Source organism: Corynebacterium matruchotii, from assembly GCF_011612265.2.
Taxonomy (GTDB): Bacteria; Actinomycetota; Actinomycetes; order Mycobacteriales; family Mycobacteriaceae; genus Corynebacterium; species Corynebacterium matruchotii.
The window spans coordinates 806505-864175 of sequence record NZ_CP050134.2; the positions used below are offsets into that span (position 1 = coordinate 806505).

Genomic DNA, 57671 nt, shown 5'->3' on the forward strand with positions numbered 1-57671 from the left:
TCCCGAGCAAAATTCACCGACTCGGCCACCACCAGCGCCCGCTGGCATGCCGCCTTATCCTCCTTCCGACAAAGCACCTCGATGCGCTTCACCGGTTGAGTCGCCGCCGGCACATCATGCTTGAACCCAAAATACTTATACGACCCCAACAATGCCCCCGCCACCGCGGCGGTCGGATCAAGCGTCTCAAAATCCACCATGAATGCCGTATCCATCCCGGTGAGCGACCTGGCCATCAGACCACAAGCCCGACGCACCGTTTCCGCAGTGCAATCGTGGAAACTCCCCAACCCCACCGCAACCGCGAAATACGAATCATCCCCCTCCGAAATCGGTATTCGTACCACCTCGCCATACCGACCAGTAGCCCCCATAGCCAGAAGCATCGGCCGCAGCCTATCCGCATGAGGCATCCGCTCCGCCCATTCCTCATCGTAATCCGTGAAAAACGGCACCACCAGCGCCTCATAATGCTTCGAGAACTTTGAAGTAACCGTCACCTTGGTGTGCGCACCCGACGCCGGCAACACCCGACAACCAATTGCAGACGGACCAGCCATAAAAACCTCCAAACCAAAACTACTTACGCAAAACTGAAACCCACCCTACCCGCATCCCACCACAACCGTCGCCCAAAATCTCGACACAACCACTTGCATGCCCAGCCAACAGGAGTAAGTTTTTCTACCATGATTACTTTCACGCGCACCCCCAACCCCAATCCTGTCCCAGACGAACAAGTCGCCGAACACCTCGCCAACCCCGGATTCGGCAAATATTTCACCGACCACATGGTCACCATTGACTGGGACCAGGAACACGGTTGGCACAACGCCCAAGTCACCGCCCACCACAACCTAGAGCTTCCGCCCGCCACCAGCGTTCTCCACTACGGGCAGGCCATCTTCGAAGGCATCAAAGCCTATCGCCAACCCGACGGCAGCATCAAAACCTTCCGGCCCGAAGAAAACGCCGTCCGTTTCCAACGCTCCGCCAACCGGCTCGCCATGCCGGAACTCCCCGCCGACCTCTTCATCGAATCCCTCCGCCAAATCGTCGACATCGACCAGCGCTGGGTACCGGCCGCCGGCGGGGAAGCAGCCCTCTACCTGCGCCCCTTCATGATCGCCACCCAACCCACCCTAGGGGTCAGCCCCTCCACCACCTACACCTACGCCGTCATCGCCGCCCCCGCCGGCGCCTACTTCACCGGTGGCGTGAAACCCGTCTCCGTGTGGCTATGCGAAGACTACGTCCGGGCCGCCCCCGGTGGCACCGGCGCCGCTAAATTCGCCGGCAACTACGCTGCCTCCCTCGCCGCCCAAGCCCAAGCTGCCGAAAAAGGCTGCGACCAGGTTGTCTGGCTCGACGCCCACGAACACAAATACATTGAAGAAATGGGCGGCATGAACCTCATGTTCGTCTACGCCGGCACCAATGGGGCCGCCCCCACCATTGTCACCCCCAAACTATCGGGATCCCTCCTGTCCGGCATAACCCGCAAATCCCTCCTCCAAGTCGCCATCGACCTGGGCTACAACTCCGAAGAACGCACCATCTCCACCGATGACTGGCGCACCGGAGTCGAAACCGGCGACATCATCGAAAGCTTCGCCTGCGGCACCGCCGCCGTCATCACCCCAGTCGGCGAAGTGAAATCCGCCCACGGGGATTTCATCATCAACAACAACGAGGCCGGAGCAATCACCATGCAACTACGCGAACACCTCACCGGCATCCAACACGGCACCACCCCAGACACCCACAACTGGATGCACACCCTGGTCCCAGCCTCATAACCACCACAATCCACAACGCCGCAGGCGGGCAGCAAACCCCACATGCTGTCTCCCCGCGGCATTTATTCTGCCACGGCGCGTGACGACGCCCTACAGCACCATCCAACACGCAAACACCGTGGCCGTAACCTCTATCACAAAACCGCACGTGTCCCCATTCAGGCCAGCAAACCGGCGATGACAATGCCGGGCCAACACCACAGCCACCACAATCGCCACCAATAGCCCCGATACCGGCCGCCACCACGGGACGTCGACAAGCAGCATCAACGGCACAACCACCACCCACCACGCCACGACCCACCACGCCGACGCCGTCCCAATAATCATTGCGCCAAACCCATTTGGCCGCATCGGCTGAAACCCCCGCCACGCCACCACAATCCCACATATCCGACCCGCCACCGGCACAAAAAACACCAACTGCCAAGGCAGATCCGCCATCGCCGCTGCCTGTGCCAACAACGCCAACAAGGCCGACCCCATCCCGATCAACCCCGCATGCGGATCCGCCAAAATCTCCCGAGCCTTCTCCGGGGCAGCATACGAACCCAACGCATCCGCCACATCAGCCAACCCATCCATATGCATAAACCGGGTCACCAACTGGCAGGCGATAACCACCAGCACCCCAGCGAGCATGCCATTCGTCCCCAAGGCATCCAACCCCCACCGCACCCCAGCGGCAACACCCCCCACCACCAACCCCACCACCGGCAAATTCGCTATAACCCGCGCCCCCGTTATCCGATCAAACGCCTGGGCGCTCCCACGAACCGGAAGCACCGTCAACCACGACAACGCGGTCGCCGGCCCCTCAATCACCGCCGGACCATGGGTGCCAGCCTGCAACTTGGCCTTACCGCTCACCGACCACTCATTCCTTATTCGACACCTGCGCCGACTCAAACGTGGCCATATCATTCATGATATTTGTGGCCATGCGCACCAGCGGAAACGCTGCCGCAGCCCCCGAGCCCTCACCCAGGCGCAACCCCAAATCCAACAGCGGCTCCAACTTGAGTGACTCCAACGCAAACGTGTGAGCCGGCTCCGCCGACCGATGCCCCGCCTGCATCCACGCCCGCGCGCCGGGGGCCAACCGCTCCGCCAGCAGGGCCGCCGCCGTCACCACCACACCGTCCAACACAATGGGGGTGCGGCGCACCGCCGACTGCGCCAGGAACGCGGCCATGGCGGCCAGCTCCGGGGAGGTCACCTTGCGCATGAGTGTGAGCACGTCCCCCTTGTCCTTCCGGGCCCTAAACATGGCGTCCCGCACCACCGCAACCTTGCGTTTCCACCCCTCATCGTTTACACCCGAACCCCGACCGGTCACTACCACCGGCTCCTGCCCGGTCAACAGCCCAATAATCACCGCCGATGGGGAGGTGTTCCCGATTCCCAGGTCACCGGCCATGAGCAGGTCCGCACCATTGTCGACCTCTTCATCGGCGATTCGCTTTCCGACGTTAATAGCCGCCACCAATTCCGCCTCGGTCATGGCATCCTCGATATCAATGCTGCCGCAGGAACGACGCACCCGCTCCTGGAGCCCAACCACATCCACATCTTCATCGTGGTCGAGGGAAATGTCCACCACCCGAATCCCAATGCCGGACTCGTTGGCAATCGCATTAATGCCGCCGCCACCAGCCTTAATGTTGGCCGCCATTTGGATCGATACTTCCTTCGGGTAGGGGGATACCTTTTTCGTGGCAACCCCATGGTCGCCGGCGAATATCACCATGCGTGGCTGGGTGAGCTTTTTCGGCGGCACCTGGTCTTGGCAGGAAGCAAGCCACACACCTAAATCCTCCAGGCGTGCCAACGATCCCGTGGGTTTGGTGAGGGTGAGCTGAAATTCCCGGGCGGCGTCGGCGGCCTTGAGGCTCGGCGGGGTGACCTTGGGGAAAAACTCGGCTGGTTGCATGAGAAACGACCTTTCTTTCATTGATAACAACTAATGATGCAATATAGTTGTGGGAATTATTGATAGCTGAAGGTTTGAGGTGAGGGACCCGGGAGCGGCGGCTATAAGGCTATAACCAGCGGCTCTGGGTCGATGAACCACCGATCACCTGCCGATGAACCGGCTGGTCAACCGGCCGAATACCAGCTGCTTACCAGTTGCCTACCGGCTGGGCTTTAGCTGGAGCGGCAGCCCGGCCACAACAAAAAACACCTGGTCGCAGGCCTGGGCGACCTGGGCGTTGAGAAACCCCAGCTCGTCCCGGAAGAGTCGACCCGCCCGGTGCTCGGGAATGATTCCCATGCCCACCTCTGGGCTAACAATAATCAAATCCCGGTGTGGAGGGAATGCCGCAATGCCTTTGACAAGGTCGGCGTAGTGGGCCGCCATGGTGCCGCGGGGGCAGTCCCAGGCATGATGGGCGTCGATCGTGTGCGTGACCCAAGTACCCAAATCGTCAACCAGAATGGTTGCTTCGGGGGTAGTAGCATGTAGCACTTCAATTACATCTTTTTGGTCTTCGGTGCGCCATGCGGGTGGTCTGCGGTTTTGATGTTGGTGGATTCGCTCGGCGAAGTCAGCATCGTTCGACCAGGGGCGGGCGGTAGCCACATACAGACAATCAGTGGTTATAACCAGTTGTTCGGCGAAGGCAGATTTGCCCGATCGGGCACCGCCTAGAATAAGAGTCCGCATTCCTATGCCACCTGATCGCCAACCTTTACCCGGGGCTTAGGGGTGCGCCAGCGCCGGGGTTGGGAGGCACGGCCAAAGGCATAAAACCCAATGCTTGTACCACGTTCTGTGGTGTTGGGGAACTTCTCCTTGACCAATCGGTGAGCCTTGCGGCCCAGAATGACGGCCTCGATAAAAAATATGAGCATTATCACCATTGAGGTGAGTGAGAGGATAGGCGACACCGTTGGGTATCGGGTGGCGATCGTCAAAAGGATCAAGAGGATGAGCGCAAACGGCATGACCATGGTGTTCAGGTACCGACCCGAGTCCACCAAATCGCGCACAAAAGCCCGCTCTGGGCCCTTGTCGCGCTCTAACAGGTAGCGGGGGTCACCCTCGTCCATGCCCCGCTGGGCAGCCTGTCGGCGCGCCTTCTGGGCGGCTTTTGCGTCGGCCTTATACTGTTTCCATTCCTCCTTGGACATGGAGGCCTTGAGCTCTTTGCGTTTCTTCCGCGCCTCGGAATACGACTCTGCCGGTGTGAACCGAGCCTCAAAGCTTCCCTCTTTGCGCTGGGCGGCGTTGCGTTTGGGGGTGGCATGTCCTTTTTTTGGGGTGTATGCCTTGGATGGTTGAGAAGAATTCACCAACATAGCGTACCCAGAAATGGGGTACAAACGACAACGACGGCGGCAAGAGAGAATTTTCACATTCCGAAAATGTGAATAAAACGGCAGTGTGATTTTAGCAATCACATCACAACTTACGAAATCGTGCAAGGTGGTCATTACCAGTGAATATGACCCCATTTTTAATGGCAATATTTCCGAGAAAATTAGTTACGGGGGTAAAAAGGAGGGGAGTTGGGGGGAAAATCTGGCCATGGTCCTCTGGACAATTTCCAGAAAGGGGGCATAATGGGGCGCAAGAAACTTTTTGCTTTAATTATGAGGAGTAACCATGACAGCACCTACATCAAATACTGGTGTTATCTTAACCGAAGCTGCTGCCGCCAAGGCCAAGGCTTTGCTGGAGCAAGAAGGACGAAATGACCTAGCCTTGCGCATTGCCGTCCAACCCGGGGGCTGCGCCGGCCTTCGCTACCAGCTGTTTTTCGATGATCGAGAACTGGACGGGGACAAGATCGACTTGATTGGTGGTGTTTCCCTGGTGGTCGACAAGATGAGCATTCCTTACCTGAACGGGGCTCGCATCGATTTCGCTGACACCATTGAATCCCAAGGCTTTACCATCGAGAACCCCAATGCCGGTGGTTCATGCTCTTGCGGGGATTCCTTTAACTAAGGCAAAAAGGAATCCGGTGCCACATTGGGACACCGGATTTTTTCTGCAAAGATGTAGCAGATTTGATGTAATTACGACGGGTTCGGCCTTGGGTGGGCGTCGGCAAGCTTCGTCGATAAGCTTTATCGCGCCCACCCTATGCGTTAGCTTAGGAAACCTAGAGGTAGACCGGGTATTCTTTTTCCTCAATGCCGGGGTCGATCCGCTTTTCCACGAAAATGCCGTACCAGATCATGAACGCCAACACGGTCCACAGGCGGCGGGAATGGTCGATCACCTCGTTGCGGTGCTCCTGCATCATCTCCACGAGTGCCTTCTTATTGAAGATATCGTCGGTCTGGGAATCGTTGATGGTATCCAACGCCCAGCCGAAGAGTTCATCGCTGGCCAACCAATGCCGCATTGGCACCGGGAAGCCCAGCTTGCGGCGGTTGAGCACGTGGGCCGGCACAATCTGTTCCATGGCCTTCCGCAACGCATATTTGGTGGTGCCGTGGGAAACCTTCAGGTCATAGGGGATGGTTTCCGCAACCTCAAAGACCACCTTGTCGAGGAACGGCACGCGCAGCTCCAACGAGTGGGCCATATTGATCTTGTCGGCCTTGACCAAAATATCGCCCCGCATCCACGTGAACAAGTCCAGGTGTTGCATGCGGGCCACCGGATCCATGTGGGTGGATTGGGCATAGATTGGGGCGGTGACCTCGCGGTGATCCCATTCGCGGGTGGCCCACGGAATGACCCGCTGCATTTGCTCGAAATTGAACGAGCGGGCATTGCCGTAATAGCGTTCCTCCATGGTCATGGATCCGCGTTCTAGCAGCGACTTCCCCTTCACACCGTGCGGCAGCATTTCGGACAGGTAGTGCATGCCTTTCCGCAGCGGGGAGGGCATATATTCGAACGGTTTGAGCGACAACGGTTCCTTGTAGATCGTGTAGCCACCGAACAGCTCGTCCGCGCCCTCGCCGGAGAGCACCACCTTGACGTGCTTGCGGGCCTCCTGGGCCACGAAATAGAGGGGCACGAGCGACGGGTCCGCCACGGGGTCGTCAAGGTACCACATGATCTTCGGAATTGCATTGACGTATTCCTCCGGCGACACGATCTTCACGATGTGCTCCACGCCGATTGCCTTGGCCGACTCGGCGGCAACATCCACCTCGGAATAGCCCTCGCGTTCGAAACCGGTGGTGAACGTGAGCAGGTTCGGGTTATGACGCTTCGCCAGTGCAGCGATGGCGGTCGAGTCGATGCCACCAGAAAGGAATGATCCGACGGTCACATCGGCCCGCATATGCTTTTCGACGCTGTCTTCTAAGGCTCGGGCAATGCGGTCGAATAAATCCTGTTCCTTGGATTTCGGCACAAACTGGGCCGGGAATTGCGGCCGGAAATAGCGCGTTTGTTTCAATTCGCCACCCGGTTGAACGATCGCGGTGCAACCGGATTCCAGGCGACGAATGCCCTTATGCAGACTCTCTGGTTCAGGCACATATTGCAGGTCGATATAGTGTTCGACGGCGTGCTTGTCGAGTTCCAACAACAGGCCGATATCGTCGGCCATCTCCAGGATGCATTTCTTTTCCGAGGCGAAAACCGTGCCCTTGTCCGTGGTGGCGTAGTACAGGGGCTTAATGCCAAAGGGGTCACGCGCGAGGAAGAGCTGCCTTTCCACACTGTCCCAAATGGCAATGCCGAACATGCCACGCAGGTGTCGAACCACGTCGGCACCCCAGTGATGGTAGCCCACGACTATGGGCTCCCCGTCGCCTTCGGTATTGAAGGCATAGCCGAGTTCGGTGAGTTCTTTGCGCAGCTCAATGTAGTTGTAAATCTCGCCATTGAAAGTCATGGCGTAGCGATCGGGTTGGTCCGCTGGTCCCCATCGAAGCGGCTGGTGGGAATGCTCTAGGTCGATGATGGAAAGGCGGTTAAAACCAAACACTGCGTCGTCATCATGCCAGGTGCCTGCTTCATCCGGTCCGCGGTGGCGCATGCATGGCAAGGCCGTTTCGATTGCATCCACAAACTGGGCGGCATTACTGTTTGCGGTAAGCATGCCAAGAAGTCCACACATAAAAAGCGGAATCCTCCTTTATAAGTAATGAGGGTTATTAAGGTATCCGCATAAGGGTACTCCTATATTGCGACCAATATGGTCGACGGGGGCACTTATTCGGGTAGTTTTATAAAAGCAGTTTTGCTATGATTGCGGTGAGCTTCATGCTAATTTTGCTGCTAGCAACTTTGCGACGGGGGTAATATCCGGGCAAGATTGTGGGCATACAAAAGGTTGATAAAGCAAAAATCGCCTGTGATTTGAATTACAACTGGGTGGGGTTCGGGTGGAGGGGAAAGGGGAAACCTACTCAAAACACCTAGAAAACGCATAATGTGGCTATAGTTACCCCTTTTAGGTGTCTTGCCAATAAATTCAAAGTTCCTGAAAACCCGTGACAATGCAGTATTCTGCGATAAGAGACGTGGTTAAAGACTGACTATAGGAAGGCAGACGCGCGTGGAACAGCAGCACAAGCGTAAGGCAGTGCTAGGTGGCTTGCTCGGGCTTGGTGGCCTGATGCTGGCCGGTTGTGATGTCGATGCTCCGGGTGGGGCATTGGGGTGGTTCCTGGGAATGGGCTGGCCCAAAGGCATTACCCCCGAAGCAACAGCCATGTACAACTTTTGGGAATGGGTGTGGGTAGTCGCCTGGACTATCGGCTTTATCATGTGGGGCCTGTTTATCTATGGCATGTTCGCCTGGTCCGCCAAGCGAGCCAAGAAAGCCGGCAAAGACGAATTCCCCCGCCAAACCCAATATAATATTCCCCTGGAACTGGTGCTGACCATCTTCCCGATCATCATCGTGATGGGCCTGTTCTTCTTCACCGTCCAAACCCAGGAGAAAGTCACCGCCCTGGACAAAGATCCCAAGGTGACCGTGGACGTGACCGCCTACCAGTGGAACTGGAAGTTCGGTTACCAGAAAGTTGCCCCGGAGCTTACCGCTGACGGTCAGGAATATGTGGGTACCGATGAGGAACGGCAGAAGCTCGCCGAGGAAAGCAAGGTCGACCCCAACGGCAAGAACCCCATCAATGGCCGGTCCAAGTCTGATGTGTCCTACCTGCACTTCAATAAGATCGAAACCCTGGGCACCACCCAGGAAGTGCCGGTGTTGGTGCTTCCCTCGAATACACCCATCGAGTTCCAATTGGCCTCCGCCGATGTGAGCCACTCCTTCTGGGTGCCGGAGTTCTTGTTCAAGCGAGACACCTATAACCACCCCGAAGAAAATAAGCAGGAACGTCGCTTCCAGGTGGAAAAGATCGAAAAGGAAGGCGCCTTTGTGGGGCGGTGTGCTGAAATGTGCGGCACCTATCACGCCATGATGAACTTCGAACTGCGGGTTGTATCCCCGGAGAAGTTCACCCAATACCTGGAATACCGCAAGCAAAACCCCAACGCTTCCAATGCGGATGCCCTGGAGTCCATCGGCGAGCCCGGCTATGCCACAAGCACCGAGCCGTTTAACTCCAACCGCGATACCCGCAATGGCGATAACTTCGTCGAGAATACCGCTAGCTAAGGAGAATTAATTATGCGTGGTGGCGCAAAGATCATGTATTCAATGGCGGTCTTCTTAGTGATCGTCTCTGTGCTCTACTTCTTGGGCACGATGTACATTAACGACTCCGGTAACCTGTATCGGGCCGGTGGCGGCAGCTACAACTACGAATGGGCTGGTGGCGTCTCTATCGTTCTGGCCGGCGCCCTGGCATTGATGTTGGGCGGGTACTTGCACTTTACGGAAAAGCGTATCGACGTGCTCCCCGAAGACTGGGAGGAGGCCGAAATTGCCGACGGTTCTGGTACCCTGGGCTTCTTCTCACCGCATTCCATTTGGCCATTCGCCATGTCGATGGCCGTGGCAGTTTTGGGTTTCGGCATTGTCTTTATGCACTATTGGCTCATTGCCTTGGGCGCGATATTTTTGATCTACACCACCGTCATGCTCAACCTGCAATACGGGTTGCCTAAGGAAAAACACTAACTCACGTCTTCTATCGTAACTGCCTCACAACCGCCTGACTAGCAAGAATGCTACAGGCGGTTGCGGCATATTCACCGACTCGGTTTGTATAAGGTCGCGTCGGATGGGGGGACGAAAAAGTTCCCATTACACTTTTGGGCGGATTTTGGGGGGATTTTAGGGGGGAGAAAAATGCAAAAACCCGAGGTAGGAAAGGGGCAAACAAAAGTTTGATTCTTGGGTTTTTACCCTCCACCTGGATATGAGATGAATCACATTAAATTTGCGTCGAATATCTAGAAATATCCCCCGAACTATGATTGTCCCTGTCGCCTAGCGCTCATGTGCTACCGTTGTGACCTGCAAAAACTTTGCGTCGTATCGAATGGTGAAAAAGTTCCCGTCAATTTTGAAACGACAAAACGGGGGGAGAGTCAAATAATCTGATTAATGAATACAAAAATTCGACCAGAATAGGCGGGGGCAAAAAATGACTCTGGGAGCGTAACCAGACATACTAGAGAGCGTGACGAGCGCAATTGGAAACCCAGAGGGGGCAGCTGCACCCCGTGTCGCGGCACTGAATCGACCGAATATCGTCAGTGTCGGCACGATCGTGTTCCTGTCCCAGGAATTAATGTTCTTTGCCGGTCTATTTGCGATGTACTTCACCTCGCGGGCCAATGGCATAGGGAACGGATCGTGGAAAGAAGGGGCGGCACACCTGAATGTGCCCTATGCAATGGTGATTACCGCCATCCTGATTTCTTCCTCCGTGACCGCGCAGCTTGGTGTCTTTGCAGCAGAACGTGGCGATGTATTTGGTCTTCGCCGTTGGTATCTTTTGACCATTGTGTTAGGCGCCACCTTCCTGGTGGGGCAGGGATATGAGTATTACCACCTCATTGAACATGGTCTCACCATCCCCAGCAGCGTGTACGGCTCTGCCTTCTACATCACTACTGGCTTCCACGCGGCACACGTGCTGGCCGGTGTGCTGGCCTTCGTGGTGGTGATGCTGCGGATCGCAAAGGCGAAATTCACCCCGGCGCAGGCAACGGCAGCCATGGTGGTGTCCTACTACTGGCACTTCGTGGATGTCGTGTGGATCGGCTTGTTTATCACCATTTACTTCATTCAGTAGGCCGTATCGGCCACAACGAAAAGCAATTTTCGGATCATGGCCTATCAGCCCTTCACTTTCCATGATCGAGACATAAGGAAAATGATGGATACCAACCCCCAGACCGCTAAGAAGGCAAAGAAGGCGAAGTCGCGTCGGAAACTGCGCCGCATTCTTGCCAGCGCCTTGGCACTCGCCATAGGTCTGACTGCCACTGGCGTTTTAGTTAATGCCTTAACTCCCACCGCACAGGTCGCTACCGCGCAGCCTGACGAGCAAGCACTGATCCAACAGGGCAAGGACCTGTACGATGTTGCCTGCGTCACCTGCCATGGCACCAATCTTCAAGGTATTGAGGGCCGCGGTCCCTCACTCATCGGCGTGGGTTCCGGTGCCGTGTACTTCCAGGTGCACTCCGGCCGCATGCCTATGCTGCGCAATGAAGCGCAGGCCGCTCGTAAAACCCCTCGCTACACCGAAGCCCAGACCCTTGCCATAGCCGCCTATGTGGCGGCCAATGGTGGCGGCCCGGAAATCGTGTATAACGAGGACGGCACCGTAGCCCAAGAATCGCTACGGGGTGCAAATTATGATGGCAAGATCAACCCCGCGGATGTGGCCCGCGGATCCGATCTGTTCCGCCTGAACTGCGCTTCGTGCCACAACTTCACTGGTCGGGGTGGCGCATTATCCTCCGGTAAATACGCCCCCTACCTGGATCCGGCCAATGAACAGGAAATTTACCAGGCCATGTTGAGTGGCCCCCAGAACATGCCGAAGTTCTCGGACCGGCAACTGTCCGCCGACGAGAAGAAGGACATTATCGCCTTCATTAAGTATTCGAAGGAAAATCCCTCCCCAAGCGGCTGGGACCTTGGCGGTATCGGCCCGGTGGCTGAAGGCATGTTTATGTGGCTTGTCGGAATCGTGGTCCTCGTGGCCGCCGCTCTGTGGATTGGATCGCGCTCATGAGTAAAAATGAAAAAAACTATAGCGACAAAGACTTAAATGGCATGTCAAACGGTGAGCTGGCGCGCCTGGGCACCGAGCTTGACGACGTGACCGTTGCCTATCGGAAAGAACGCTTCCCGATTGATAATGACCCGGCGGAAAAGCGGGCGTCTCGGGCGGTGGCCCTCTGGTTGGGCATTGGTGTACTGTCCGCCATCGCGTTCTTGGGTGTCTATATCGCCTGGCCGTGGCAGTATAAGGGCCTGGGTGATGAGGGGGTGACCCTCTACACCTTCTACACCCCGTTGTTGGGTATTACCGCTGGTCTTGCCATATTGTCCCTGGGCTTTGCGGTGGTCTTGTATGTGAAGACCATTATCCCGGAGGAAATAGCGGTACAGCGGCGGCACGATGGTCCCTCGTCCGAGGTAGATCGTCGTACCATCGTGGCGTTGCTCAATGATTCGTGGGAAACCTCCACCTTGGGGCGTCGTAAAGTGCTCCAGGGGCTGTTGGGCATGTCGGCGGTGCTGGTGGGCCTGGTTATTGCCGCGCCGCTTGGTGGCATGATTAAAAACCCGTGGAAGGCCGGTAAGCTGGGCATTCAGGGGGATGGTACGCTGTGGACCTCCGGTTGGACCCTGACGGAAAAAGGCGTCAAACTGTACCTGGGTCGAGACACCGGCGCGCTGGCCGTCAAGCATGAAACGGATGCCGGCGAGCACTACAGCACCCAGGGTGTTACCCGCCTGGTGCGGATGCGGCCGGAGGACCTGGCCGCCGCCGCCATGGAGACCGTGTTCCCCCTGCCAGAAGAGGACGTGAACGATGGGGATCTCTACGATCCCACCCGCGACGTATACGAAACACACATGCATTCCATTCATGGTCCCCGTAACGCCGTCATGTTGATTCGTCTCCGTTCCTCGGACGCCGCTAAGGTGGTTGAACGCGTGGGGCAGGAAGATTTCCACTTCGGTGATTACTACGCCTATTCGAAGATTTGTACGCACATCGGTTGCCCCACCTCGCTGTATGAGGCGCAAACCAACCGGATCCTGTGCCCCTGCCACCAGTCGCAGTTCGACGCATTGCATTACGGCAAGCCGGTGTTCGGCCCCGCCGCCCGTGCTTTGCCACAGCTGCCGATTACCGTTGATGAAGACGGTTACCTCGTCGCCGCGGGTAACTTTGTGGAACCCGTTGGCCCCGCATTCTGGGAGCGTAAGTCATAATGAGCACCAAATTAGCCGAAATCGGCAATAATATTGATTCGCGGTACACCGCTGCTGCGGGTATTCGCCGCCAGATTAACAAGGTATTTCCCACCCACTGGTCGTTTATGCTCGGTGAGATTGCGCTCTATAGCTTTCTCATCCTGCTGCTGACCGGTGTCTACCTCACACTCTTCTTCGACCCGTCTATCACCAAGGTCATCTACGATGGTGCGTATCTTCCGCTGAATGGCGTGGAGATGTCCCGGGCGTATGAGACGGCCTTGAACCTGTCCTTCGAGGTGCGCGGCGGGCTCTTTATCCGCCAAATGCACCACTGGGCTGCGCTCATGTTCATGGTGTCCATGACCGTGCACATGCTGCGCATCTTCTTCACCGGGGCGTTCCGGCGCCCGCGTGAGGCCAACTGGATTATCGGTTGCGTGCTGTTGCTGCTGGGCATGGCCGAGGGCTTCATGGGCTACTCCCTGCCGGACGACTTGCTGTCCGGCGTGGGCCTGCGCATCATGTCCGCCATTATCGTGGGCCTGCCGATCATCGGCACCTGGATGCACTGGCTCATCTTCGGCGGGGATTTCCCCTCCGAACTGATGTTGGACCGTTTCTATATCGCCCACGTGCTGATTATCCCGGGCATTATCTTGGGCCTGATCGCCGCTCACCTGGCGTTGGTGTGGTACCAGAAGCACACCCAATTCCCCGGGCCGGGTCGCGCCGAAAATAATGTGGTGGGCGTGCGGATTCTGCCGCTGTTCGGCATCAAGGCCGCCGCGTTCGGGTTGATTACCGCCGGCGTGTTGGCACTCATGGCCGGGTTGACCACGATCAACGCGATTTGGCTGCTGGGTCCCTATAATCCGGCGCAGGTGTCTGCCGGTTCGCAGCCCGACATTTACATGCTGTGGACGGACGGTTTAGCCCGGGTCATGCCGGCATGGGAGCTGTATTTGGGTCATTACACTGTGCCTGGGGCGTTCTGGGTGGCAATGCTGGCCGGCCTCATGGTGGTGTTGCTCATCGCCTATCCATTCATTGAGGCGAAGATTACCGGGGACACGGCCCACCATAACCTGTTGCAGCGGCCGCGGGACGTGCCGGTGCGGACCTCGCTGGGCATGATGGGGATCGCCTTCTACTTCCTGGTGACCCTCTCGGGCGGCAACGACCTGTTCGCCTACCACTTCGGGGTGTCGCTGAACGCCATGACCTGGGTGGGTCGCATTGGGCTCATTGTGCTGCCGCCGTTGGCCTACTTTGTGACCTACCGGATCTGCATTGGGTTGCAGCGCTCCGACCGTGAGGTGCTGGAGCACGGCATTGAGACCGGCGTGATTAAGATGATGCCGAACGGTGCGTTCGTGGAGATCCACCAGCCGCTGGGCGAGGTGGATGAGCACGGCCACCCGGTGCCGTTGTCGTACGCTGGTGCGCCGGTGCCGAAGCAGATGAACCAATTGGGCTTCTCCGGCCATCCGGGTCGGGGTGTCTTGACGCCGGATCCTGAGGATGTGGCCCGGAAGGCCGCCGAGATCGAGCATGAGAATCATCAGGAGGAGTACGAGATGCTCCAGGCCTTAAATGAGGCTAATCGGGAGGCCGATGAGGAGAACAAGAAATCCTAAAATAGCCAATTAGCGCTTAAGAAAATAGCCACTGCCTTCGATGGTGGTGGCTATTTTGCTGTCCCGGTTTTGGGCCGTTTTAGCAGACCTAATAACTTAAGAATCCGCAAATAATGACTTTGATCGGGTGTCGTGGCAGCCCAGATGCTAGCCTTTCGACGCCTAAAGCGGGAATTACCTGCGGATTTTCGGTGAATTTTGTAGATATTCTGGACCTGCGGGTGCCATTGCTTTGTCGTGGTCATGAGCTAGGCGCTGCGGTGGGGGACCAGGGTTCAGACTCACAGAATCTGTTTCTAGTGTTACTAAAGTTGCTAAAGTGACTGGTGATAAAGACTTTTCCGGGTAATCCCTTAGGGGTAGGGCGGGGGTATGGTGGGGAAAAATCGCCCCTATTTGGGTCAAAGAAAACCCCCTGTGACATAGATTACATTAATTAAGTTTTGAGCCCCTGGGGTGACTATTTTCATACGGGGCAAACCCCTAGGGGTCTGATGACTTTTATTATTCGAGCAGGTTATTGCCCATTTTCATGTCATTTTCAGCAATGTATATTGGTGGCACTAATTGTTTAATAATCGTTAAGGTTTATATTAAATTACTTTAGTAACGACTTGATAACGGTCAAAACGGCCAAAATGAATGGACATAGGTTAAAAAAATTTCGTAACCTATTTGAGACAAATTCAGCCAGAGAAAAGCCGAACTGGTTAACAGGGTTCGTGTTAGACAAACTCTGGTTCCGGACCATATACCGGTACACCAAGAATCCCGGCATTGGTAGGCAACATAAACAGTATTGGAGATTCATCCGTGGCTAAGCACCGTCGTCAAGGCAAGAAAGTGGTACGTAACACCGCAGCAGTCACTGCAACTGCTGCTGTCGCTACGCTGACACCCATGGCTGCTCATGCAGCAGAGGTAGTGGTTCCTGGTACCGATTTCCGTATGGATGTCCAGGGGTTAGAAAGCGTTCAGGGTCTTGCTAACGTCCCCGGGGTGGACAATTATGTTCCCTCCCTCAAGGGGCAAGGTGGCACGGACTTTGCGGCAGCGATTGCTAACCCTCAGGCACAGCCCTTCCAAACCCAGTCTGTAGGAGAGTCGATCTTGGCAGCAGCTCGTTCCAAGATAGGCTCCCCTTATGTTTGGGGCGCAACGGGGCCGAACGCATTCGACTGCTCGGGCCTGACCACCTGGGCATATAACCAAGTGGGCAAGAAGATTCCTCGTACCTCGTATGGGCAAGCAGCTGAAGGACAAAAGGTTTCGCGGGAAAACCTGCAACCTGGTGACATTGTGGTCTTTTATTCTGGCGCCTCTCACGTCGGCATTTATGCCGGCAATGGCAAGGTCGTGCACGCGGTCACGCAGGGCACCCCCTTGCAGGAAGCACCGATGGACAACATGCCATTCCATTCCGCAGTGCGTTTCTAACTCAACTTAGTGCGACGTAAAAGCTGCCCCCCAACCATGAGCATCGGGAGGCAGCTTTTATCTATTCAATTACCCCACCAGCCACTCTCGTAACAATTCACCTGGGAAAACACCGTAACCAGGTGTTTTACTATATACTACTTCAGATTTTATCCAGTTTTTATAATTGTCGAGGTTTCTTGTGCGTGCGTTCCTTGCTGCCTTAGGCACCATCATTACCCTTTCCGTCCTTCCCATCGCGGCCCAGGCAGAAGACGTTGACCAGCTTATCCGCACCATGGATGAGCTTTCCCATCAAACCAACGACAAAAACGAAGCGGTAAAACACAAGGAGGACGAGGTAAAGGCCGCCGAGGACGAGGTGAACCGGCTCACCGGTGTGGCCCAAGATACTGAGGCTGTTGCTAGAACCGCCGAGGAGTCCGAAAAGGCCTTCCAAGCCGAAGTGAACCGCATTGCCGGCGCCAAATATCGGGGTGTGGCCATCGACCCCATGTCGAAGATTTTCGGGGCCCATAATCCGCAGATTGCGATCGACCAGACGGCCTATATGGCAACCATTACGGCCCAAACCGAAGAGGCCGTCGCAAAGCTTGTCGACGCCACCAAGGTGGCGAAAGACGCCCGCGACGCCGCCGCTAAGGCTGTCGAAGACGCCAAGCAGCACAAGGCCAACCTAGAGGGCGAACGCGACAACCTCACCCGGGAGCAGGAAGAGCTCAAAGGCAAAATGAAAGAGCTCATGGACAAGGTCAACGGCCTCAGCCCCGCCGACCGGGCCAAGTGGGTGGCGAAAAACGGTCCCATCGACTACAGCATTGCCGGACTGGTGGGCGCCAACCCCATTGGTATGAAAGCCCTAGAGATCGGCATGACCAAGATCGGTGCTCCCTACGGTTGGGGCGCCGCCGGACCTGACGTATTTGACTGCTCCGGTTTAGTGCTCTGGTCCTACGCACAACAGGGCATCACCGTGCCCCGCACCTCCCAGGCCCAAATGGCCGGCGGCACCCCCGTCAGCCGCGAAGAACTGCAACCCGGTGACGTGGTTGGCTTCTATCCGGGTGCCACCCACGTCGGTATCTATGCCGGCGACAATAAGATCCTGCACGCCTCCGACTACGGCATCCCCGTGCAGGTGGTGAACATGGATTCCATGCCCTACTACGGTGCCCGCCGCTACTAACCTGCGGTAGGTAACCCATGCGAGTCCTACTGGTCACCAACGATTTTCCGCCTACCATCGGCGGTATCCAGTCGTATCTCCGCGATTTCATTAGTACCCTCCCACCGCAGGATGTTGTGGTGTTTGCCTCTACCCAGGACACCGCCGCGGCCGCCAACTGGGACGGTCAGGCGGCATACCGGGTGTATCGGTGGCCGCGTCGCATCATGTTGCCCACCCCGGCCACCGTCCGCCGCATGCGGCAGATCATTCGTGCCGAAAACATTGATGTGGTGTGGTTCGGTGCCGCTGCCCCCCTCGCCCTCATGGCCCGGGCCGCCCGCGCCGCCGGCGCCCGCCGCGTTATCGCATCCACCCACGGGCATGAGGTGGGTTGGTCCATGCTGCCCGGCGCCCGCCAAGTGCTGCGCGTTATTGGCAGCCACTGCGATGTGGTCACCTACATTTCCGACTACACCCTCAGCCGGTTCCGGGCCGCTTTTGGTGAGCCTACCTTCGAATGGTTGCCTTCCGGGGTGGACAGTCACCGATTTAGCCCGCTTTCTGCCGCCCAGCGTCAGGCTGTGCGTTCCCAATTGGGTTGGCGGACTAGTGGGCACTATGTGGTGTGCATTTCCCGCCTGGTGCCCCGTAAAGGCCAGGATCAACTCGTGCGACTCTGGCCGGATGTGCTCACCCACTTTCCCGACGCCACCCTCGTCATTGTTGGTGGTGGCTCCCGTCGCTTCACCGCCCGGCTTCGGCGACTCGCCGGAAACCTCGCCGACGACCGCATCGTTTTCACCGGCCGGGTGGGGGAGGAGTGCATGTCCCACATGCTGCATGCCGCCGATGTATTTGCCATGCCCTGCCGCACCCGCGGCGGCGGCCTCGATGTTGAGGGTCTGGGCATCGTGTACCTCGAAGCCCAGGCCGCTGGCATTCCCGTGATCGCTGGCCGCTCCGGTGGGGCGCCGGAAACCGTCATCCCGGAATCCGGCATTGTGGTTGATGGCCGCAGCCAGCAAGACATCCTGGCCGCCCTCATAGCCTTGTTGTCCGACCCGAAGCGCCGCCGTGACATGGGTTGGCGGGGGCGCAGCTTTGTGGAACGATCCTGGACCTGGGAACGCATGGAGGCCCGGCTTCGGCGCATTCTGGCTGGGTCGGAAACCTAGTGGGAGACCCGATAGGGAATGTGGTGGCGAATAGGAAGTTTGAGGCATTGATCGGTATAATCAGCCCTTGATTCTTCTATCTTATTAATCACAAGGCGGGTTTTATGTCTACTCCAGTCACAATTGGTTTTGATATCGGCGGAACCAACATGCGGGCTGGGGCAATCACCGAAGCCGGAAACATTATTGATTCCACCGCCACCGAGGCGCCCCATGACGCTGACGAGCTGCAAGAGGGCATTGTCCGCATTGTCAATAAGTTCCGTGCTGACCACTGTATCGGCGCTGTGGGGTTGGCCATTGCTGGCTTCTTGGACCCCGACTGTGAAATCGTTCGATTCGCCCCACACCTGCCATGGCGTGACCGCCACGCCCGTGCTGAATTGCAGGCTGCGTTGGGGGTTCCGGTGCGCCTCGAACACGACGCCAATGCCGCGGCCTGGGGTGAATACAAATTCGGCGGGGCCCAAGGCCACGACAATTGGGTGCTTTTCGCCTTGGGAACCGGCATCGGCGCCACCCTTATGCAGGACGGGAATATATACCGTGGTGCCTTTGGCACTGCTCCGGAATTCGGCCACATACAAGTGGTTCCGCATGGTAGGCCCTGTGCCTGCGGGAAGCGGGGCTGTTTGGAACGCTACTGCTCCGGCACTGCCTTGGAACAAACTGCCCGGGAGCTCTTGGCCGATAACCCCATCACCACCTCCATACTGTCCGACCACCCGGAACTTACCGGGAAAACCGTCATGGATGCGGCCCGCCAATCCGACCCCATCGCTACCGCCGCCGTCACCAGCATTGCCGAATGGCTCGGGTTGGCCCTCTCCATGGTGGTTGACATTCTTGACCCCGGCATGATCCTTATCGGCGGGGGTATGTCCGCCGACCATGATGTGTACTTGCCGCAGGCCACCGAGATTATGGCGGCGAATATTGTTGGTTCGGGATACCGGCCTGTCCCCACGGTCTCTACCGCTAAACTTGGTGGTAATGCCGGTATGATTGGTGTTGCCGATCTAGCCCGACAACTATTCATAGACAAGAACCAACAAAAATGAGGGGATCACAGAGTGACAAATAACTGGTATTGGGCATTTAAAAATGTGTTATTGGGGCCGTTTTTGCGGGTGTATAACCGTCCCACCATTGATGGGGGCTCCAATATTCCTACCATTGGGGCCGCTATCCTCGCATCCAACCATCAATCCGTCATGGATTCCTTTTACCTGCCGCTGCTGTGCCCCCGGCAAATTACCTTCCCGGCCAAGAGCGAATACTTCACCACCCCGGGTATCGTCGGCAGGCTGCAAAAATGGTTCTACACCTCGGTTGGTCAGGTTCCGCTTGACCGGAGTTCTGCCAAGGCTGGTGAGGTACTGCTCACCGCCGCCCGGAATATTTTGGACAGAGGGGAGCTTTTCGGCATTTACCCCGAGGGCACCCGCTCGCCCGACGGCCGGATTTATCGGGGTAAGACCGGGGCCGCCCGTGTGGCTATTGCTACCGATGTGCCGATCATTCCCATTGCCATGATCGGCAGCCGCAACGCCAACCCCATTGGCTCCTGGGTGCTTCGCCCCGCGAAGGTCCGGATTCGGGTTGGGGCACCCATTTACCCCCGCGAATTTCTCCGCGAACGTGGCTTGGGTGAATACGAGGGGGCCCGAGCGCTCACCGATCATATTATGGCCACGCTGAGCGAACTCAGCGGCCAACCTTATGTCGATCTTTATGCTGCTGACGTGAAAAAATCCCTGGCTGCTGGTAATGGTTACCCACCCGTCCCATAGCACGTTATCGCTGTGATCCTATCGCAGTCTCGTAATGATCCCGCCACGGCCTTGGTGCGGCTTATCTGACGATACCTACCACCCCCATCAGATAGCATCTATGTCATGCTTAATGGTAGAAATGTGAATGACCGGTGCGGCGTGAGATCCCTGCTCACCCCGCCATTCTCATTATTTGTACAGCGAAAAGGATAATTCATGACTCAACCCACTGGGGCTAAAAAGGTGCGCATGGCGTGGCCTGATGTCGCCCGGGGTGTTTCAATCCTAGGAGTAATGACCCTTCATGCCACCCTGGAGGTGCCCGGAGGACTAGACACTCCCATCGCCAAAGTCAATGAATTCATTGCTACTCTGCGTATGCCACTGTTTTTCATGGTGGCAGGTTTTTTCTCCGTAAAAATTTTCAAGTTTTCCTTCTGGGAATTATTCCGGAAACGCCTGTGGTTCCTCCTCGTGCCCTACCTGTTTTGGGCACCAGTGGAAATGATCCTCGACCGTCATAAGGCCTGGGTAGTTCAGGAAATCCCGTTGCCGGAACCAATGTTTTATGTGGACTCCGTGTACTACGCCCAAAACATGTATTGGTTCCTGTGGTCGCTCATGCTGTTCACCATTATTTTGTGGGCGACGAAATGGCTTCCGTGGATCGTTCAGCTGCTCATTCCCGCGATCGTTATCGCCGCCTCACCGTGGCTGCTGCTTGCCGGCAACCTGGTAATGCCTCGCATCATTGCCTACCTGCCGCTATTCCTATTGGGGGCTTACCTCAGGCCGCATATCACTAAGTTTGCCGACAACGCCCTCCATCCGTGGGTTGCCATCACCTCTACCATGCTGGCCTTGGTGTCGTTCCAGCTTTATGCCCTCCCATTCGACGGCCCATGGCGGCCGGCTCTCAACGTTATTGTGAGCCTCGTTTATCTTCCCTTTGGGGTAACCGTTGCGATCCTGCTGTCCAAGGTTCCCATGGTTGGCGAAGGCCTGAAACGCATTGGTCGGCATACGCTGGTCGCATACCTTGGTCATCCCATCGCGCTCATTGTGTTTTTTGGTTTCTTTTTCGTCAACCGGGACAATGGTTTCAACCCCGAGGCCACGAATTTTATTGATACTCCCTTGTGCTGGGTCATTATCAATATGGGCTTCTGCGCCATCGGAACTATCGCCATGTACGGGATTTCAAAAACCAAGCTTTTGGGGTGGACAGTACACCCACCAGCAATTAAACTGCCAAAGGTCACCGTACCCCACTGGCCTCACATTCCCGACATTCTGCGTCGTGGCGTGAAAACCCACGGAACAGCTCAAGGGATTACCCAAAGCGCGCCAGCCTCCACGACCGGATAACTCGATGAGGTAGCAGCACCGATGAAAACCAAAGTACTAGTCACACTGGCCCTCATCGTGGCCTACCTCATCATGGCCATTTTCCGCGTCAACCAGCAGGTGATGGCCCCGGTCATGTGCGCCGCTATCGCCGCCGTGCTTTTCTGGCCAGCCCGGCGCAAAAAGTGATCCCGCAATAATGATTCCCCACACTTCCTTGGTTCTTTTCCTCCCTTCGGTATAAGGCAATGCGCTATTTCTACGACACGGAATTCATCGAAAACGGCTCCACCATCGACCTGGTATCTATAGGCATCGTCGCCGAAGACGGTCGGGAGTATTACGCGGTTTCTACCGACGCCGACCACACCAAGGCCAATAAGTGGGTGCGGGAGCATGTGCTCGATAAGCTTCCTAACCCGTCGAGCCCGCTGTGGCGCAGCCGGGAGCAGATTCGCACCGAGGTGTATGAGTTTCTCACCGCGTCCCCTGGTCGGCCGGAATTATGGGCGTGGATTGGTGCCTACGACCATGTGGTGTTGGCGCAGCTGTGGGGGGACATGAGCTCACTGCCGTCCGATATGCCCCGGTACACACGGGAGCTCCGGCAGTATTGGGAGTTTGCCGGTCGGCCGGCCCTGCCCGTCCAGTCGCGGGGAAACCACGATGCGTTAGTAGATGCGCGGCAAAACCTGCGGCGGTTTCGGATTTGCCACCAGGCGTTGCCGCTGCGGAAGGATAATAAAATCCGGTAAATGTGGGGTTTATCGCTTTCCATGCTAAGAATAGTGATGTGAGTTGGACAGTTGATATCCCCAAAGAAGCCCTCCCAGATCTACCCCCGCTGCCTGATGGAATTCGTCAGCAGTTTGAAGATGTTATATCTCGGGATGCCAAGCAGCAGCCCTCGTGGGATACGCTGCTTGCGCAGAACGTGCGCAAGATTTTAGAGTCTGTCCCACCGATTGTGGTGGCCCCCGAGGTTCGGGAATTAGAGCGGCAGCTTGCCGCGGTGGCCAATGGCGAGGCCTTCTTGCTACAGGGTGGCGACTGTGCGGAAACCTTTGAGTCCAACACTGAACCGCACATTCGTGCGAATGTAAAGACCTTGTTGCAGATGGCTGTGGTGTTAACGTATGGCGCCTCAACCCCCGTCGTAAAGCTAGCGCGTATCGCGGGGCAGTACGCCAAGCCGCGGAGCTCGGACACGGACGAGCACGGGCTGCCCAGCTACCGGGGTGATATTGTGAACGCGGTAGAAGCCGATGCTGAACTGCGGAAACATGATCCGGCGCGCATGGTTCGAGCGTATGCTAACGCCGCGGCGGCCATGAATTTAGTGCGGTCGCTCACCAAGTCGGGTACCGCAGATCTGTATCGGCTAACGGAATGGAACCGGGAATTCGTGTCGCAGTCACCCGCTGGCGCCCGCTACGAAGCATTAGCACAAGAGATCGAACGCGGCCTGCGGTTCATGAATGCGTGCGGTGTGGCGGACGATAGCTTGCGTTCCGCAGATATTTTTGCATCCCACGAGGCGTTGCTTGTGGATTACGAGCGTGCCATGCTGCGGCTGGCCAAGGATGAGAACGGTGAAACCAAGCTTTATGACCTGTCCGCACATCAGCTGTGGATCGGGGAGCGCACCCGGGGTATTGACGACTTCCATGTGAATTTCGCCGCGCTCATCGCCAATCCGATTGGCATTAAGATCGGCCCAACGGTCACCCCCGAGGAAGCGGTGGCGTACGCGGAGAAGCTGGATCCTGACCGGGTGCCGGGCCGGCTGACCATGGTGGCCCGCATGGGGCACGATAAGGTGCGGCAGGTGTTGCCCGGCGTGGTTCGGGCGGTGGAAGATTCTGGGCACAAGGTGATTTGGCAGTCGGACCCGATGCACGGCAATACGTTCACCGCTTCGAATGGCTATAAGACCCGCCATTTTGACAAGGTGATTGACGAGGTGCAGGGCTTTTTCGAGGTGCACCGCGCGTTGGGCACCCATCCGGGCGGCATCCACATCGAACTGACCGGCGAGAACGTGACGGAATGCTTGGGTGGCGCGGAGGACATCACGGACGTGGATCTGCCCGGCCGCTATGAGTCCGCGTGCGACCCGCGGCTCAATACGCAGCAGTCCCTGGAGCTGGCGTTCCTGGTTGCGGAAATGCTGCGCAACTAGTCGTTCGCTGTGTGCTTATTCGCTTGTCGACGCCGTGAGGTAGGCGCGTAGCTCGCGTTCCTCCTCGTCGGTGAGGCCGCTGGTGCCCGGCTGGAAGGTTTGGGCCGCCGCCTGGAGGGTTTCCGCCAGGGGGCGGGTGGTGAGCCCATGGTTTCGTGCCGCCGTGCTGTCGAACACCATGGCGTATTGGAGGTTGGGGTCGGCAAGCCACAAGGGGAGGGATGTGGGCCCGAACCATTGGTTAATGCCGGCCGACAGCAGAGCATCGGTGGGAACCTCCCGGACGGGGATGGGGGAGAGCTCATACACGTCGTTGAGCGTGTGGGCGGGGCCGACCGCGTTGAACACACCCATCACCTGGTGTTCCATGCAGTGGACGATCCAGGCAGCAAGATCGGTAACATCAATCAGGGCCACCGGCATGCGGCGGTCTGGGGCGAGTACCTCCGGGCCGGTGGGGTGGGTAAACCGCCATGGATAGTAGCCGCTGCGGCCGGTGGGGTCGCCGGCGCCGCCGATGAGGCCGGGCCGGATGATACAGGTGGTTTCTGGGGGAAATTGTTGTTCGCACGCCACCTTGGCGGCCGGAAAATTGCCGGGCGTGTCCGCGCCCTCGGGGGAAACCAGGGGGGTGGTTTCATCCCGGTTGGGGTCGGACATGTCGGCATAGACGCTGGCTGAGGACACATACACCCACTGGTTGGTGCAAATATTCGTTATGGCGTCGGCGGCGAAGTCGCGGCTGGTGGTGACATCAACCACCGCATCCCAGGTGATGTTGGGAAGCGTGGCGTAGGCGTCGGGCTGGTTACGGTCGAGCGGGATGAAGGCGCATCCTTGGGGTGGGGTGTCGGTGCCGCGAGCTGCGCAGGTCACGTGATGGCCGCGGCCTGTGGCGGTGCGGGCGATAGTGGAGCTGAGCCAGGCGGTGCCGCCCAGAATGAGGATATTCATGATGTCTACCATGCCAGGTGTGGGCCTGGCTCGGGGCGGATTTCGTGGTGTGCTGCTGTGGGCAGCGCGGCCCAATGATATTCATGGACCAGAAACTGCCGGTGGTTATGCGGCGACGGGGAGGAAGTTGCAAACCTGGTGCGTGTCGATGCGGCGGGCTGCCTGGCGCAGCACATCCGACACCGGTAGGTCGAGGGCGGTGCTGATGGATTCCACAATCTCCGATGATGGGTCCTTGACGCCCCGCTCCACCTCGGAAAGGTATTGGGGCGACACATTCGCCCGGCGGGCCACATCGCTAATACGTTCGGATCGGTGGTGACGGGTGGTGCGGAACACCTCGCCAATGGCTTCCCGCATCAGTGGGCGATCACCGGGGGCGGCTGCGACGGCAATCATCAGTTGAGGGTCCGGAGCTCGACTCGGGTTTCGGGGGATTCCTCGCTGAGGAATGAGGGGCTTTGGTAGATGACGCGGCTATTGCTGTTTGCCGACGATGGGGCCTTCACCTTAAAGCCCGCGTCCTGCAGGATGGTTCGCGCCTCGGAGAGCCGCTTACCAATCACATTGGGCACCTCAACCTTGTTGACCAGCTCGATTGTGACCGTGGTTTGGGAGCTGTCGATGAGGGTGCCGGCCTGCGGGTTGGTGATATACACGTCGTTTGCGGACTTGCCTACTGCGTCGGAGTCGCCGGAGCGGGTGACGGATTCCACCCGAATCCCGGCCTTGGCCAGTTGGTCGCGGGCCGCTTCCTCGCTCACGCCGGCGAGGTCGGGGATTTCGACCGCGGTGGATACGTAGAGGGTGATGTCGCTGCCGCGGGTTGCCTGGCTGCCGGCGTCGGGGCTGGTGCCAATGGCGTAATTCCCCTTCACCGAATCATCGAACTTGTTTTCGACTTTGACGTTGAAGCCTAGTTGTTGCAATTGTTGTTTAGCCTCGTCCGCCTTGGTGTTGTGCACATTGGGCACATTGACCGGTGCGGGACCCTGGGAGAGATGGTAGGTGACGGTGCTGTTCACATTGACCATGGTGTGGGGGGAGGGGGTTACCGATGCGATTTGGCCTTGGGGCACGGTGTCGGAGTACACGGTTTCGCCTTCTTCCCCCACGAGTGACCGTTCCGAAAGCGCCTTATTGTAGTCGTCGGGGTTGGTGAGCCCGTCGAGGCTGGGTACGGTGGGCTTGCCGAGGGAAACCAAAAGGGTGACCGCATCACCCTTGACTGCTTTTTCCCCGGTGGTGGGGTCGGTGCCCGCCACCATGTCTATGGCCACATTATCGTCGTAGACTGTGGCCACCTTTGATTCAAAACCCGCGGTTTTCAGTGTTTGGGTGGCGGTGGTTTGGTCCATACCGATGACCTGCGGCACCTCCCCGTAGCGGCCGGATCCGAACCACCAGGCGCCGATGGCGATCGCCAGGGTGAGCATGATGACTATGACCCACCAGGCGGCGAACATGGTGCGGCTACGGTTAGTGACCGCTGGTGGCAGCACGGACGGCCTGGCCGGCTGCCGGGGCTGCGGCCGCGGCGCGGGCGGCTGGCCCTGTTGCTGCGGCTGACTGGGGTCGGGCCACGGCGATTGTTGTGGCTGGCTGGGTTTGGCCCACGGTGATTGCCCCGGGGGCGGGTTGTGGAGTTGCGCCTGGGGTTGGGCTCCCGGCTGCTGGTAGGGGGTGGGGTCCGCAAACGGGTCGGCGGCGAACGGGTCGAGAACGGAGGTTTCGTTGAGGATGGCGGTTTCCGCCGGCTTCACCGGTGCTGGCGGCGTGGGCGGGACAATGGCGGTTTTGTCGTTGTCGGCGTCGTCAGCTTCGTCGGCCATGGGCTGTTCGGATCGGGGCAGATCGGTGGTGACCATGCCTGTGAGTTTCGAATCGTCCATGTTGGCGGCCGCCCGGTGGGCCGCCGCGTTTTGGGGGACAGGCACCGTGAATGCGGGAAATTGCAGCTCGCTGGCGACATCGTTCAGTGCGGTGAGGAATTCGTCGGCGTTCTTGAACCGATCCTTGGGATCACGGGCGGTGGCGGTGGCCACCAACTCGTCCATGAGTTTGGGCACGCCGTCGATCCGGCTGCTGGGCTTGGGCACATCCGCGTCCAGGCGGGCGTAGGCGTGCTTGAGGGGCGTGTCGCCGTTAAACGGGGTGGTACCGGTCAAGAGTTCGAATAGGACGATGCCAGCGGAGTACACGTCGGAGGCGGTGGTGATATCATCGCCCGACACCTGCTCCGGGGACAGGTAGGCGACAGTACCCACAATCTGGTTTGACTTGCCCTGGGATGCGGATGCGGCCCGCACCAGGCCAAAATCGGAAAGCTTCACCTGGTGGTTGCCGTCGATCAAAATATTATCCGGCTTTAAATCCCGGTGAACCATGCCGGCGTTATGCACCGCCGCCAACCCGGTGAGGACGGAACGCATGACCGCCGATGCAGCATAATCTGGCATGGCGCCGCGTTCGGCCAAGAGTTCCCGCAGGGTACCACCGGTAATGAGCTCCATAATGAGAAACACATGGTCCCCATCGGAATTAAAATCATACACCCCCACCAAATTGGGGTGGGATAGGTGCGCCATGGAGCGGGCTTCCCGCCGGAAGCGTTGGGCAAAAATCGGGTCGCCGGCATATTCTTCGTGCATGACCTTGGCTGCCACATTGCGTCCCAGCCTGGTATCAACGCAGCGGTAAACCGTAGACATGCCACCGCGAGCGATGGGTGCTTCGATGCGGTAGCGGCCTTCGAGGAGATCGCCCAAATTCAACTGCATGCGTTCTAGTATGGCTGAAATCTAAGCGTAGGGTAAAAGCGACGTGTTCAAGATCTCTTGCTACATTAAGGACTGTGAGTAATCAATCGCCAGATGCGTCTATTTTGCCACCTGATACCCTACTTTTCACCCTAGCGGAGTTCGCCGACCGGTTGGGGGTAAAGACCACCCACGTCCGTGACCTGATCGGTGAGCGGAAGCTGATTTGCGTCTACAAAAACGGGGTTCGGCACCTGCCTGCCGCATTCCTCACCGACAAAGGGACCCTCAATAAGTTCGTTCCCGGTGTCATTGCCCTGCTTATCGACGGCGGTTACAGCGATGCCGAAATCTTCCGCTACCTGTTTACCGACGACCCCTCTCTCCCCGGCCAGCCCATTGCGGCCCTACACGGGCACCTGGCCCGGGAGGTGATGCGCCGCGCCCAGGCGATGGCCCTCTAGCCCTGGGCGTCGATAAGCTACCAGGGTGGTTTCGGCGAATAACCAGCGGGAAGCCACCCACCCGGACACCGCTAAAATCCCCATCCACATGGGGTTATACAGCTGATGATTCCCCGAACCTGTGAACGCCAATGCCACCGCGATCGACCCAATGATAAAGAACTGGTTAATCCGCCGTGAGCAATTCACCACCCCAACCAGCGGCAACACCGAAGCGTAATACCAGGGCAGGGTCACCGCATTAAAACTAAACACAATCAAATACGCCCACATCGCCCCAGTGATCGGCTTGCGGCGCAGAAACCACCAACAGGCCACAAACCCCACAGCCATAATCACAAGTGATACGGCTCGCGCCACCACCATCACATCATTGAACGGGAATTGGGGATTCCCAATCCGGCCGGCCTCCCCAATCACCCCCGACACCAGCGACGGAAACGACAGCGGATTCACCACCTTTGTGTTCCCCGCCAACGCCGCAATCCACTCCCAGGTGGTTCCCGACGCCCACGTGATGACCGCCAGAATCGCAACAGTTTCCACTGCACCCCCCACACCGGCCAGCAGAAATGCCCGCACCCTCGCACCCACCGATTCTCCGGCCCGGTTGACCACCAACCACACCACAAACGGCAAACACAACGCCGCCGACGCTTTCAACGCCATCGCCACCGCAATGAGCGCCACCCCGGCGAAAAACCCACCCAATACCGCCGGGTACGTTGCCTGACGCACCACCAAATACAGGCCAACGGTGACGAGCCCCACCATCATCGCCTCGTTATGCATGCCCCCCACCAAGTGAAACACCATCACCGGGTTAGCCACCCCCAACCACAATGCAAACGCCGGATCCGCCCCCAACCGCTGGGCAATCTTCGGCACAAACCACATGATCGCCACAAACCCCACCACCGCCAGCGCCTTAAACGCATACACCCCGGCTGTCACATTATCGCCAAACACGGTGGTCACGGCCTCGCCAAGCCACAAATGCAGCGGCCCATACGGGGTGGTGGTGTTCCGCCAATCGTGGGAAACCTCAAACAAAATCTGATTCGGATTACTCGCCGGCCCCTGCGTGTAGGCATTCAGCCCATCGCGCAGCAACGTGCCCTGCATCAGGTAGGAATACACATCCCGCGACATGATCGGTGCCGCCCCCGCCAGCGGGACGAGCCACATGCACAATGTGCGGCGAACATAGTCGGCGTCGACAACCTTGTCGATCACCAACTTCCCCATCAACACCCAGGCCACCACGAACAACACCGTGCCCAGCCACAAGGTTACATTCGAAAACGCGGCACCATGCCCAAAACTCAAAAAATCCAGGTTCGCCGCGGAAAGCAAACTATTGCGCTTCTGCAGCGACCCCCCACCAAACGACCCCAACAGAATCAGCAGCGAAGCCACAAGACCAAGCTTGCGCACCATGGGGGAAGTCAATGTGCTGACAAGGGCAATCATGGCTGATAGCTTACTAGGTTCGCCGCGCCGTGGCCTGCATTGCCAAGCCCCGCAACGCCTCCTCGCTCCCATCCGGCAACCCCAGCCCTGCTATCCGCGCCAGCCCGCTCGCCGTCAGCTCCCCAATGAGCTTTTCGACGCGCTCCGCCGCCCCGGTCGCCGCAATGGCCGCCGTCAATTCGGCAATCTCATCGGGATCGGACACCCGGCCCAGCCGCCCCCGGATATAGTCGGCGGTTGCCGCATCCGCCAACTGCAACGCCGTGGCGATGAGCACCGTGCGTTTCCCCTCCCGCAAATCGTCACCGGCAGGCTTGCCAGTCACGCCGGGATCACCAAACACCCCCAACTGGTCGTCCCGCAGCTGAAACGCCACCCCAATATCCGTCCCATAGGCCCGCAGCGCCGCAATCGTCGCCGCATCCGCCCCCGCCAGGGCCGCCCCCAGGTGCAACGGCCGCTCAATCGTATACGCCGCCGTCTTAAACCGATTCACCACCTGGGCGGTAGCAATATCCTCATCACCCGAGGCCTCATGAATAATGTCGAGTAGCTGGCCCCCAATCACTTCGGTGCGCATCCCCCGCCACGCCGGCTGTATCCGATCCAACGCCGCATGGCTGAGCCCCGCAGCCCGCACCATGTCATCCGCCCAGGCAAACGCTAAATCCCCCACCAAAATAGCAACAGAACACCCAAAATGATCCGCATCACCATGCCACCGCCCCTCCTCGTGCCGCCGTTGCGCACTCCGGTGCACCGTCGGATTCCCCCGACGAGTATCCGACGAATCAATAATGTCGTCATGAATCAACGCGCACGCCTGAATCAACTCCAAAGCACTTGCCGCCCGCAACACCGCCGCCGGATCCTCCCCCCGATTCCGCAGGCCCCCGCCGGCCACAAATCCCGCCCACACATAGCACGGGCGGATGCGTTTCCCGCCCGTGAGCACATAGTTCTCCAGCAATGTGACAGCTGACCCCACGGCATCACCCAACGGGGCAATGGCGGGACGCTGGGCGGCAAAAAACTCCGCCAGGTGCGTGGTCACAATGCCGGGAACCTGGGCAAGATCCGGGGTTTTCGGTGTTTCGGTCATGGCGGCCCTTTCTAATGGGTGATCCGGGGGTAAACCGGTATCATTCTAAGCCATGACACAGCAACCACTTCCCGAGCCGACTCCCGCCAGGTACCAACGGTCGATTACCGACGTGATTTCCAGTCCCGCGCCGGGGCGGATTCCGTTCTCGGTGGAATTCATGCCGCCGAGAAACGATGAGGCAGAGACTCGGCTGCGGACCGCGGCGGAAATCTTCCATGATCTGGGGGTGGCGTTTGTGTCCGTCACCTATGGAGCGGGGGGCAGCTCCCGGGATCGGACGATGCGGATCGCCCAAGACCTGGCCCGGATGCCGCTCACCACCCTGGTGCATTTGACCCTGGTGGGGCACACCGAGGCCGAGCTGGTGGAGATTCTTTCCGACTATGCGTCATTAGGTTTGTCGAATCTTTTGGCGCTCCGGGGCGATCCGCCGGGGGCGGACCCATTGGGGGAGTGGACGCCGGTGCCGGGCGGCTACCGCTACGCGGAAGAACTGATTTGGTTAACGAAACGCTTGGAGGCAACCAAGCATTTCCAGGTGGGAATTGCTGCATTCCCGGAAGGCCATCATCAGTCGGAGTCATTGGCGGCGGACACCAAGTACACGTTGGCGAAGCTTCGGGCGGGGGCGGAGTTTTCGATCACCCAAATGTTCTTTGATGTGGACTATTACCTGCGGTTGCGGGACCGGCTGGCGTCGGCGGATGCGGAATTAGGGTCACGGCCGATCATTCCGGGTATTATGCCGATCACCTCGCTGAAGTCGGTGCGGCGCCAATTACAGCTGTCGGGGGCGAAATTACCGGCCCGGTTGGAGGAACGGTTGGTGGCGGCCGCTGCGGGGGACGAGGAGGCGAATCGAGACGAGATTCGCAAGGTTGGGATTGAGGAATCAACGCTCATGGCGGAGCGGCTCATCGCGGAGGGCGTGCCGGATCTGCACTTCATGACTATGAACTTCGCTCGGGCAACCCAGGAGGTGCTGCACAACCTGGGGATGGCGCCGGCGTGGGGCCGGGAACACGGCCACGATGCGGTGCGGTAAGTTCGTTGGGGGCTAGGGGAGCGGCTTCGCCATGATGGCAAAGGGGCGGGTGTCACCCCGGAAATAAAACTGCCGGATGAGGTCGGTAAACCCCAGGGAGCGATAGAGGTGAAAAGCGTTATTATTTTCGGCAATCACCTCGGGGGTGGAAAGCAGGGCGTAGGAGGCATGGGCGTTCTCTAACAGCATGGTGAGTAATTGGTGGCCTATGCCCTGGCCCTGGTAAGTGGGGGTGACGTGGATTTCGGTGACGGAAAAATAATCGTTGAGCATGAATAGCTGGTCGGTGGTGGCGCCACCGCGTTCGCGGAGGCCGCGGCGGACTTCTTGATCCCACCATTGTTCGCGGTGCCCATGGTAGCCGTAGGCGACTCCTAGGACGTGCGTGCCGTCGTGGGCGCAGACCGCCTGGAAGTTTTTTTCCTGGATGGCCTGACGCCACGCCTTAATGCGGGAATCGCGGATGACGGTGGTGTATCCCATGGCTTCGAGATAGATGTTGACCAAGAGGGGGGCGATACTGCTGAACTCTAGGGCGCTGAGCAGTTGAATCTTGATGGTCACAATCCTTATCGAACCATTTTTTGGGTGTATCCGAAAGTCACCATCCAAAACCTGCGTGTCGGAATCCTATCCGAACGCTGCCCCCGATGATTACACCCGAACGGTGCAAGGGGATACCGCGACCTGATATAGAAAATATGTTCTATATTTTCGGGGGTGATGTCCGGGGTGGGAATTATCCTGGGATGATCGCGGCAACTTTAGTCGTCGTAAAGCAAAAAAATCTCCCAATAAGTGCAATAAAATGCCTGCTTTGAGCGTTGTAAATAAGTGAGGAAGGAGTGAAAATCATGAGCGTTGCACCATTCACCCAGCCGAGGAAGGGCGCGGAGTTTCTCCATAAGGCGCATCAGCTGTTAGCAACAGCGATAACCTACCGGAATCAGCAGCGCCATGACCTGGCGTTGGAATATGCTTACCAGGCGGGATTGCGTACCGCGGCTGCCCGAATTGCCGCAAGCCCGGTGGCACATCGGGTTCGGAAGCCCACCAGTGCGTGGGCCCAGTTACGCCTGGTAGGTGCCGATGCTGCGGGGTGGGCGGATGCCTTGGAACAGTATTCCCGGCTGCGGTCGCGGGTGGGTAGTGGTATCGAGGCCACGGTGTCGGTGGAAACAGTCGATACTATGGTCGATTTAGTCAGCAAATTTCTAAACTCGGTAGAATTTGATAATGACGATACCCCCGCAGCTGCGTAGTCGTGTTATCCCTACCGGGAACTTTCCTAGTAGGGTAGGCGTTAATTATCACAGATAACTAACTTCGCCGCGCGCACTGCACGCATAGCGGTTTTCACTTCAATACAGGCTAATTAACATAGAACGCCAATGGGAGGAACAGTGGCACTTTCCGAACATGAGCAGCAAATGCTCAAGGAAATCGAACAGTCCTTACTTTCGGAAGACCCGAAATTTGGTGCTGTAGTCACCGATGGTGATTTTGCCCAGTCAAAGGGCACGGTGACGCTACGGGGCATTGCCATCGTGGTTATTGGGTTGGTGCTGCTGGTTACTGGCGTGGCACTGTCCCAAATGTCCCTGTGGTGGTTGTCATTAAGCATCCTGGGATTTTTAGTGATGGTTGCCGGCGGCATGTGGATGCTGCGAGGTGGTGGTAAGTCCACTTTCAATCTTAGTGACGGATATCATAGCTCCGCTGGACGGCGGCGACCACAGAAATCTGGGGGATTGGGGGATCGGATGGAGGATAATTTTCGCCGTCGTTTTGAAAACTAGCTATAATGTGACTTGACACAGACTTCTGGCCTCCGTATCGACCACAACTGACCACTGCGGAGGTCAGATTTTTTATGCCACCAGAAAACTGAGAGACGAGTAAGTCATAGGGGAGAAGGTAGCGGTTTTGCTTAAGTGGTGGGGTGAGGGCGTAAATGAAAACTGCTGGTAATGAATATAAATATGCAGATATAGAAGCGTTATCTGTTCGTGATTTTCCATGCGAGCGCGGTTGGTAGCTCATGTGCTCATTGTGAATACCGTGTAAAAAATCTGGTTCAGACTTGCGGCGGAAAACGTCGATTCTTTATAAGTTTCTATGCTTCATGCATGCTACTTTTCGACGAGGGTACTGCGCGATAAGCAGGTGAAATAGGGGAAGGTATGCGGGAGTCATAGGAAATAATCCGGTTCGCAGAGAGTGGATGGGGGTAAAAATCAGCGGCGAAAACCCCACTATTTGGGTGATATATGTTATGTCATCAATTATGTAATCACTATCAATAGCCGGCATTTGGGGGTGGATTGACTGGAATGGTCGTGAACCATTGGTAGGTCATCCGAAATATTATCGAGAGTGCTATAAAATAACGTTGGGAGAAACTCCAGGTGAAATGTTGAGAATATTGAAACTAGTTTATTACTGATGCTTATGTTACAGAAGTTGTAAAAGTGACAGAAGTGGCTGAATTACATTAAAGTTCGGCTTTTGTTACCACGGCGTGTTTATTTTTCGAAGCTATCAAACTTGCAGGTTACAGGCGTTTCTGGTGGTAAAATTTGAGATTGTTGTGACTTGAGGTGTTGAAAGTGGGGGATTGTGGGGTATTGTGGGGAGAAGTGAAGGGAATGTGGATATGTCACCGCACACCACGGAGGCACCACGGAACCGGAGCGACAGGAGTTGTTTATCTTGGGTCGTGTGGCTTTGAAAGTGTAGGAGCCTTCAAAGATGTTTCTTGGCACTTACACACCAAAGTTGGACGATAAGGGCCGTCTGACATTGCCGGCGAAATTCCGAGAGGAACTAGCAGGTGGGTTGATGGTCACTAAAGGTCAGGACCATTCCTTAGCGGTATACCCCAAAGAGGAATTTGTTCGGATTGCACGAAAAGCTGCTCAGCTACCGCGTAGCAACCCAGCAGCCCGGGCATTTATTCGAAACCTCACCGCCAGCGCAGATGAACAACGTCCAGACGGTCAAGGACGCATCACAATCACTCCAGACCACCGTAAATATGCAGGTCTGACAAAAGAGTGCGTGGTCATTGGCGCCATGGACTTCCTGGAAATATGGGATGCCGAAGCCTGGGCCCGCTACCAAGCGGACACAGAATCGGCATTCGCGGATGCTAGCGACGACTTTTTAGACGGCCTGCTGTAACCCCGGCACCAATCTAAAACGTTGCAAGCAGCACAGCATGGAGTGTGCGTAAGAACTCCACTTGAAGGGGCTTAACTTCTGGTGTACTTCCCCGATGTCAGAAGCGGCACTTTAGGTGGAGCTCTATGCACACTGCGGTTTCTGCGGTACAACTTCGGCACACCACGGCATACTGGGGGCTTTCATATGGAAAACACTAACAACCATGGTCACGTCCCCGTGCTGCGCGAACGAGTCACCGAACTCCTCGCCCCAGCCCTCTGTAACACCATCACAAACCCACCCATCATCCTCGACGCCACTTTAGGCGCCGGTGGGCACAGCGAATACTTCCTCACCACATTCCCGCAGGTACACATAATAGGACTCGACCGCGACACCACCGCACTGGCCCAAGCCGCCACCCGCCTGGCCGACTTCGGCGACCGGATCACCACACTCCACACGCGCTTCGACGATTTTCCCACAGCCATCCAGGCCGCCGCCGACGCCGGCAATGCAACATGCCAAGCTGCACTCACAGAAGGTATATCCGGGGCACTCTTCGACCTGGGTGTGTCATCAATGCAGCTTGACCAGGTGAACCGCGGTTTTGCCTATCGGGTTGATGCACCGCTCGACATGCGGATGAACAACTCCGAAGGCATTACCGCGGCGGAAATCCTCAATACCTACCCCCACGGCGACCTCACCCGCATCCTCAAAACCTACGGGGACGAACGATTCGCCAGCAAAATCGCCACCGCCATCATCCGCGAACGCGAACACGCCCCCTTCACCACCTCCGCGCGGCTCGTCGAACTGCTCTATAACACCATCCCCGCCGCCACCCGACGCACCGGCGGCCACCCCGCCAAGCGCACATTCCAGGCACTCCGAATCGAGGTCAACCAAGAACTCGCCGCCATCACCAATGTGCTACCTCGCATCGCCGACGCCCTCATCCCCGGTGGCCGGGCCGTCTTCATGGCCTACCAATCTTTAGAAGACAAAATCATTAAAAAATACTTCGCCGAAATCACTACTTCCAAAACCCCCCGGGGACTTCCCATGGAACTCCCCGAATACGCGGCCAAATTCCGGCTGGTGACCCGGGGTGCCGAAAAAGCCACCCCCGCAGAAATCGCCGACAATTCCCGAGCCGCCCCCGTCCGGGTTCGCGCAATTGAAAAACTTGCCACCAGCACCAACAGAAAGGAGACCTCAAAATGACAACCAATTACCGAATCCGTGACACCCGTATCCGCAGCGGCCGCCCCATCAACACCTACACCCCCTACCGGCCGACCCGTTCGGCACGGTCGCTTGTGCGTACCCAACAATCCCAAGACCACAGTCGAAACGACACTGCCCTCCTCGTCGAAGATCGGCCCAGCCGCACCGGCACATCAGGCCGGGCAATCCCCACCGTCCCTACCCAGGCGCCACCCCGACGGCGTATGCAGCGCAAAGCCGGATCCCAACAGGTGTTTTCCAACCGGGGCAAACGGATCGTGCGCCAACGCGTCGACCCGAGCCGTATCCGCTTCGTGCTAGCACTCACGCTCCTGCTCGGCGCCGGCGTGTTTATAGCCATGATGCTCTCGAAAATATCGACCGAACAAAGTTTCGAGATGCAGGAGTTGCAGCACCACGAATCCACCCTGCAAAACCAGGTGGAAACCCTCAACCGTGACCTGCAAAACGCCTCCGCCACCGCAGAGATCGCCCGCCAAGCCAAAGACCTAGGCATGGTGATCCCCGACCAGCCCGGCATTCTGGCAAAAAATGAATCGGGCGACATACACGAGCAACGCGCGCCAGGCACCGTGACGCGTCCTATAGTTGATGTCAATGGTCAGCAAGTTCGGCCACAGGTGGCATCCAGTGATCCCAAGGCCACAAACGAAGTCTCCCAACGGCTGAATGAGGCTCCCCGGATTACACCCCGGACCTCCAATGTTGCACCATACATTTCTAATCGAAATTAATTTCGAACGGTAGAACCGTATCTGTCAACATTCCACAATATTCCAAGGTGTCATTTGTGAATCAGTCGAACTCACGCGCGTCTCGCATACGTCGAAAAGCTAGCAGTAACACGCAATTCCACAACGATACCGCGGACCCGAAGAATGGGCTCAACCGGATAGCCGACAAACCCGCAACCGGACCTGCCGGCGGATCCACCACCGGGCCAGGCGGCGGACAACGCCGAATCATGCTCGGCCGGCTACGAATCCTCAGCGCCGGCGTATTCCTGCTCTGCCTCATGGTCATTGCCCGCATGGCCTGGGTACAACTCGTGTGGGGGCCCGACCTCAGCAGCCTGGCGGCGGAACAACGCACCCGCATCTACACCGACCCGGCGCGCCGGGGGGCGATCACCGACCGCTCCGGCCAACAGCTGGCCTACACCATGCAGGCCAGATCACTGACTGTGTCACCGAATGTGCTGCGGCGCGAATTGCCATATGTGGCGAAACAACAGCTGGCGTCGGACGAGAATTATGTTCAAGGGTCCGAAGAAACCCGCAACCAAATGATTGAGGCGAAGGTTGCGGACATCATGACGGAGTATTCGGAAGAAATCCCCAAGATTATTGAGAAGGCTCGGACGGAAAAACAGGCCGCTAAGGCCACGAAAACCGTGACGGGCAGCACGAAGGGCCTCAAGGATGCGGCCAAGAAGAGTGAGGTGAAGCCGGAAGATATTGTGGCGAAGCTGAAGGCCGATTCGAATTATGAGGTGTTGGTGCGCAATGTTGATCCGGATGTGGCGGCCGGTATTTCGGAGAAATATTATGGTATTGCCGCGGATTTGCAGGATGTGCGCCAGTATCCCAATGGGGCGGTGGCGTCGAATGTGATCGGCAAGATCAGCCAGGATGGGCAGGGCCAATTTGGGTTTGAGTCGGCGAATGATTCATTGCTGTCGGGGATTAATGGCCGGAAGTCGATTGAGGTGTCGACCGATGGGCAGGCGATCCCGGGCACTGTGACGGACGATGTGCCGGCGACGAATGGGGCGAATGTGACGCTCACCCTGGATTTGGATCTGCAAACATATGTGCAGCAGCAGCTGGAGCAGGCGAAAGCAAATTCGGGGGCGAAGAGCGCGTCGGCGGTGGTGCTGGATGCGAAGACGGCGCAGGTGATGGCCATGGCGACGAGTGATTCAATTGATCCGATGGGGGATATTAAAAAGCAGCTGGAGCAGGGGAAAGAGTTTGGTAATAGCACGATTTCGGCACCGTTTGAGCCGGGGTCGGTGGCGAAGATTATTACGGCGGCGGGTGCGATTGAAAACGGGGTGACCAGCCCGGACGAGGTGCATACGGTGCCGGGCAGTATCGACATGGCGGGGGTGAATGTGAAGGATGCGTGGGATCATGGTCCGGCGCAGTACACCACGACGGGGATTTTTGGTAAGTCCTCCAATGTGGGGACGCTTATGCTGGCGGAGAAGCTGGGGGAGGACAAGTTCGACCAGCTCTTGACTGGTTTTGGGGTGGGTCGGGCCACGGGGATCGAGTTGCCGAGCGAGTCGGAGGGGCTGCTGCCGCAGCGGGCGCAGTGGTCCGGGGGCACGTTTGCGAATCTGCCGATTGGGCAGGGCATGAGTGTGACATTGTTGCAGATGGCAGGGATCTACCAGGCCATAGCGAATGGGGGTGAGCGGATTGCGCCGCGGATTATTTCCGAGGTGCGGGATGGTCACGGTGCGGTGGTGGCCCAGCCGGAGCCGGAGCGCACCCGGGTAGTGAGTGAGGAGACGGCCCGGACGGTGGTGAATATGTTCCGGGCGGTCACCCAGTCGGATTCGAGCGGGTTGCAGCAGGGTACCGGGTCGCAGGCGGCGGTGAAGGGGTATCAGATTGCAGGGAAGACCGGCACGGCGCAGCAGGTGGATGCGGCGACGGGGGCATATTCCCATTCGAAATATTGGATCACGTTTGCGGGTATTGCGCCGGCGGATGATCCCCGGTTTGTGGTGGCGTTGATGTTGGATAATCCCCAACGGGGGGTACATGGTGAGGGGGGCCAGTCGGCGGCGCCGCTATTTCATGATATTGCGTCGTGGCTGTTGAATCGGGATAATGTGCCGCCGTCGCCGCCGATGGAGGGCCAGTTGGTGCTGCAGATGCAGTAGCGGCGGAGTGGTGATTCGGTCATGGGGTGTGATGTCCGGGTTACCCTCGATCGGTTACCCCTCACCACGAATGGTGGTCACAGGTGTACTAACTTCATAGGTGGCTATTTATGCTTTTCAGAAGAAGGCATAGATGAGGTTTTTATAGAGGTTGAAGGAGCTTGATTTACGATTATGGCTGTTACGGTTTTGGATGTGGCGCAGCTTATAGGTGCGCGGATGCAGGGCGGTACGGCGGAACAGGCTCAGGTGCCGATTACTGAGGTGGGGTTGAATTCCGCCGAGTTGCCGGCGGGGGCGTTGTTTGCGGCGGTGCCGGGCACGCGGGTGCATGGGGCGCGGTTTGCCGCGGATACTGCGGCGGCGGCGATTCTCACGGATGAGGCCGGGTGGGGGCTGTTGTCGGCGGCGGGGGAGACCCGTCCGGTGTTGGTGGTTGATGATGTGCGGTCGGTGTTGGGGGTTGCGGCCGCGGCCGTCTATGGGGACCCGTCGTCGCAGCTCACGGTGATTGGGATTACCGGCACGTCGGGGAAGACTACCACGAGTTACATGCTGGAGGCCGGGTTGTTGGCGGCCGGCTATCGGGTGGGATTGATCGGTACGACCGGCACGCAGATTAATGGTCGCCCGGTGCCGACGTCGCTCACCACGCCGGAGGCGCCCACGTTGCAGGCGTTGTTTGTGCAAATGCTGGCGGAAGGGGTGACGCATGTGGTGATGGAGGTGTCGTCGCATGCGTTGATGCTGGGTCGGGTGTTGGGCGTGAAGTTTGATGTTGCCGGGTTTACGAACCTGTCGCAGGATCATCTGGATTTTCATGCCACCATGGCGGAGTATTTTGATGCCAAGGCGCTGTTTTTCCGCCCCGGGTCGCCGACGCGGGCCGCCCGGGCGGTGGTGTGTGTTGATGACGAATGGGGGGAGAAAATGGCAAGTGTGTTCGGTTCGGGGGTACGTACTTTGGCGACCCGCGGCCAGGCGGGGGACTATACGGTGTCGGCGGTACAGACCGTAGAGCGGGGCGGGCAGGAGTTCCGGCTTGCGGCGCCGTCGGGGGCGGTGGTGGCTGCGACCGTGCCGTTGCCGGGCAGGTTTAATGTGGCGAATGCCGCGTTGGCGTTGGCGTTGGCGGACACCGTGGGGGTGGACATGACCGCTTTGCTGCCGGGGCTGGCGGGCGTGGGGGTGCCGGGTCGGATGGAGGTGGTCGACTGCGGTCAGGATTTCTTGGCGGTGGTGGATTACGCCCATAAGCCGGCGGCCATTAAGGCGGTGTTGGCAACCGTGCGGGGCCAGATCACGGGCCGGATTGGCCTGGTGGTGGGGGCCGGTGGGGACCGGGATCATTCCAAACGGCCGATCATGGGTGCCGAGGCTGCGGCGGGGGCGGACTATGTGGTGGTGACGGACGATAATCCCCGCAACGAGGATCCGGCGGCGATTCGCGCCCAAGTGTTGGCGGGCACCGCAGCCGGGTCCGCCGAGGTGGTAGAGATCGGCGATCGGCGTGCGGCAATCCGCCAGGTGGTGGCGTGGGCCAAGCCGGGTGATGCGGTGATTATTGCCGGCAAGGGTCATGAGGTGGGGCAGCTTATCGACGGCGTAATGCACCACTTCGACGACCGGGAAGAATTACGCGCCGCACTGGAAGGAAGGGACCAATGATAACGCTGAGGTTGGATGAGATCGCCGCCATTGTGGGCGGCCGGCTTGCCGACGCCACGGGCGCGGAGGTGATTACCGGAAACGTGGAGTTTGATTCCCGGAAGGTCGCGTCCGGGGACTTGTTTGTCGCCCTGTCCGGGGTGAAGGTTGATGGCCACGACTATGCGGCCGCTGCCATGGATCGGGGGGCGGCCGGTGTGCTGGCCGCCCGCCCGGTGGGGGTGCCGGCCGTGATTGTGCCGCCCGCAACCGAGGTGGATCATCATTCCTATGCCACCGAGCATGATACCGATGGTTCGGTTGCCGCCGTGTTGGAGGGTATGGCGAAGCTGGCACGGTACGTCGTCGATAAGCTGAGTGCGCGGGGGCTGACCGTCATTGGGATCACCGGTTCCGCCGGGAAAACCTCCACCAAGGACATTGTGCACACCATATTGGAGCTTGCCGGCGACACCGTGGCGCCGCCCGGGTCGTTCAATAACGAGATCGGGCACCCGTATACCGCGTTGCGTTGCACCGAAGCCACCAAGTATTTGGTGTCGGAAATGTCCGCCCGCAGTATCGGTAATATTGCGCACCTGGCGGCCATCGCCCCACCACACATTGGCGTGGTCCTTAATGTGGGGACCGCACACATGGGCGAATTCGGTTCTAGGGATAACATTGCCCGGACTAAGGGGGAACTCGTTGAGGCCCTGCCAGCAGACGGTATTGCTGTGCTCAACGCCGACGATGATTATGTTGCCGCCATGGCGGATCGCACGTCGGCCACTGTGTGGAGTTTCAGCACGCTTCACAAGCCGGTTCGGGTCGCCGCGACCGATATTCGGCTGGATAATCTTTCGCGGCCTACCTTCACTCTCATCGGTACCGACAGTCAAAAAGTCACCCACACCGCTCAGGTCACCTTGCAAATCTTCGGCGAACACCAGGTGGCCAATGCCCTCGCGGCCGCGACGGCGGCTCTGGCGGCGGGGGTGGATTTCGCTACTGTCGCCCAGGGGTTGCGCGCCCACACTGTCCGGTCCGCGCACCGCATGGATGTGCATCACGCCGGCAACGACGTGATCGTTATTGACGACGCCTACAACGCCAACCCTGAATCCATGCGGGCAGGTTTGCGGGCATTGGCGCTGGCAGCGGCGAAAAATGGCCCTGGTGCCCGGTCGATTGCGGTTCTAGGGCCTATGGCGGAATTGGGGCAGGACGCCACCGCGGACCACGTCGAGTTGATGCGCACGGTTGCGGAGCAAGGGATCGATTTGGTGGTGGTGGTTGGCACTGACGAGAACGCCCGTGCCATGATTAATGCCGCAGCGGCTATGGGATTGCGCGCAATCCCCACCGCCGACACCACCCAGGCGGCAACGGAAGTGCTCAAGGTATTAGGTCGTGGGGATGTGATTCTCGTGAAAGCATCCAACGCATACCGGCTGTGGCAGGTTGCTGAGGCAGTGGTGGCACAGAATGGAAAGCAGGAGAACTAAACAATGACCCAGATGATAATAGCCGGGGCCATTGGGTTACTAGTGTCTATCTTTATTACTCCGTGGCTGATTAGGAAATTCAGCGCGGTAGGGATAGGCCAGGAAATCCGAGAAGAAGGCCCTAAGTCACACCTTCGGAAACGCGGAACCCCCACCATGGGTGGTATCGCCATCCTCATTGGTATTACCGTCGCCTATGTGACGGTAGACGTGTATGGGGAAATCGCCAACGTGGGCGGGTTTACCGTGTCTGGGCTGTTAGTGCTGGGGCTCACCCTCTCATTGGGTGGCCTTGGCTTTGTCGATGACTACATCAAACTGGTCAAACACCGGAATCTGGGTTTGAATAAAAAAGCCAAGCTCATCGGCCAATTCGTCATCGCACTGGCGTTCGGGATTATGATTCGGTTGTTTCCCAACGAAGTGGGGCTCACCCCTGGGTCCACCCACCTGAGCTTCCTGCGGGATTTAGACACCGTGGACCTGGCGTTCGGCGGTGGAATCTTCGGCATGGTGTTTTTCTTGCTCTTCATGTACCTGCTCATCTCTGCGTGGAGTAACGCGGTCAACCTGACCGACGGCCTCGACGGGCTCGCCTCCGGGGCCACCGCCTTCGTCATGGGCGCCTACGCGGCACTGACGTTTTGGCAGTTCCGTAACTCCTGCGCCGGCACCCCCCAGCCGGGATGCTACAACGTTCGGGACCCCCTGGACCTGGCCGTATTGGCTGCCGCAGGCTTGGGTGCCTGCATTGGCTTCCTCTGGTGGAATGCGGCACCCGCAAAAATCTTCATGGGCGACACCGGCTCCCTGGCTCTCGGCGGCCTGGTGGCCGGCCTGTCCGTGGCATCCCGCACCGAACTGCTCATGGTGATCGTGGGCGCCCTCTTCGTGGTCGAAGCCCTCTCTGTCGTGATTCAGGTGATAGGCTTTCGCACCCGAGGGATCCGAATCTTCCGCATGGCCCCATTCCACCACCACTTCGAAAACGGGGGTTGGGCGGAAACCACGGTGGTGGTGCGGTTCTGGCTGATCGCAGCCATGGCATCCCTGGCGGGGGCGGCCATGTTCTACGGTGAATGGTTGAACCTAGGAGGCATCAAACCATGACCTCCACTCTGAACAAAACCCCCAACCTCCCCGAAATCCTCTCCGGCACCGTCCTCGTGACCGGGGCCGGCATTTCCGGGGTGGGCATCGCCCGCCTCCTGGCCGACCTCAACGTGGATGTGCTCATCGCCGATACCAACGAAACCGCCCGTGACCGGGCCATGGAGGTCGCCGACGTGGCCGGCATCCACCCCGACCAGGCCCTGGCGGAACTCTCCCGATTCAGCTGCGTGGTCACCTCACCCGGGTGGCGGCCCGACACACCCTTGTTGCGGGCGGCCCAGGCGGCCGGCCTGGAAGTGCTCGGCGACGTGGAACTCTGCTACCGGTTGGATCGGGCCTCGGTGTTCGGGCCGCCCCGCACCTGGATGGTTGTCACCGGCACCAATGGAAAAACCACCACCACCTCCATGCTGGCCAGCATCATGCAGCACGCTGGCTACCAGGCGGAGGCGGTCGGCAATATTGGGGTGAGCGTGGCCGAGGCCATCTCCGCCCCTCAACGCATCGACGTGCTGGTGGCGGAGCTCTCCAGTTTCCAACTCCACTGGTCCAGTCAACTAGTGCCCGACGTGGGCGTGCTCCTCAACCTGGCGGAAGACCACATCGACTGGCATGGGTCTATGGCGGCATACGCTGCGGCGAAAGCAAAAGTGTTAGCCGCGCCGCTAGCCATCGCTGGGCTTGACGATGCCCTGGTACAGCAATACGTCACCACCCCGGTCATGGGCTTTACCATGCACCCCCCACAGGCGGGGCAGGTCGGGGTGACCAACGGCACGATCGTGGACAATCTTCACGGTACCACCCGGAACATTGTGCCCGTGGCCGGCCTGGAACCGCCCGGCCCGGCCGGCATCTACGACGCCCTGGCCGCCACCGCCGCGGCGGTGGCCTTGGTGCCGGACCTGCAACCATCAGTCATCGCCCAGGCGCTGCAATCCTTCAAGGTGGCCGGCCACCGGGGACAACAGGTGGCCGAAGCCCGGGGCATCGTCGCCATCGACAACTCCAAAGCCACCAACCCGCACGCGGCCGACTCGGCCTTGGCCGGGCACGACAGCGTGATCTGGGTGGCCGGCGGCCAACTCAAAGGTGCCGAGGTGGACGACCTGGTCGCCCACCATGCGCACCGGCTGAAGGCGGTTGCGCTCATGGGAGTGGACCGAAATATCATTCGGGAAAGCGTCGAAAAGCATGCGCCGGGTGTGCCCATCTTTGTTACCGACGACACCGACCCGCAATCGGCCATGGACGCGGTGTGTGCATGGGCTGTTACCCAAGCCAGCAGCGGGGATGCCATCGTGCTCGCCCCTGCGGCGGCATCGCTCGACATGTACACCGGCATGGGGCAGCGGGGCGTCCTCTTTGCGGAATCGGTTTCTGCCCACTTAGGTGGTGTCGCACCGAAATAATCGCAGTTTTCTGTCTACTGTGGAACTGATTAAACCTTAACTTTATGGTGAAGGATGCGCGACGAGTGCCGCACATTCTTCACACCATAAACACCAGTAACAGTAGAACGGACGTGACCCAGCATGACCGCGGCAAACGCAACACCGGAATCCCACACGGTAGCTTCCCAGTCAGTATGGGAAAACCTCAAACAACGACGACAAGACACCTTCCGCAGGCCCTACTTCGACTACCTCAATGTCATGCTGGTCGTCGCGCTCCTCGCCGCCATCGGCATCGTCATGGTCACCTCCGCATCCATGACCACCTCCGTTGTCGATAACAACGGCAAAGCCTGGCATGTTGCAGGGAACCAATTACTCTACGTCCTCGGCGGCGTCACCGTCATGTGGCTCGCCATGCGACTCCCCATCAATACCCTACGACGTCTCTCTAGCATCCTCCTCTGGGGCACCATCCTCCTCCTCATCCTCGTCCTCATCCCCGGCATCGGCACCGGACTTGCCGAAAAAGGCTCCCAATCCTGGATCTCCCTCGGCTCCTTCCGGCTCCAACCCTCCGAAATCGCCCGCGTCGCCATCGCCCTCTGGGGTGCCAACATCCTCGCCGGCCACAAACCCCGCTTCAACAGCATCAACGCCCCCTTCGTGAAATTCCTCGCCGTTGCCGGCACCATGTTCACGCTCATCCTCGCCGAACGCGACCTCGGCATGGCCATGACCTTCCTTCTCGTCGTCGTCGCCCTCCTCTTCTTCGCCGGCATCAACATGCGCTACATAGCCGGCCTCGGCGTCTTCGTCGCCGTCGGATTCACCATCGTTTTTCTCGCCGGTGGCCTCCGCGGCAAACGCTTCGACACCTTCATCAGCGCACTCTTCGGCAACTTCGCCGACACCAAATCCTCCGCCTTCCAGTCCTACCAAGGATTCCTCTCCCTCGCCGACGGCTCCCTCACCGGGGTAGGACTCGGCCAATCCCGCGCCAAATGGTTCTACCTCCCCGAAGCCAAAAACGACTTCATCTTCGCCATCATCGGCGAAGAAATGGGACTCATGGGCGGCGCCCTCGTCATCTGCCTGTTCAGCTGGCTCGCCTACATCGGATTCCGCATCGCCGCCCGCTCCGCCCACCAATTCCTCGCCCTCACTGCCGCCACCCTCACCGCCGGTGTCGTCGCCCAGGCCTTCATCAACATGGGCTACGTCGTCGGCCTCCTCCCAGTCACCGGCATCAACCTCCCCATGATCTCCGCCGGCGGCACCAGTGCCGTCATCACCCTTGGCGCCATGGGCATACTCGCCAACTGCGCTCGCCACGAACCCGACACCATAGCCGCCATGGCAAACTTCGGAAAACCCGCCTTCGACCGGGTACTCTTCCTCCCCGAACCCACCCTCAACGGACTCGACCGATACCCGGCCGGCCGGCGCCGCGGCGACCGCCGCACCCCACAAACCAGCCTCGACACCCGCACCACCCGCGACAACCCCAACCCCACGGTGCAGCACCCCAGCGGCCCCAAAACGGGGGAGAGCCGTGGCCAGGGTGCCGCCGGGGGTGCCGCACGAAGCCGCGCCGCATCCGCCCCTACCCCCAAAAAAACTGGCTTCTTCCCCGGTCGCAGCCGTACCTCCCAACCCGTCCGCCGGCCGCTCCCCGCCCGCACCACCGCCCGAGATACCAGCCGGGATCCCAACCCCGCCAACCGTGAGGTCAGCCACGAAGTCACCCGCACCACCGGCCGCCGCACCAGTCCAACAACAAGCCTCGGACCAGCCCGAACCCGCACATCTTACGAACGCCACGACCCCCGCTCCGGCCGCTACCGCACCACCGGCCGTCGCTAAGCCACCACACCACCCAACCGCCACCGTTCACCCCTCATCCTCCCCCGCCGCCGACCCACAAAAACCCAATACCCAGCCCACGACATGGTACTTTTGTCACTGAATCTCACAGCAAGAAAACCTAAAAAAGAATTAATCCAAGCACCAACACCAGATCAATTTCAAATTAGTACGATTGAAGTACCGTTTAAGGGAATCTAGGGAAAGAAATGACAGAATCACACGACAGCGATAATCCCACCACACACAAATCCAGCCACAAGGCCCTCAACGTTGTCGTGGCCGGCGGCGGCACGGCCGGCCACGTGGAACCCGCACTAGCTGTAGCAACTGTCCTCAAAGAACGCGGCGCCAACGTTATCGCCATCGGCACCAACCGGGGCCTAGAAACCCGACTCGTGCCCGCCCGCGGCTTCGACCTGAAACTCATCGAACCCGTCCCCATCCCCCGCAAACCCAGCATCGAACTCTTAGAAGTCCCCTTCAAACTCGTAAAATCAATCGCTCAAACCCGAAAAATCCTCAAAAAACACAAGGCAGACGTCCTCATCGGCTTCGGCGGCTACGTCACCGCCCCCGGCTACATTGCCGCCAAACTCGCTGGCATCCCCTTCATCGTCCATGAAGCCAACGCCCGCGCCGGGTTGGCCAACAAGCTGGGCGTGAAGCTGGGTGGCCTGGGGCTGAACGCGGTCCCCGGTTCGGGCATGGGCGGCCAGGTTGTGGGCATTCCGGTGCGGGCGGAAATGAGCACGCGGGCCAGGGCGGCCGAAACCCGGGCCGCCGGCCTGAAAGCCTGGGGATTGAGCCCCGATCGGCGCACGGTGTTTATCACCGGCGGGTCGCAGGGGGCGGCGTCGCTGAATTCGGCGGTGAAAAACGCCCTGGACGAGCTGTGTGACGCCGGCTACCAGGTGCTGCACGCCTATGGGGCCAAGAACGCCCCGCCCGCCCCGAGGGAGCACTACGTGAGCGTCCCCTACATCGAGGACATGGCCATGGCCTATTCGGTGGCGGACGTGATCGTGTGCCGGTCCGGGGCCATGACCGTCGCCGAGGTGACCGCCGCCGGGGTGCCTGCCGTCTATGTGCCACTGCCGCACGGCAATGGGGAGCAGGGGCTAAATGCCCAGGAGGTGGTGCGTAACGGTGCTGCCCAACTCATCCAGGATTCGGACATCGAGGCACGGTTCAGCCACATCGTGACCAGTCTGCTGGCGGACCCGGACACGCTGGCAACGATGCGGGCGGCGGCCCTGAAGTCGAATGTGGCAACCGCCGCCGAGGTCATTGCGGATATTGCCGAGAAAACGGCCCGGCGCGACTAAGCTTTACGACGACCTATAGCGCGGATCTCGCGCATACCCAAGGGGATCCGAAAACTTATTCGAAAGGTAAAGTGTGAGCCATGTCTGATATTGATTTGTCCCGAGTCCACCTCATTGGCATTGGCGGGGCCGGCATGTCCGGTGTGGCCCGTATCCTCCTCTCCCGTGGAAAGGTGGTGTCTGGCTCCGACGTGAAAGAATCCCGCCCTGTGCTGGCCTTGCAGTCCATGGGGGCGCACGTGGCGGTGGGGCATAAGGCCGAAAACCTGACCCTGAGCGGGCAATTGCCGACGGTGGTGGTTACTTCGTTTGCGGCAATCCCGCAGGACAACCCCGAGCTGGTGGCGGCGCGGGAACAGAACATTCCGGTCATTCGCCGCTCCGACCTGCTTGGTGAGCTCATGACAGGCTCCACCCAGGTGCTTATCGCCGGCACGCACGGGAAAACCTCCACCACCTCCATGGCGGTGGTGGCCATGCAGGCTGCTGGTATGGACCCCAGCTTTGCCATCGGCGGGCAATTAAACAAGGCGGGCACGAACGCGCACCAGGGCAGCGGCCACTGCTTTGTTGCCGAGGCCGACGAGTCGGATGCTTCCCTGCTGCGGTATAGCCCGGACATTGCGGTGGTGACCAATATTGAGCCGGACCACCTGGATTTCTTTCACACCCCGGAGGCGTATTTCCAGGTTTTCGACGATTTCGCTTCCCGGTTGACCGATACTGGCGTGTTGGTGGTTTGTCTCGATGATGAGCATGCCGCGGCGTTGGGGGAGCGGCAGAAGACGAAGGTGACCGTGCGCGGCTATGGTAGCGCGGCCGCCGCCGAGCGCCACCCGGATATTGCCTACACGGTGGTGGAATCCGTGGCCGTGGCGGACCAGATTTCACACGCCCACATGCGAGTGGGGGAACGCGAGGTTGAGGTAGCCATGCAGATTCCGGGCACCCACATGGTGCTGAACGCAGCGGCGGCGCTCACTGCCGGGGTGTTGGCCGGTGGGGATGTGGCCGCTTTGGCCCAGGGAATTTCCGAGTTTTCCGGGGTGCGCCGCCGGTTCGAATTCCACGGTGCCGTCGCCGGCGGGGATTATCGGGGCGTGGAGGTGTACGACGATTACGCCCACCACCCGACCGAGGTGCGGGCGGTGCTGACCGCGGCCCGAGAGAAGTTGGCGGCCCGGGGATCGGGGCAGGTGATTGTGGTGTTTCAACCGCACATGTATTCCCGCACGCAGGAGTTTGCGGCCGAGTTCGCCGAAGCGTTGTCGCTGGCGGACGCCGCGGTGGTGTTGGACATTTATGGTGCCCGGGAGCAGCCGCACGACGGTATTACCTCGCAGTTGATTATTGACCGCATGACCAATAAGGTGGTGCACCAACCGAATTTCTCGCTGGTGCCGCAAACGGTGGCTGAGCTAGCCCACCCCGGTGACATGGTCATTACGATGGGGGCGGGGGACGTGACGGTGCTTGCCGACGAGATCTTGTTCCAGCTCCGTACGGATGACTAAATGAAAAAACTCTTGATTGCAATAGCACTAGTGGTGGTGACCGGGATTGTTGTCGCCTGCCTGTGGTTTTTCCCGATTTTGAAGGTCGGTAACGTGGTGATAAGCCAGCGGGACCAAACCTCGGAGGCGGATATCGCCGCCATCACCGATGGGCTGCAGGGGCAGAACATTCTCCGGGTTGACACCACTGCTGTTGCATCAGCGCTCTCGGCCCTGCCGTGGGTGGCAGAGGCCCGGGTGGCGAAGAAATTCCCCGACACCATTGACGTGTCCCTGGTGGAGCACCGGGCGGTATTGGTGGCCGAGCGGGAGGATGGCGATCATCTCATTGATGCTAACGGTAAGGTGTTTGTGGTTGCCCACAGGTTGGATTACACGGTGCCAATCACGAATACCAAGGGGGATAATCAGGAGACGTTTCAGGCGGCCGCGGGTATTATTGCGTCAATAGCCGAGTCGGAGCGCGGAAAAATCACCGAGATCAAGGCTGTCACACCGTATTCTTTTGACATTATTGCTGGTGATAAGACGATTGTGTGGGGGGCGGCAGAGAACAACGGAGAGAAGGCGCGGGCGTTTTCGGTGGCGTTACAGCGGTCGGAGTCGACGATCGATATCACGGGCGCGCCAACGATTTCGGTGCAGGAGTAAAAATTTTTAAAAAATTTTTTATCACAATCACCGAATCCAAAGCGTGAGGATGCGCATATCCCAGTGATGGTTTTTCTTGGGGTATGCGTGTGAAAAATCCGTGAACGAGAATGGTGATTATTAGGGTTATCCAGTGAGTTTTCTGTGATTTTCCGCCGCTGCTTTGTTACTTATCTGCTTCTTCCATGGGTGGGGCTGAGGGGATAAGTTACCGGTAAAACCGCATGTCAAAAGTCTAACCCTCTAGTTGAAGGTGGAGACACGCCGCTGCAAATGTCCATGATTCTTGATCCAAATTCAGTCAATATGTAGTAGCAGAAACCGCACAGGTTGGCGGGTAGTGGTGGCCGTAATCTTTACCCATCACGACGTGGTAAAAGTGTCGGTCAATTCCCTTAACGGAAATCTAGACGGAAAGATGAGTCGTATTTATGAACGCCCAGGATAACTTCCTCGCCGTACTTAAAGTTGTCGGTGTTGGCGGTGGTGGCGTCAACGCGGTGAACCGCATGATTGAAGAGGGCTTGAAAGGCGTCGAGTTCATTGCCGTGAACACCGATTCGCAAGCTCTCATGTTCTCCGACGCTGACGTCAAACTCGATATTGGTCGGGAGGCCACTCGTGGCCTCGGCGCCGGTGCCAACCCCGAGGTAGGTCGGCAGTCTGCGGAGGACCACAAAAGCGAAATAGAAGAAACCCTCAAGGGTGCCGACATGGTGTTCGTCACCGCTGGTGAGGGCGGTGGTACCGGCACCGGTGCCGCCCCCGTGGTGGCATCCATCGCCAAGAAGATGGGTGCGCTCACCGTGGGCGTCGTCACGCGGCCGTTTAATTTTGAGGGGAAGAAGCGCACCAGGCAGGCGCTGCAGGGCATCGAGGCCTTGCGGGAGGTGTGCGACACGCTCATCGTCATCCCCAACGATCGGCTGTTGCAGCTTGATTCGTCCAACCTCACCATGATGGAGGCCTTCCGGGCCGCGGACCAGGTGCTGCACAATGGTGTGCAGGGCATCACGGACCTGATTACTATACCTGGTCTCATCAACGTAGACTTCGCCGACGTGCGTTCCGTCATGGCGGATGCCGGTTCCGCGCTCATGGGTGTGGGCTCGGCCCGGGGCGACAATCGGGTGATGAATGCCGCCGAACAGGCCATTAATTCGCCGCTGTTGGAATCCACCATGGAGGGCGCCCAGGGTGTGCTGCTGTCCATTGCTGGCGGCTCCGACCTGGGCCTGCAGGAAGTGCATGAGGCAGCTACGATGGTGCAGGAGAAAGCAGATGCTGACGTCAACCTGATTTTCGGCACCATTTTTGACGATAATCTCGGCGATGAGGTGCGGGTGACCGTGATCGCCACCGGTTTCGAGGGCCTGAACGAAAACCCGAATACCACCACTGTCAATCGGGAGTCGGCGGAGTCATCTGCCAAGGCCACAGTGTCGTCCCCTGCTGAACCTGTGACTCCCGCCCCGGCAACCACCGCAACCGCTACCCCCGCGCCGGAACCCACCTCCCTGTTTGGGCAGAAGGATCGGAATGCGGAGTATTCGGTCCGCGAGTCCGCCGTGGCTACCCGCAGCAGCGATGAGGATTACGATTCTCGTCGCCGACGCAGCAACGACTATCAGCCGAATTACCGTGATGACCGGGGCAGCAATAATGGGTTGTTCACCAACCGGGGTGCGCATCGGAAATCCGGGCAGCAGGAGAGCGGGATGGACGACATTGATGATCTCGATCTCCCCGATTTCCTGCGATAATTCTGAATGAAGGTAGCCCCATGACCATGCTGGTTCACACGCATTTCACTACCCGGCTCGGCGGTGTGTCGCAGCCACCATACGACAGTTTGAACCTGGGGGCGCATGTGGGCGATGACCCAGATGCGGTGCGGGAGAACCGGGCCCGGGTGGCTACTCAACTGAATCTAGATCCTGCGCGGTTCATTTGGATGGACCAGGTGCATTCCGCCACCGTCCAGGTTGTGAATGCCGCAGATTTAGGGGCGCCGATTTCCGCCACCGACGCCGTGGTGACCACCGATCCGACCGTGGTGCTCACCGTCATGGTTGCCGATTGCGTTCCCGTCTTGCTTTACGACGCCGACGCGGGCGTCATCGCCGCCGCCCATGCGGGTCGAACAGGTGCTCGAAATGGGGTGGTGTCTAACACCGTGGCCACCATGGTGGAATTGGGGGCAAACCCGGATAATATGACGGCGCATTTGGGGCCGGCGGCCAGTGGGCGACGCTATGAATTGCCCCGGGAAATGGCGGAGGATGTTGAGGAGCATTTGCCGGGATCGTTGACTCGAACGGATCAGGGTACCTGGGGGAGTGATGTGCGGGCCGGGTTGGCCCGGCAACTCACCACGCTTGGGGTGGGAAATATCGTTATGGACCCACGATGCACCATCGAGGATTCGAATCTATTTTCGTATCGACGCGACGGGAAAACCGGCCGGCAAGCCGGAATCATCTGGGGAGAATAGAAAATCTGCTAGCAAATTACAAAACTTTCAACATTCACCGCGTGTCATAATTCAATAATCACGATTTGGCCACTACTTTATAACTAATAGTCGGCTTTACAGCAGCCACTATAAATTACAAAAATCACATCAGTCACAGCCAGACAGCATCAACCGGCGAAGGAGCCACCTTATGTCTATCCTGACGAAAACCAAGAATTTTTTCGGCCTGGGCCCCTACGAAATGGATGGGGTGCGTGAAGACGCCTATTATAACGACGAGCCACCGGCGCCCCGCTACAATGGCAACCTCGCCTATGCCCCCGAGCCAGACTACGAATACCAGAGGGAATCAGTAGAACTACCGTTCGAAACTTCTATTGTGTCGGTCGACGTCTTCAGCTATAACGAGGCGGCAAAAATTGGTTCCGCATTCCGGGACGGTGAGGCGGTCATCTTCGATCTTTCCGACATGCCTAACGATATAGCTAAGCGGGTTTTGGACTTCTCGGGCGGCCTCGCCTTTGCCCTGCACGGCAAGATCAAACGACTGGTTGATGAACATCGGGTTTTCGGCCTTATACCGGAGGATGCCACCGTGAGCTTTGACGATCTCCGGCGAGCGGCAAAGATATACTAGCCCGTCTGAAAACCGAACATAGTATCGGATTATCGGGCGGGTGTCGGAAATTCCCTACGGAGCCTTTTGCTATTACGAAGCTCGGGAACCAAATATCGGGTTTATGAGTTAACGTAAATAGACAAAGGGCTTTTGTCATGATTATCTAACGTTTACTACCCACGGAAAGGCGACCGCAGCACGTGGCTCTCGTGAAAACCATCCTGCTTTTAGCGATCAACCTATTCATCCTGGCACTTATAGGACGCATTCTCATAGAGATGATTGTCTCGTTCTCTAGAAATTTTCGCGCCCCCAGCTGGTTTACCCGCTGCGCAGAGCTGCTTTTTGTTGTCACTGATCCGGCAGTAAAAGCACTACGACGAATCATTCCGCCGCTTCGGATGAATAATGTTTCCCTCGATTTATCGGTTTTAGTGCTCTATATCGGGTTGCAATTCTTATACGTCCTCGTTGCTAACTATCTTCCTGGCTAATGCGTGACCTCAATGTTGTCGGGTAGCAAAATCGACTACAGTCATAGGCTGCAAACTTGCTATATACCGTCATGTGGGTGTGGTTTGACGGGCTGGTGTAGGGGTGGAAAACTACCCAATTATCGCCATAAATGTGAGAGTAATACAGGAATTAGCTGCGGTTTTGTTAAGATTAACCCCTACTTATCTTAAAAATTACCTGGGTTATATTCCAGGGGTAGCCCATTACCCACGGCTGGGGGTCTAAGAACCCTCAGATTTGCAGTAACTTCGTCACATTTGGTGAGAAATTGGAAAAAATTTCCCTAGACCACGTTTGGCCCTAAAAACCCCGCTGACGGGTGTATTTTTTGATGCATAGCGCTAAAATAACGGGTACATAACGGTTAGATTTCATCTTTATACTTAACATTTAGACTTGAATGTGCGTTATGGTTAACAGGAACGTTATAAAAGCTATATCAATGATGGACGATCATCGTTGATATTTTATGAATCTCGAAGGGAATAGTTCCATGCCGCTGACTCCAGCCGATGTGCATAACGTCGCATTCAGCAAGCCGCCAATTGGCAAGCGCGGCTATAACGAGGACGAGGTTGATCAGTTCTTAGACTTGGTTGAAGATACTCTTGCCGAGATTCAAGAGGAGAACGACGATCTACGCCAACAAACAGACGAATTGAAGTCGGAACTGGAACAAGCCCGTGCCGGTGGGGGCGGCGGCGGTGGAGCTGACGAAGCGGCCATCCGTGCCCGGGTGGAAGCCCAGCTCAAGCAGCAATTCAACGCCGAACTTGCGGCAGCTAAGGCAGAAACTGAACGAGCTAAAGAAGAAGCACGCGCAGCAAAGGCCGAAGCCGAGGCCGCGAAGAAGGCTGCCGAAGGCGCCATGGTTCCCTCCGGGGAGACTGCACACCCAGAAACCCACATGCAAGCCGCAAAGGTGCTGGGGCTGGCGCAGGAGATGGCGGATCGCATGACCACCGAGGCACAGGCCGAATCGCGGTCCATGCTGGAAGATGCCCGCACCGCTGCCGAAAAGCAGATCTCCTCCGCTGAAGCGACTGCCCGCGCTACTCTTGACGACGCACGCATGCGCGCCGAGAAGCAAGTGAACGAAGCCACCGCCACCGCGGAACGCCTCGTCAATGAGGCACGTATCCAGGCCGAAAAAACCATTTCCGAGGCGAATGCTCGTGCCGAAGCCCAGATCAAGGCGGCCGAAGACAAGGCCAATGCCCTCCAGGCCGACGCCGAACGCCGCCACACCGAAATCATGGCCACGGTCACGCAGCAGAAGAACGCCCTGGAAACCAGGATTGCTGAGCTGCGTACTTTCGAACGCGAATACCGCACCCGGTTGCGCACCATGCTGCAAACCCAATTGGAGGAATTGGATGCTCGGGGTTCGGCCCAACCCGGCCCCCAAAGCAACAACAAATAGCCCAGTGTTGCTGTGAACTGATAAGTTTAAGCCCTCAATGTAGACCACGCATTGAGGGCTTTTCCCTGAGGAGGTAGTGAATGTTCATAGCGGCACTGGGATTGGGCGTGGCCAGCTTAGGATTTCTCATTGCGGCCATCGTCGGCAGTAGCCAAATCTGGCAGTGGCCCGCAATCGGCTGCGCGCTCATCGGCCTGGTGCTACTTATCGTTGACCACATTCGCTACCGGGGTGCTAGCCGTGAGCCGGAGGAGGAGCCGGAGCCGCCCCGCATGCCGAATCGGCGCAGCTCTCACTCGCATCATCGTCGCCAAGACCCGAAATAAGTTGACGCAGCGTGGGCCACAATCCGCCGCGCACCGCATCCGCATGAAAATACCACCAAAAATAGCCTCCCACGAACCGCGGCCCCACCTGTGCCCGTAACTCATTATGCATGCCGTAATAGCATTGGGCTATTTGTTGTTTTTCCGCTAACCCCGGATCCTGGGACCGACCATCGCTGCGGTTCTGCGCCCCAACCTCCCCAATGCCCAGGCGCGCGTGGGGAAACACCGTTCCCAGGGCAGTGAGCGTGTGTGCTATGTCGGCCGCGGTGGGGTGCTGCGGCGGATCGCACGCCGTCTCATAGATAGATAAAAATACATAGTCCGGTTGCCTGCTGACGGTGTGGGCGAACCGCATTGTGTCCTCCCATGCGTGTTCGTAGCAGTCCGGCGACGACCAATAGTTGAGGGTGAGCGCGGTCGGCCGACCGGCCTGGGCTACGACGTCGTGCGCCGCGGCCACCTTGGCGTTGATCTCCCCGGGGCCGGACCCCGCCCACTCCCCATTGGGCTCGTTACCGATCTCCCACACATCCACCCATTCCCCCAGGTCACGCAGCGCCGCCTTGGTGCGGTCGGCCACCTCGGTGGTCGACAACTCCGTAAGCTGTTCGGAGTCCACCACCTGCACCATGACCTGCGCCCGGTCGTGGATTCGGGCCACCGCATCCCGGTACTCCTCGGGTTGCATCGCAGTGTCCATGACCACCCGCACCGTGAGCGGGGTGGGGCTTGCCGCCATGAGGTCCAGGCTCCGGCCCAGGTCATCTAGAGATTCGAGGGTGATGCCCCGCAGCGGGGTGGTGAGCTGCCGCGGTGGTGGTGCCGGCGGCGACTCTGAGGTGGTGCACGATACGAGAAATAAGGCAGCCATGAGAAAAACGGCCAGGTGGCCGTGGGCGAAGCGTCGTAAAGCGCGCATGGTTTCATCATATGTGGTAAGCTGTGCTGGTTTAAACGGCTATGATCCGGCAATCACCGGGGAGCCATCTGGAAGAACCGGCAGCGACTGCCTCAGTAGAACCAGACGGGTAAGACCGACATCTCCTTCAAACGAAGCGGGGCCCATGCGGCCCAACCAGGGTGGTACCGCGTGCAAGCGTCCCTGGATTCCCACTGACTCTTTGAAGGAGACCATACCGTGACCAAAGTCGGCAATGTATACCCTCGTGTGGACATGACCGGGGGTTCCCAGCGCTTTTCCGACATGGAACAACAGGTCCTGCGCTACTGGGACCTTGATCAAACCTTCCAAGCCTCCTGCGACAACCGGGAAACCAGCCCCGAATATGTGTTCTATGATGGGCCGCCGTTTGCCAACGGGCTACCGCACTATGGGCACCTGCTGACCGGCTACGTCAAAGACATCATCCCCAGGTACAAAACCATGCGCGGCTACAAGGTGGCGCGCGTATTCGGTTGGGACTGCCACGGCCTGCCCGCCGAACTGGAGGCCGAAAAACAGCTGGGTATCAAAGACAAAGGCCAAATCGAGGCCATGGGCCTGGAAAAATTCAACGAGTACTGCGCCCAAAGCGTGCTGCAATACACGGAGGAATGGAAAGCCTACGTCACCCGGCAGGCCCGGTGGGTCGATTTCGATAACGGCTACAAAACCATGGACCTGGATTTCATGGAATCCGTCATGTGGGCGTTCAAAACCCTCTACGATAACGGCCTGATCTACCAGGGCTTCCGGGTGCTGCCCTATTCCTGGGCCGAACACACACCCCTCTCCAATCAGGAAACCCGCCTGGACGACTCCTACAAAATGCGGCAAGATCCCGCGGTCACCGTCACCATGCCGCTGGTGGACACCCCAGGCCATCCGCTCGGGGCCGCGCTCGCCGGCGTCAATGCTCTCATCTGGACGACCACGCCGTGGACCCTGCCCTCCAACCTGGCCATCGCCGTCAATCCGGACGTCACCTATGCCGTGGTGCGGGCCGCCGACGGGGAACGCTACCTGCTGGCCGACAACCTGGTTGCCGGATACGCCAAAGAACTCGGCGACTATGAAATCGAACACACATACGCCGGCCAGGAGTTGGCGGGGCTGGGATACCAACCCCCCTACGACTTCTTCCTGGATGAGCCGAAGGCGTTCCGCATCCTCGTCGCCGACTATGTGACCACCGAGGACGGCACCGGCGTGGTCCACCAAGCCCCCGCATTCGGTGAAGACGACATGCTCACCTGCCAGCAGGCCGGCATCGGCGTGGTCATTCCGGTGGACATGGACGGCAAATTCACCTCCCTCGTGCCCCCCTACGAGGGCATGCTGGTGTTCGACGCCAACAAAGACATCATCCGGGACCTCAAGGCGGCCGGCCGAATCCTCCGCCACCAAACCATCGAACACTCCTACCC

General features: G+C 58.5%; 53 protein-coding genes (2 of these 53 cut by a window edge). 40 read left to right on the forward strand and 13 right to left on the reverse strand.

All coding sequences use genetic code 11. The features are described 5' to 3' along the window. Window positions 1–560: the beginning of a leucyl aminopeptidase gene (locus HBA49_RS03695; RefSeq protein ID WP_005526466.1), read on the reverse strand. The gene continues 931 nt to the left of window position 1, outside the view; only the first 560 of its 1491 coding nucleotides appear in the window; it begins with the start codon at window positions 558–560; its stop codon lies off the left edge, out of view. Window positions 561–689: 129 nt separating this feature from the next. Between HBA49_RS03695 and HBA49_RS03700 the strand changes: the two genes are divergently transcribed. Next, entirely contained in the window at window positions 690–1799 is a 1110-nt protein-coding gene (locus HBA49_RS03700) for a branched-chain amino acid aminotransferase (RefSeq protein ID WP_005526331.1), read from the forward strand. A 90-nt stretch (window positions 1800–1889) separates the two neighbouring features. Here the strand turns inward: HBA49_RS03700 and HBA49_RS03705 are convergent, their stop codons facing one another. From HBA49_RS03705 to HBA49_RS03720, 4 genes are all read right to left on the reverse strand, one after another. Then, window positions 1890–2669, reverse strand: a complete 780-nt coding sequence (locus tag HBA49_RS03705; RefSeq protein WP_005526441.1) for an adenosylcobinamide-GDP ribazoletransferase — start codon at window positions 2667–2669, stop codon at window positions 1890–1892. A gap of 7 nt (window positions 2670–2676) precedes the next feature. Next, window positions 2677–3732, reverse strand: coding sequence for a nicotinate-nucleotide--dimethylbenzimidazole phosphoribosyltransferase (gene cobT / locus HBA49_RS03710; RefSeq protein WP_005526548.1), 1056 nt, complete (start codon window positions 3730–3732; stop codon window positions 2677–2679). A 201-nt stretch (window positions 3733–3933) separates the two neighbouring features. Continuing rightward, complete coding sequence (gene cobU, locus HBA49_RS03715; protein ID WP_005525803.1) at window positions 3934–4467, reverse strand: bifunctional adenosylcobinamide kinase/adenosylcobinamide-phosphate guanylyltransferase; 534 nt, start codon at window positions 4465–4467, stop codon at window positions 3934–3936. A gap of 2 nt (window positions 4468–4469) precedes the next feature. After that, a complete protein-coding gene (locus tag HBA49_RS03720; protein WP_225866005.1) occupies window positions 4470–5096 on the reverse strand; it encodes a DUF3043 domain-containing protein in 627 nt (208 codons plus the stop codon). Window positions 5097–5409: 313 nt separating this feature from the next. On the opposite strand from HBA49_RS03720, the gene HBA49_RS03725 reads away from it, so the two are divergent. Beyond that, window positions 5410–5754 (forward strand): HesB/IscA family protein, encoded by a 345-nt coding sequence (locus HBA49_RS03725; protein ID WP_005521765.1) that lies wholly within the window; start codon window positions 5410–5412, stop codon window positions 5752–5754. A gap of 157 nt (window positions 5755–5911) precedes the next feature. Here HBA49_RS03725 and asnB read toward each other — a convergent pair whose 3' ends face one another. Then, window positions 5912–7834, reverse strand: a complete 1923-nt coding sequence (asnB, locus tag HBA49_RS03730; protein ID WP_005525599.1) for an asparagine synthase (glutamine-hydrolyzing) — start codon at window positions 7832–7834, stop codon at window positions 5912–5914. A 441-nt stretch (window positions 7835–8275) separates the two neighbouring features. Here asnB and ctaC point away from each other — a divergent pair, with 441 nt between their 5' ends. The 15 genes from ctaC (at window position 8276) to HBA49_RS03805 (ending at window position 23805) form a co-directional block, all read left to right on the forward strand. Further along, window positions 8276–9346, forward strand: coding sequence for an aa3-type cytochrome oxidase subunit II (ctaC, locus tag HBA49_RS03735; protein WP_005525758.1), 1071 nt, complete (start codon window positions 8276–8278; stop codon window positions 9344–9346). A 12-nt stretch (window positions 9347–9358) separates the two neighbouring features. Continuing rightward, window positions 9359–9811 carry an aa3-type cytochrome oxidase subunit IV gene (gene ctaF, locus HBA49_RS03740; protein WP_005521772.1) on the forward strand — a complete coding sequence of 151 codons (453 nt, stop codon included), beginning with the start codon at window positions 9359–9361 and terminating at the stop codon, window positions 9809–9811. A 505-nt stretch (window positions 9812–10316) separates the two neighbouring features. Then, a complete protein-coding gene (gene ctaE, locus HBA49_RS03745) occupies window positions 10317–10934 on the forward strand; it encodes an aa3-type cytochrome oxidase subunit III (RefSeq protein ID WP_040431896.1) in 618 nt (205 codons plus the stop codon). Between the two features lie 81 nt (window positions 10935–11015). Continuing rightward, the gene (gene qcrC, locus HBA49_RS03750) at window positions 11016–11885 is read left to right on the forward strand and encodes a cytochrome bc1 complex diheme cytochrome c subunit (protein WP_172458865.1); all 870 of its coding nucleotides are present in this window, start codon (window positions 11016–11018) and stop codon (window positions 11883–11885) included. After that, window positions 11882–13099, forward strand: coding sequence for a cytochrome bc1 complex Rieske iron-sulfur subunit (qcrA, locus tag HBA49_RS03755; RefSeq protein ID WP_005521779.1), 1218 nt, complete (start codon window positions 11882–11884; stop codon window positions 13097–13099). The genes qcrC and qcrA overlap by 4 nt, the downstream gene beginning before the upstream one ends. Continuing rightward, window positions 13099–14721, forward strand: coding sequence for a cytochrome bc1 complex cytochrome b subunit (gene qcrB / locus HBA49_RS03760; protein ID WP_005526109.1), 1623 nt, complete (start codon window positions 13099–13101; stop codon window positions 14719–14721). The genes qcrA and qcrB overlap by 1 nt, the downstream gene beginning before the upstream one ends. Before the next feature lie 813 nt (window positions 14722–15534). Beyond that, the gene (locus HBA49_RS03765; protein WP_005526181.1) at window positions 15535–16158 is read left to right on the forward strand and encodes a C40 family peptidase; all 624 of its coding nucleotides are present in this window, start codon (window positions 15535–15537) and stop codon (window positions 16156–16158) included. 181 nt (window positions 16159–16339) lie between these two features. Further along, window positions 16340–17344: a C40 family peptidase gene (locus HBA49_RS03770; protein ID WP_005526304.1), complete on the forward strand. Its 1005-nt coding sequence runs from the start codon at window positions 16340–16342 to the stop codon at window positions 17342–17344. A gap of 17 nt (window positions 17345–17361) precedes the next feature. Further along, on the forward strand, window positions 17362–18501 hold the full coding sequence (locus HBA49_RS03775; RefSeq protein ID WP_005525742.1) for a glycosyltransferase family 4 protein: 1140 nt from the start codon (window positions 17362–17364) through the stop codon (window positions 18499–18501). A gap of 104 nt (window positions 18502–18605) precedes the next feature. After that, entirely contained in the window at window positions 18606–19562 is a 957-nt protein-coding gene (locus tag HBA49_RS03780; protein ID WP_005521786.1) for an ROK family protein, read from the forward strand. Between the two features lie 12 nt (window positions 19563–19574). Then, window positions 19575–20294: a lysophospholipid acyltransferase family protein gene (locus HBA49_RS03785; RefSeq protein WP_005526588.1), complete on the forward strand. Its 720-nt coding sequence runs from the start codon at window positions 19575–19577 to the stop codon at window positions 20292–20294. A 198-nt stretch (window positions 20295–20492) separates the two neighbouring features. Further along, window positions 20493–21644, forward strand: a complete 1152-nt coding sequence (locus HBA49_RS03790) for an acyltransferase family protein (RefSeq protein ID WP_005521788.1) — start codon at window positions 20493–20495, stop codon at window positions 21642–21644. A gap of 21 nt (window positions 21645–21665) precedes the next feature. Then, window positions 21666–21812, forward strand: coding sequence for a hypothetical protein (locus HBA49_RS03795; protein WP_005521790.1), 147 nt, complete (start codon window positions 21666–21668; stop codon window positions 21810–21812). A gap of 59 nt (window positions 21813–21871) precedes the next feature. After that, window positions 21872–22378, forward strand: coding sequence for a polyadenylate-specific 3'-exoribonuclease AS (locus HBA49_RS03800; protein WP_005525585.1), 507 nt, complete (start codon window positions 21872–21874; stop codon window positions 22376–22378). Between the two features lie 38 nt (window positions 22379–22416). After that, window positions 22417–23805 carry a class II 3-deoxy-7-phosphoheptulonate synthase gene (locus HBA49_RS03805; protein WP_034995666.1) on the forward strand — a complete coding sequence of 463 codons (1389 nt, stop codon included), beginning with the start codon at window positions 22417–22419 and terminating at the stop codon, window positions 23803–23805. A 15-nt stretch (window positions 23806–23820) separates the two neighbouring features. Here the strand turns inward: HBA49_RS03805 and HBA49_RS03810 are convergent, their stop codons facing one another. From HBA49_RS03810 to HBA49_RS03820, 3 genes are all read right to left on the reverse strand, one after another. Further along, entirely contained in the window at window positions 23821–24759 is a 939-nt protein-coding gene (locus tag HBA49_RS03810) for a Rossmann-fold NAD(P)-binding domain-containing protein (RefSeq protein ID WP_225866006.1), read from the reverse strand. Window positions 24760–24864: 105 nt separating this feature from the next. Further along, window positions 24865–25158 (reverse strand): helix-turn-helix domain-containing protein, encoded by a 294-nt coding sequence (locus HBA49_RS03815; RefSeq protein ID WP_005521797.1) that lies wholly within the window; start codon window positions 25156–25158, stop codon window positions 24865–24867. Then, window positions 25158–27539 (reverse strand): protein kinase domain-containing protein, encoded by a 2382-nt coding sequence (locus HBA49_RS03820; protein WP_005526342.1) that lies wholly within the window; start codon window positions 27537–27539, stop codon window positions 25158–25160. Before HBA49_RS03820 ends, HBA49_RS03815 begins: the two co-directional genes overlap by 1 nt. 74 nt (window positions 27540–27613) lie before the next feature. On the opposite strand from HBA49_RS03820, the gene HBA49_RS03825 reads away from it, so the two are divergent. Beyond that, a complete protein-coding gene (locus tag HBA49_RS03825) occupies window positions 27614–27982 on the forward strand; it encodes an Rv2175c family DNA-binding protein (protein ID WP_040431894.1) in 369 nt (122 codons plus the stop codon). Here the strand turns inward: HBA49_RS03825 and HBA49_RS03830 are convergent. Together HBA49_RS03830 and HBA49_RS03835 are read right to left on the reverse strand one after the other, a co-directional pair. Further along, window positions 27926–29455, reverse strand: a complete 1530-nt coding sequence (locus HBA49_RS03830) for an alpha-(1->6)-mannopyranosyltransferase A (RefSeq protein WP_005526620.1) — start codon at window positions 29453–29455, stop codon at window positions 27926–27928. The two genes, HBA49_RS03825 and HBA49_RS03830, sit on opposite strands and share 57 nt — an antisense overlap. A gap of 13 nt (window positions 29456–29468) precedes the next feature. Continuing rightward, a complete protein-coding gene (locus HBA49_RS03835) occupies window positions 29469–30557 on the reverse strand; it encodes a polyprenyl synthetase family protein (RefSeq protein WP_005526479.1) in 1089 nt (362 codons plus the stop codon). A 52-nt stretch (window positions 30558–30609) separates the two neighbouring features. On the opposite strand from HBA49_RS03835, the gene HBA49_RS03840 reads away from it, so the two are divergent. After that, window positions 30610–31605, forward strand: coding sequence for a methylenetetrahydrofolate reductase (locus HBA49_RS03840; RefSeq protein ID WP_005525687.1), 996 nt, complete (start codon window positions 30610–30612; stop codon window positions 31603–31605). Between the two features lie 12 nt (window positions 31606–31617). Here HBA49_RS03840 and HBA49_RS03845 read toward each other — a convergent pair whose 3' ends face one another. Further along, entirely contained in the window at window positions 31618–32169 is a 552-nt protein-coding gene (locus HBA49_RS03845) for a GNAT family N-acetyltransferase (protein ID WP_005525531.1), read from the reverse strand. A 290-nt stretch (window positions 32170–32459) separates the two neighbouring features. Here HBA49_RS03845 and HBA49_RS03850 point away from each other — a divergent pair, with 290 nt between their 5' ends. From HBA49_RS03850 to HBA49_RS03945, 20 genes are all read left to right on the forward strand, one after another. Next, window positions 32460–32867 (forward strand): SAV_6107 family HEPN domain-containing protein, encoded by a 408-nt coding sequence (locus tag HBA49_RS03850; protein ID WP_005526385.1) that lies wholly within the window; start codon window positions 32460–32462, stop codon window positions 32865–32867. Between the two features lie 141 nt (window positions 32868–33008). Further along, entirely contained in the window at window positions 33009–33404 is a 396-nt protein-coding gene (locus tag HBA49_RS03855; RefSeq protein WP_034995456.1) for a DUF3040 domain-containing protein, read from the forward strand. A gap of 952 nt (window positions 33405–34356) precedes the next feature. After that, window positions 34357–34788 carry a division/cell wall cluster transcriptional repressor MraZ gene (gene mraZ, locus HBA49_RS03860; RefSeq protein WP_040431892.1) on the forward strand — a complete coding sequence of 144 codons (432 nt, stop codon included), beginning with the start codon at window positions 34357–34359 and terminating at the stop codon, window positions 34786–34788. Between the two features lie 186 nt (window positions 34789–34974). Beyond that, on the forward strand, window positions 34975–36000 hold the full coding sequence (gene rsmH / locus HBA49_RS03865) for a 16S rRNA (cytosine(1402)-N(4))-methyltransferase RsmH (RefSeq protein WP_005526036.1): 1026 nt from the start codon (window positions 34975–34977) through the stop codon (window positions 35998–36000). Then, window positions 35997–36758, forward strand: a complete 762-nt coding sequence (gene ftsL / locus HBA49_RS03870) for a cell division protein FtsL (protein WP_005525621.1) — start codon at window positions 35997–35999, stop codon at window positions 36756–36758. The genes rsmH and ftsL overlap by 4 nt, the downstream gene beginning before the upstream one ends. A 230-nt stretch (window positions 36759–36988) precedes the next feature. After that, window positions 36989–38920 carry a peptidoglycan D,D-transpeptidase FtsI family protein gene (locus HBA49_RS03875; RefSeq protein WP_040432063.1) on the forward strand — a complete coding sequence of 644 codons (1932 nt, stop codon included), beginning with the start codon at window positions 36989–36991 and terminating at the stop codon, window positions 38918–38920. 174 nt (window positions 38921–39094) lie between these two features. Beyond that, complete coding sequence (locus tag HBA49_RS03880) at window positions 39095–40588, forward strand: UDP-N-acetylmuramoyl-L-alanyl-D-glutamate--2,6-diaminopimelate ligase (RefSeq protein ID WP_005525833.1); 1494 nt, start codon at window positions 39095–39097, stop codon at window positions 40586–40588. Continuing rightward, window positions 40585–42075 (forward strand): UDP-N-acetylmuramoyl-tripeptide--D-alanyl-D-alanine ligase, encoded by a 1491-nt coding sequence (locus HBA49_RS03885; RefSeq protein ID WP_005525861.1) that lies wholly within the window; start codon window positions 40585–40587, stop codon window positions 42073–42075. The genes HBA49_RS03880 and HBA49_RS03885 overlap by 4 nt, the downstream gene beginning before the upstream one ends. Before the next feature lie 3 nt (window positions 42076–42078). Next, the gene (gene mraY, locus HBA49_RS03890) at window positions 42079–43185 is read left to right on the forward strand and encodes a phospho-N-acetylmuramoyl-pentapeptide-transferase (RefSeq protein WP_005526489.1); all 1107 of its coding nucleotides are present in this window, start codon (window positions 42079–42081) and stop codon (window positions 43183–43185) included. Beyond that, window positions 43182–44600, forward strand: coding sequence for a UDP-N-acetylmuramoyl-L-alanine--D-glutamate ligase (murD, locus tag HBA49_RS03895; protein ID WP_005526286.1), 1419 nt, complete (start codon window positions 43182–43184; stop codon window positions 44598–44600). The genes mraY and murD overlap by 4 nt, the downstream gene beginning before the upstream one ends. Window positions 44601–44723: 123 nt before the next feature. Continuing rightward, window positions 44724–46448, forward strand: a complete 1725-nt coding sequence (gene ftsW / locus HBA49_RS03900) for a putative lipid II flippase FtsW (protein WP_005526552.1) — start codon at window positions 44724–44726, stop codon at window positions 46446–46448. A 209-nt stretch (window positions 46449–46657) separates the two neighbouring features. Then, a complete protein-coding gene (murG, locus tag HBA49_RS03905; RefSeq protein ID WP_005525659.1) occupies window positions 46658–47776 on the forward strand; it encodes an undecaprenyldiphospho-muramoylpentapeptide beta-N-acetylglucosaminyltransferase in 1119 nt (372 codons plus the stop codon). Between the two features lie 80 nt (window positions 47777–47856). Continuing rightward, entirely contained in the window at window positions 47857–49290 is a 1434-nt protein-coding gene (murC, locus tag HBA49_RS03910; protein ID WP_005525701.1) for a UDP-N-acetylmuramate--L-alanine ligase, read from the forward strand. Continuing rightward, window positions 49291–49941 (forward strand): cell division protein FtsQ/DivIB, encoded by a 651-nt coding sequence (locus HBA49_RS03915; protein ID WP_005525816.1) that lies wholly within the window; start codon window positions 49291–49293, stop codon window positions 49939–49941. It abuts the gene before it with no gap. Window positions 49942–50372: 431 nt separating this feature from the next. Further along, window positions 50373–51704 (forward strand): cell division protein FtsZ, encoded by a 1332-nt coding sequence (ftsZ, locus tag HBA49_RS03920; protein ID WP_005521827.1) that lies wholly within the window; start codon window positions 50373–50375, stop codon window positions 51702–51704. A 20-nt stretch (window positions 51705–51724) separates the two neighbouring features. After that, window positions 51725–52435 carry a peptidoglycan editing factor PgeF gene (pgeF, locus tag HBA49_RS03925; protein ID WP_005526270.1) on the forward strand — a complete coding sequence of 237 codons (711 nt, stop codon included), beginning with the start codon at window positions 51725–51727 and terminating at the stop codon, window positions 52433–52435. Between the two features lie 172 nt (window positions 52436–52607). Continuing rightward, the gene (locus HBA49_RS03930; protein ID WP_005521829.1) at window positions 52608–53054 is read left to right on the forward strand and encodes a cell division protein SepF; all 447 of its coding nucleotides are present in this window, start codon (window positions 52608–52610) and stop codon (window positions 53052–53054) included. A gap of 182 nt (window positions 53055–53236) precedes the next feature. Continuing rightward, window positions 53237–53530, forward strand: coding sequence for a YggT family protein (locus HBA49_RS03935; RefSeq protein WP_005521830.1), 294 nt, complete (start codon window positions 53237–53239; stop codon window positions 53528–53530). Between the two features lie 515 nt (window positions 53531–54045). Then, window positions 54046–54975, forward strand: coding sequence for a DivIVA domain-containing protein (locus HBA49_RS03940; RefSeq protein WP_005525967.1), 930 nt, complete (start codon window positions 54046–54048; stop codon window positions 54973–54975). Window positions 54976–55055: 80 nt separating this feature from the next. Continuing rightward, a complete protein-coding gene (locus tag HBA49_RS03945; protein ID WP_162019701.1) occupies window positions 55056–55301 on the forward strand; it encodes a hypothetical protein in 246 nt (81 codons plus the stop codon). On the opposite strand, the gene HBA49_RS03950 is transcribed toward HBA49_RS03945, so the two are convergent. Further along, complete coding sequence (locus tag HBA49_RS03950; RefSeq protein ID WP_005525863.1) at window positions 55210–56223, reverse strand: hypothetical protein; 1014 nt, start codon at window positions 56221–56223, stop codon at window positions 55210–55212. The genes HBA49_RS03945 and HBA49_RS03950 overlap by 92 nt on opposite strands. A 255-nt stretch (window positions 56224–56478) precedes the next feature. On the opposite strand from HBA49_RS03950, the gene ileS reads away from it, so the two are divergent. Next, window positions 56479–57671, forward strand: the 5' portion of a protein-coding gene (gene ileS, locus HBA49_RS03955; RefSeq protein WP_050773718.1) for an isoleucine--tRNA ligase. 1909 nt of this gene lie beyond the right edge of the window; 1193 of the gene's 3102 nt are visible here — the first part of the coding sequence; its start codon is at window positions 56479–56481; its stop codon lies beyond the right edge, outside the window.

What these genes read in the sequence shown, in the direction of transcription:
- HBA49_RS03700 (WP_005526331.1), top strand. Translation starts at nt 690, where the DNA reads ATGATTACTTTCACGCGCACCCCCAACCCCAATCCTGTCCCAGACGAA.
- cobT (WP_005526548.1), bottom strand. Translation starts at nt 3,732, where the DNA reads ATGCAACCAGCCGAGTTTTTCCCCAAGGTCACCCCGCCGAGCCTCAAG.
- cobU (WP_005525803.1), bottom strand. Translation starts at nt 4,467, where the DNA reads ATGCGGACTCTTATTCTAGGCGGTGCCCGATCGGGCAAATCTGCCTTC.
- HBA49_RS03725 (WP_005521765.1), top strand. Translation starts at nt 5,410, where the DNA reads ATGACAGCACCTACATCAAATACTGGTGTTATCTTAACCGAAGCTGCT.
- asnB (WP_005525599.1), bottom strand. Translation starts at nt 7,834, where the DNA reads ATGTGTGGACTTCTTGGCATGCTTACCGCAAACAGTAATGCCGCCCAG.
- ctaF (WP_005521772.1), top strand. Translation starts at nt 9,359, where the DNA reads ATGCGTGGTGGCGCAAAGATCATGTATTCAATGGCGGTCTTCTTAGTG.
- qcrC (WP_172458865.1), top strand. Translation starts at nt 11,016, where the DNA reads ATGATGGATACCAACCCCCAGACCGCTAAGAAGGCAAAGAAGGCGAAG.
- qcrA (WP_005521779.1), top strand. Translation starts at nt 11,882, where the DNA reads ATGAGTAAAAATGAAAAAAACTATAGCGACAAAGACTTAAATGGCATG.
- qcrB (WP_005526109.1), top strand. Translation starts at nt 13,099, where the DNA reads ATGAGCACCAAATTAGCCGAAATCGGCAATAATATTGATTCGCGGTAC.
- HBA49_RS03775 (WP_005525742.1), top strand. Translation starts at nt 17,362, where the DNA reads ATGCGAGTCCTACTGGTCACCAACGATTTTCCGCCTACCATCGGCGGT.
- HBA49_RS03780 (WP_005521786.1), top strand. Translation starts at nt 18,606, where the DNA reads ATGTCTACTCCAGTCACAATTGGTTTTGATATCGGCGGAACCAACATG.
- HBA49_RS03790 (WP_005521788.1), top strand. Translation starts at nt 20,493, where the DNA reads ATGACTCAACCCACTGGGGCTAAAAAGGTGCGCATGGCGTGGCCTGAT.
- HBA49_RS03795 (WP_005521790.1), top strand. Translation starts at nt 21,666, where the DNA reads ATGAAAACCAAAGTACTAGTCACACTGGCCCTCATCGTGGCCTACCTC.
- HBA49_RS03800 (WP_005525585.1), top strand. Translation starts at nt 21,872, where the DNA reads ATGCGCTATTTCTACGACACGGAATTCATCGAAAACGGCTCCACCATC.
- HBA49_RS03810 (WP_225866006.1), bottom strand. Translation starts at nt 24,759, where the DNA reads ATGAATATCCTCATTCTGGGCGGCACCGCCTGGCTCAGCTCCACTATC.
- HBA49_RS03815 (WP_005521797.1), bottom strand. Translation starts at nt 25,158, where the DNA reads ATGATTGCCGTCGCAGCCGCCCCCGGTGATCGCCCACTGATGCGGGAA.
- HBA49_RS03820 (WP_005526342.1), bottom strand. Translation starts at nt 27,539, where the DNA reads ATGCAGTTGAATTTGGGCGATCTCCTCGAAGGCCGCTACCGCATCGAA.
- HBA49_RS03830 (WP_005526620.1), bottom strand. Translation starts at nt 29,455, where the DNA reads ATGATTGCCCTTGTCAGCACATTGACTTCCCCCATGGTGCGCAAGCTT.
- HBA49_RS03835 (WP_005526479.1), bottom strand. Translation starts at nt 30,557, where the DNA reads ATGACCGAAACACCGAAAACCCCGGATCTTGCCCAGGTTCCCGGCATT.
- HBA49_RS03840 (WP_005525687.1), top strand. Translation starts at nt 30,610, where the DNA reads ATGACACAGCAACCACTTCCCGAGCCGACTCCCGCCAGGTACCAACGG.
- HBA49_RS03850 (WP_005526385.1), top strand. Translation starts at nt 32,460, where the DNA reads ATGAGCGTTGCACCATTCACCCAGCCGAGGAAGGGCGCGGAGTTTCTC.
- mraZ (WP_040431892.1), top strand. Translation starts at nt 34,357, where the DNA reads ATGTTTCTTGGCACTTACACACCAAAGTTGGACGATAAGGGCCGTCTG.
- rsmH (WP_005526036.1), top strand. Translation starts at nt 34,975, where the DNA reads ATGGAAAACACTAACAACCATGGTCACGTCCCCGTGCTGCGCGAACGA.
- ftsL (WP_005525621.1), top strand. Translation starts at nt 35,997, where the DNA reads ATGACAACCAATTACCGAATCCGTGACACCCGTATCCGCAGCGGCCGC.
- HBA49_RS03875 (WP_040432063.1), top strand. Translation starts at nt 36,989, where the DNA reads ATGCTCGGCCGGCTACGAATCCTCAGCGCCGGCGTATTCCTGCTCTGC.
- HBA49_RS03880 (WP_005525833.1), top strand. Translation starts at nt 39,095, where the DNA reads ATGGCTGTTACGGTTTTGGATGTGGCGCAGCTTATAGGTGCGCGGATG.
- HBA49_RS03885 (WP_005525861.1), top strand. Translation starts at nt 40,585, where the DNA reads ATGATAACGCTGAGGTTGGATGAGATCGCCGCCATTGTGGGCGGCCGG.
- mraY (WP_005526489.1), top strand. Translation starts at nt 42,079, where the DNA reads ATGACCCAGATGATAATAGCCGGGGCCATTGGGTTACTAGTGTCTATC.
- murD (WP_005526286.1), top strand. Translation starts at nt 43,182, where the DNA reads ATGACCTCCACTCTGAACAAAACCCCCAACCTCCCCGAAATCCTCTCC.
- ftsW (WP_005526552.1), top strand. Translation starts at nt 44,724, where the DNA reads ATGACCGCGGCAAACGCAACACCGGAATCCCACACGGTAGCTTCCCAG.
- murG (WP_005525659.1), top strand. Translation starts at nt 46,658, where the DNA reads ATGACAGAATCACACGACAGCGATAATCCCACCACACACAAATCCAGC.
- murC (WP_005525701.1), top strand. Translation starts at nt 47,857, where the DNA reads ATGTCTGATATTGATTTGTCCCGAGTCCACCTCATTGGCATTGGCGGG.
- HBA49_RS03915 (WP_005525816.1), top strand. Translation starts at nt 49,291, where the DNA reads ATGAAAAAACTCTTGATTGCAATAGCACTAGTGGTGGTGACCGGGATT.
- ftsZ (WP_005521827.1), top strand. Translation starts at nt 50,373, where the DNA reads ATGAACGCCCAGGATAACTTCCTCGCCGTACTTAAAGTTGTCGGTGTT.
- pgeF (WP_005526270.1), top strand. Translation starts at nt 51,725, where the DNA reads ATGACCATGCTGGTTCACACGCATTTCACTACCCGGCTCGGCGGTGTG.
- HBA49_RS03930 (WP_005521829.1), top strand. Translation starts at nt 52,608, where the DNA reads ATGTCTATCCTGACGAAAACCAAGAATTTTTTCGGCCTGGGCCCCTAC.
- HBA49_RS03940 (WP_005525967.1), top strand. Translation starts at nt 54,046, where the DNA reads ATGCCGCTGACTCCAGCCGATGTGCATAACGTCGCATTCAGCAAGCCG.
- HBA49_RS03945 (WP_162019701.1), top strand. Translation starts at nt 55,056, where the DNA reads ATGTTCATAGCGGCACTGGGATTGGGCGTGGCCAGCTTAGGATTTCTC.
- HBA49_RS03950 (WP_005525863.1), bottom strand. Translation starts at nt 56,223, where the DNA reads ATGCGCGCTTTACGACGCTTCGCCCACGGCCACCTGGCCGTTTTTCTC.